At 63.7% G+C, this 56,516-nt stretch carries 50 protein-coding genes and 1 pseudogene (1 of these 51 only partly in view); 27 read left to right on the top strand and 24 right to left on the bottom strand.

Annotated elements, in window-relative coordinates; genetic code table 11:
- The 8 genes from ACL9RJ_RS16365 to hutG all read left to right on the top strand — a co-directional run.
- A protein-coding gene (locus ACL9RJ_RS16365) for an ABC transporter substrate-binding protein (protein ID WP_017126955.1) crosses the window boundary here: on the top strand, positions 1 to 55 show its final stretch. The gene continues 914 nt to the left of window position 1, outside the view; only the last 55 of its 969 coding nucleotides appear in the window; its start codon lies beyond the left edge, outside the window; the stop codon is at positions 53 to 55.
- Between the two features lie 71 nt (positions 56 to 126).
- Complete coding sequence (locus ACL9RJ_RS16360; RefSeq protein WP_017126954.1) at positions 127 to 978, top strand: ABC transporter permease; 852 nt, start codon at positions 127 to 129, stop codon at positions 976 to 978.
- On the top strand, positions 975 to 1,805 hold the full coding sequence (locus ACL9RJ_RS16355; RefSeq protein WP_017126953.1) for a quaternary amine ABC transporter ATP-binding protein: 831 nt from the start codon (positions 975 to 977) through the stop codon (positions 1,803 to 1,805). The genes ACL9RJ_RS16360 and ACL9RJ_RS16355 overlap by 4 nt, the downstream gene beginning before the upstream one ends.
- 113 nt (positions 1,806 to 1,918) lie before the next feature.
- Positions 1,919 to 3,442, top strand: a complete 1,524-nt coding sequence (locus ACL9RJ_RS16350) for an HAL/PAL/TAL family ammonia-lyase (RefSeq protein ID WP_017126952.1) — start codon at positions 1,919 to 1,921, stop codon at positions 3,440 to 3,442.
- A 108-nt stretch (positions 3,443 to 3,550) separates the two neighbouring features.
- Positions 3,551 to 5,089, top strand: coding sequence for a histidine ammonia-lyase (hutH, locus tag ACL9RJ_RS16345; RefSeq protein ID WP_017126951.1), 1,539 nt, complete (start codon positions 3,551 to 3,553; stop codon positions 5,087 to 5,089).
- Between the two features lie 349 nt (positions 5,090 to 5,438).
- Positions 5,439 to 6,848 (top strand): amino acid permease, encoded by a 1,410-nt coding sequence (locus tag ACL9RJ_RS16340; protein ID WP_017126950.1) that lies wholly within the window; start codon positions 5,439 to 5,441, stop codon positions 6,846 to 6,848.
- Between the two features lie 16 nt (positions 6,849 to 6,864).
- A complete protein-coding gene (gene hutI, locus ACL9RJ_RS16335; RefSeq protein WP_103032934.1) occupies positions 6,865 to 8,070 on the top strand; it encodes an imidazolonepropionase in 1,206 nt (401 codons plus the stop codon).
- A 10-nt stretch (positions 8,071 to 8,080) separates the two neighbouring features.
- A complete protein-coding gene (gene hutG / locus ACL9RJ_RS16330; RefSeq protein ID WP_042935692.1) occupies positions 8,081 to 8,884 on the top strand; it encodes an N-formylglutamate deformylase in 804 nt (267 codons plus the stop codon).
- Positions 8,885 to 8,985: 101 nt separating this feature from the next.
- On the opposite strand, the gene ACL9RJ_RS16325 is transcribed toward hutG, so the two are convergent.
- Positions 8,986 to 9,906: a hypothetical protein gene (locus ACL9RJ_RS16325; RefSeq protein WP_212810389.1), complete on the bottom strand. Its 921-nt coding sequence runs from the start codon at positions 9,904 to 9,906 to the stop codon at positions 8,986 to 8,988.
- Between the two features lie 250 nt (positions 9,907 to 10,156).
- Here ACL9RJ_RS16325 and pip point away from each other — a divergent pair, with 250 nt between their 5' ends.
- From pip to ACL9RJ_RS16300, 5 genes are all read left to right on the top strand, one after another.
- Positions 10,157 to 11,128, top strand: a complete 972-nt coding sequence (gene pip / locus ACL9RJ_RS16320) for a prolyl aminopeptidase (RefSeq protein WP_177063455.1) — start codon at positions 10,157 to 10,159, stop codon at positions 11,126 to 11,128.
- The gene (gene dtd, locus ACL9RJ_RS16315) at positions 11,125 to 11,562 is read left to right on the top strand and encodes a D-aminoacyl-tRNA deacylase (RefSeq protein ID WP_177083525.1); all 438 of its coding nucleotides are present in this window, start codon (positions 11,125 to 11,127) and stop codon (positions 11,560 to 11,562) included. Before pip ends, dtd begins: the two co-directional genes overlap by 4 nt.
- Before the next feature lie 266 nt (positions 11,563 to 11,828).
- Positions 11,829 to 13,634, top strand: coding sequence for a glucan biosynthesis protein G (locus tag ACL9RJ_RS16310; RefSeq protein ID WP_042935690.1), 1,806 nt, complete (start codon positions 11,829 to 11,831; stop codon positions 13,632 to 13,634).
- Positions 13,627 to 16,197 (top strand): glucans biosynthesis glucosyltransferase MdoH, encoded by a 2,571-nt coding sequence (gene mdoH / locus ACL9RJ_RS16305; protein WP_017126942.1) that lies wholly within the window; start codon positions 13,627 to 13,629, stop codon positions 16,195 to 16,197. Before ACL9RJ_RS16310 ends, mdoH begins: the two co-directional genes overlap by 8 nt.
- Positions 16,198 to 16,462: 265 nt before the next feature.
- Positions 16,463 to 17,263, top strand: coding sequence for a transporter substrate-binding domain-containing protein (locus tag ACL9RJ_RS16300; RefSeq protein WP_017126941.1), 801 nt, complete (start codon positions 16,463 to 16,465; stop codon positions 17,261 to 17,263).
- A gap of 3 nt (positions 17,264 to 17,266) precedes the next feature.
- On the opposite strand, the gene ACL9RJ_RS16295 is transcribed toward ACL9RJ_RS16300, so the two are convergent.
- From ACL9RJ_RS16295 to ubiE, 12 genes and pseudogenes are all read right to left on the bottom strand, one after another.
- Positions 17,267 to 19,222: a methyl-accepting chemotaxis protein gene (locus ACL9RJ_RS16295; protein ID WP_017126940.1), complete on the bottom strand. Its 1,956-nt coding sequence runs from the start codon at positions 19,220 to 19,222 to the stop codon at positions 17,267 to 17,269.
- A 171-nt stretch (positions 19,223 to 19,393) separates the two neighbouring features.
- A complete protein-coding gene (locus ACL9RJ_RS16290; protein WP_377652947.1) occupies positions 19,394 to 20,107 on the bottom strand; it encodes a methyl-accepting chemotaxis protein in 714 nt (237 codons plus the stop codon).
- A gap of 144 nt (positions 20,108 to 20,251) precedes the next feature.
- Positions 20,252 to 21,310: pseudogene (locus tag ACL9RJ_RS16285) on the bottom strand (methyl-accepting chemotaxis protein); the annotation flags it as partial.
- Positions 21,311 to 21,417: 107 nt separating this feature from the next.
- Positions 21,418 to 22,125, bottom strand: a complete 708-nt coding sequence (locus ACL9RJ_RS16280) for a 16S rRNA (uracil(1498)-N(3))-methyltransferase (protein WP_017126939.1) — start codon at positions 22,123 to 22,125, stop codon at positions 21,418 to 21,420.
- Positions 22,122 to 22,913 carry a twin-arginine translocase subunit TatC gene (gene tatC, locus ACL9RJ_RS16275; protein WP_017126938.1) on the bottom strand — a complete coding sequence of 264 codons (792 nt, stop codon included), beginning with the start codon at positions 22,911 to 22,913 and terminating at the stop codon, positions 22,122 to 22,124. Before tatC ends, ACL9RJ_RS16280 begins: the two co-directional genes overlap by 4 nt.
- Positions 22,910 to 23,401, bottom strand: a complete 492-nt coding sequence (tatB, locus tag ACL9RJ_RS16270; protein ID WP_017126937.1) for a Sec-independent protein translocase protein TatB — start codon at positions 23,399 to 23,401, stop codon at positions 22,910 to 22,912. Before tatB ends, tatC begins: the two co-directional genes overlap by 4 nt.
- Positions 23,402 to 23,411: 10 nt before the next feature.
- A complete protein-coding gene (locus ACL9RJ_RS16265) occupies positions 23,412 to 23,705 on the bottom strand; it encodes a twin-arginine translocase TatA/TatE family subunit (RefSeq protein WP_017126936.1) in 294 nt (97 codons plus the stop codon).
- Between the two features lie 25 nt (positions 23,706 to 23,730).
- Entirely contained in the window at positions 23,731 to 24,063 is a 333-nt protein-coding gene (locus tag ACL9RJ_RS16260; protein ID WP_017126935.1) for a phosphoribosyl-ATP diphosphatase, read from the bottom strand.
- A gap of 2 nt (positions 24,064 to 24,065) precedes the next feature.
- On the bottom strand, positions 24,066 to 24,458 hold the full coding sequence (hisI, locus tag ACL9RJ_RS16255; RefSeq protein WP_017126934.1) for a phosphoribosyl-AMP cyclohydrolase: 393 nt from the start codon (positions 24,456 to 24,458) through the stop codon (positions 24,066 to 24,068).
- Positions 24,459 to 24,538: 80 nt separating this feature from the next.
- Entirely contained in the window at positions 24,539 to 26,143 is a 1,605-nt protein-coding gene (gene ubiB / locus ACL9RJ_RS16250) for a ubiquinone biosynthesis regulatory protein kinase UbiB (protein ID WP_017126933.1), read from the bottom strand.
- Entirely contained in the window at positions 26,140 to 26,757 is a 618-nt protein-coding gene (locus ACL9RJ_RS16245) for a ubiquinone biosynthesis accessory factor UbiJ (RefSeq protein ID WP_017126932.1), read from the bottom strand. The genes ubiB and ACL9RJ_RS16245 overlap by 4 nt, the downstream gene beginning before the upstream one ends.
- Positions 26,757 to 27,527 carry a bifunctional demethylmenaquinone methyltransferase/2-methoxy-6-polyprenyl-1,4-benzoquinol methylase UbiE gene (ubiE, locus tag ACL9RJ_RS16240; RefSeq protein WP_017126931.1) on the bottom strand — a complete coding sequence of 257 codons (771 nt, stop codon included), beginning with the start codon at positions 27,525 to 27,527 and terminating at the stop codon, positions 26,757 to 26,759. Before ubiE ends, ACL9RJ_RS16245 begins: the two co-directional genes overlap by 1 nt.
- A gap of 157 nt (positions 27,528 to 27,684) precedes the next feature.
- Here ubiE and ACL9RJ_RS16235 point away from each other — a divergent pair, with 157 nt between their 5' ends.
- The 3 genes from ACL9RJ_RS16235 to ACL9RJ_RS16225 all read left to right on the top strand — a co-directional run bounded on the left by ACL9RJ_RS16235 (position 27,685) and on the right by ACL9RJ_RS16225 (position 29,418).
- The gene (locus tag ACL9RJ_RS16235) at positions 27,685 to 27,960 is read left to right on the top strand and encodes a polyhydroxyalkanoic acid system family protein (protein WP_017126930.1); all 276 of its coding nucleotides are present in this window, start codon (positions 27,685 to 27,687) and stop codon (positions 27,958 to 27,960) included.
- Between the two features lie 161 nt (positions 27,961 to 28,121).
- The gene (locus ACL9RJ_RS16230) at positions 28,122 to 28,544 is read left to right on the top strand and encodes a phasin family protein (RefSeq protein WP_017126929.1); all 423 of its coding nucleotides are present in this window, start codon (positions 28,122 to 28,124) and stop codon (positions 28,542 to 28,544) included.
- A 10-nt stretch (positions 28,545 to 28,554) separates the two neighbouring features.
- On the top strand, positions 28,555 to 29,418 hold the full coding sequence (locus ACL9RJ_RS16225; protein WP_422765484.1) for a phasin family protein: 864 nt from the start codon (positions 28,555 to 28,557) through the stop codon (positions 29,416 to 29,418).
- Between the two features lie 121 nt (positions 29,419 to 29,539).
- Here ACL9RJ_RS16225 and ACL9RJ_RS16220 read toward each other — a convergent pair whose 3' ends face one another.
- From ACL9RJ_RS16220 to ACL9RJ_RS16175, 10 genes are all read right to left on the bottom strand, one after another.
- A complete protein-coding gene (locus ACL9RJ_RS16220; protein ID WP_017126926.1) occupies positions 29,540 to 30,160 on the bottom strand; it encodes a TetR/AcrR family transcriptional regulator in 621 nt (206 codons plus the stop codon).
- Positions 30,161 to 30,223: 63 nt separating this feature from the next.
- Positions 30,224 to 31,906 carry a class II poly(R)-hydroxyalkanoic acid synthase gene (gene phaC / locus ACL9RJ_RS16215; RefSeq protein WP_177083503.1) on the bottom strand — a complete coding sequence of 561 codons (1,683 nt, stop codon included), beginning with the start codon at positions 31,904 to 31,906 and terminating at the stop codon, positions 30,224 to 30,226.
- Between the two features lie 219 nt (positions 31,907 to 32,125).
- The gene (gene phaZ, locus ACL9RJ_RS16210) at positions 32,126 to 32,983 is read right to left on the bottom strand and encodes a poly(3-hydroxyalkanoate) depolymerase (protein ID WP_103032937.1); all 858 of its coding nucleotides are present in this window, start codon (positions 32,981 to 32,983) and stop codon (positions 32,126 to 32,128) included.
- Between the two features lie 151 nt (positions 32,984 to 33,134).
- Positions 33,135 to 34,814: a class II poly(R)-hydroxyalkanoic acid synthase gene (gene phaC, locus ACL9RJ_RS16205; protein WP_017126924.1), complete on the bottom strand. Its 1,680-nt coding sequence runs from the start codon at positions 34,812 to 34,814 to the stop codon at positions 33,135 to 33,137.
- 242 nt (positions 34,815 to 35,056) lie between these two features.
- Entirely contained in the window at positions 35,057 to 35,437 is a 381-nt protein-coding gene (locus ACL9RJ_RS16200; RefSeq protein ID WP_017126923.1) for a gamma-butyrobetaine hydroxylase-like domain-containing protein, read from the bottom strand.
- A 109-nt stretch (positions 35,438 to 35,546) separates the two neighbouring features.
- Positions 35,547 to 36,884: an ATP-dependent protease ATPase subunit HslU gene (gene hslU, locus ACL9RJ_RS16195; protein ID WP_017126922.1), complete on the bottom strand. Its 1,338-nt coding sequence runs from the start codon at positions 36,882 to 36,884 to the stop codon at positions 35,547 to 35,549.
- A 56-nt stretch (positions 36,885 to 36,940) separates the two neighbouring features.
- Positions 36,941 to 37,471, bottom strand: coding sequence for an ATP-dependent protease subunit HslV (gene hslV / locus ACL9RJ_RS16190; protein ID WP_042935626.1), 531 nt, complete (start codon positions 37,469 to 37,471; stop codon positions 36,941 to 36,943).
- Positions 37,472 to 37,646: 175 nt separating this feature from the next.
- Entirely contained in the window at positions 37,647 to 38,357 is a 711-nt protein-coding gene (locus ACL9RJ_RS16185; RefSeq protein WP_177083501.1) for an SPOR domain-containing protein, read from the bottom strand.
- Position 38,358: 1 nt separating this feature from the next.
- Positions 38,359 to 40,095, bottom strand: a complete 1,737-nt coding sequence (gene argS, locus ACL9RJ_RS16180; protein WP_103032939.1) for an arginine--tRNA ligase — start codon at positions 40,093 to 40,095, stop codon at positions 38,359 to 38,361.
- A gap of 224 nt (positions 40,096 to 40,319) precedes the next feature.
- The gene (locus ACL9RJ_RS16175; protein WP_103032940.1) at positions 40,320 to 42,539 is read right to left on the bottom strand and encodes a primosomal protein N'; all 2,220 of its coding nucleotides are present in this window, start codon (positions 42,537 to 42,539) and stop codon (positions 40,320 to 40,322) included.
- Between the two features lie 164 nt (positions 42,540 to 42,703).
- Here ACL9RJ_RS16175 and rpmE point away from each other — a divergent pair, with 164 nt between their 5' ends.
- The 3 genes from rpmE to ACL9RJ_RS16160 all read left to right on the top strand — a co-directional run bounded on the left by rpmE (position 42,704) and on the right by ACL9RJ_RS16160 (position 45,212).
- Positions 42,704 to 42,922, top strand: a complete 219-nt coding sequence (gene rpmE / locus ACL9RJ_RS16170) for a 50S ribosomal protein L31 (protein ID WP_007925855.1) — start codon at positions 42,704 to 42,706, stop codon at positions 42,920 to 42,922.
- Between the two features lie 49 nt (positions 42,923 to 42,971).
- Complete coding sequence (locus tag ACL9RJ_RS16165) at positions 42,972 to 43,760, top strand: thermonuclease family protein (RefSeq protein ID WP_177127958.1); 789 nt, start codon at positions 42,972 to 42,974, stop codon at positions 43,758 to 43,760.
- Between the two features lie 183 nt (positions 43,761 to 43,943).
- Positions 43,944 to 45,212 carry a malic enzyme-like NAD(P)-binding protein gene (locus tag ACL9RJ_RS16160; RefSeq protein ID WP_017126917.1) on the top strand — a complete coding sequence of 423 codons (1,269 nt, stop codon included), beginning with the start codon at positions 43,944 to 43,946 and terminating at the stop codon, positions 45,210 to 45,212.
- A 92-nt stretch (positions 45,213 to 45,304) separates the two neighbouring features.
- On the opposite strand, the gene ACL9RJ_RS16155 is transcribed toward ACL9RJ_RS16160, so the two are convergent.
- On the bottom strand, positions 45,305 to 47,737 hold the full coding sequence (locus ACL9RJ_RS16155; RefSeq protein WP_370590959.1) for a penicillin-binding protein 1A: 2,433 nt from the start codon (positions 47,735 to 47,737) through the stop codon (positions 45,305 to 45,307).
- 206 nt (positions 47,738 to 47,943) lie between these two features.
- Here ACL9RJ_RS16155 and ACL9RJ_RS16150 point away from each other — a divergent pair, with 206 nt between their 5' ends.
- From ACL9RJ_RS16150 to ACL9RJ_RS16115, 8 genes are all read left to right on the top strand, one after another.
- Complete coding sequence (locus ACL9RJ_RS16150) at positions 47,944 to 49,008, top strand: pilus assembly protein PilM (RefSeq protein ID WP_017126915.1); 1,065 nt, start codon at positions 47,944 to 47,946, stop codon at positions 49,006 to 49,008.
- Positions 49,008 to 49,574 carry a PilN domain-containing protein gene (locus ACL9RJ_RS16145; RefSeq protein ID WP_178990540.1) on the top strand — a complete coding sequence of 189 codons (567 nt, stop codon included), beginning with the start codon at positions 49,008 to 49,010 and terminating at the stop codon, positions 49,572 to 49,574. The genes ACL9RJ_RS16150 and ACL9RJ_RS16145 overlap by 1 nt, the downstream gene beginning before the upstream one ends.
- Positions 49,571 to 50,194, top strand: a complete 624-nt coding sequence (pilO, locus tag ACL9RJ_RS16140) for a type 4a pilus biogenesis protein PilO (RefSeq protein ID WP_017126913.1) — start codon at positions 49,571 to 49,573, stop codon at positions 50,192 to 50,194. Before ACL9RJ_RS16145 ends, pilO begins: the two co-directional genes overlap by 4 nt.
- Positions 50,191 to 50,718: a pilus assembly protein PilP gene (locus tag ACL9RJ_RS16135; RefSeq protein ID WP_042935612.1), complete on the top strand. Its 528-nt coding sequence runs from the start codon at positions 50,191 to 50,193 to the stop codon at positions 50,716 to 50,718. The genes pilO and ACL9RJ_RS16135 overlap by 4 nt, the downstream gene beginning before the upstream one ends.
- An 11-nt stretch (positions 50,719 to 50,729) precedes the next feature.
- A complete protein-coding gene (pilQ, locus tag ACL9RJ_RS16130; protein WP_178990542.1) occupies positions 50,730 to 52,808 on the top strand; it encodes a type IV pilus secretin PilQ in 2,079 nt (692 codons plus the stop codon).
- A 4-nt stretch (positions 52,809 to 52,812) separates the two neighbouring features.
- Positions 52,813 to 53,331 (top strand): shikimate kinase AroK, encoded by a 519-nt coding sequence (aroK, locus tag ACL9RJ_RS16125; protein WP_042935610.1) that lies wholly within the window; start codon positions 52,813 to 52,815, stop codon positions 53,329 to 53,331.
- Positions 53,332 to 53,480: 149 nt separating this feature from the next.
- Positions 53,481 to 54,581, top strand: coding sequence for a 3-dehydroquinate synthase (gene aroB / locus ACL9RJ_RS16120; protein WP_017126909.1), 1,101 nt, complete (start codon positions 53,481 to 53,483; stop codon positions 54,579 to 54,581).
- Positions 54,582 to 54,591: 10 nt separating this feature from the next.
- Positions 54,592 to 56,190 carry an SPOR domain-containing protein gene (locus ACL9RJ_RS16115; RefSeq protein ID WP_422765463.1) on the top strand — a complete coding sequence of 533 codons (1,599 nt, stop codon included), beginning with the start codon at positions 54,592 to 54,594 and terminating at the stop codon, positions 56,188 to 56,190.
- Positions 56,191 to 56,516 lie beyond the last annotated feature (326 nt).

Here is a 56,516-nt window from a genome sequence, read left to right as displayed (position 1 = left end):
CTGGCAGGCTTGGGTCAGCGCTGACGCTGCCAAGAAAATCAACGCGGCTCTGTAGGTCGACTACCTCCCGGCTAACCGGAAGGCTGGCCGGGACGTTCGCTACATCCACTTGATCGAGAGTTTCCAATGTTTCCCGAGAATTTCACGTTTTCCATCGCCGACTGGGTCAACGGTTGGGTTGATTCGCTGGTGACCAACTACGGCGATGTGTTCCGGCATATCTCCGACACCCTGCTGTGGGCCATCGTCAATCTGGAAGGCCTGCTGCGCCTGGCGCCCTGGTGGTTGATGCTGGCCATCGTCGGCGGTATCGCCTGGCACGCCACCCGCAAGGTGGTGACCACCGCGGTGATCGTCGGCCTGCTGTTCCTGGTGGGCGCGGTCGGCCTGTGGGACAAGCTGATGCAGACCCTGGCACTGATGCTGGTGGCGACGCTGATCTCGGTACTGATCGGGATTCCCCTGGGCATTCTGTCGGCGCGCAGCAATCGCCTGCGTTCGGTGCTGATGCCGCTGCTGGATATCATGCAGACCATGCCCAGCTTCGTGTACCTGATCCCGGTACTGATGCTGTTCGGCCTGGGCAAGGTCCCGGCGATCTTCGCCACGGTGATCTATGCCGCGCCGCCGCTGATCCGCCTGACCGACCTGGGTATCCGCCAGGTGGACGGCGAAGTGATGGAAGCGATCAATGCCTTCGGTGCCAACCGCTGGCAGCAACTGTTCGGCGTGCAACTGCCGCTGGCCCTGCCGAGCATCATGGCCGGGATCAACCAGACCACCATGATGGCCCTGTCGATGGTGGTGATCGCCTCGATGATCGGTGCCCGTGGCCTGGGCGAAGATGTACTGGTCGGGATCCAGACCCTGAACGTCGGGCGCGGTCTCGAAGCGGGGCTGGCCATCGTGATTCTCGCCGTGGTCATCGACCGCATTACCCAGGCCTATGGTCGTCCGCGCCATGAGGTGAGCAAATGACTGATTCCATCGTCAGCAAGATCGAAGTCAAGAACGTCTTCAAGATTTTCGGGGCGCGTTCCAATGACGCGCTGAACATGATCCGCCAGGGCAAGACCAAGGACCAGGTGCTGGCCGAGACCGGCTGCGTGGTCGGGGTCAACGACCTGTCGCTGACCATCGGCACCGGCGAGATCTTCGTGATCATGGGCCTGTCGGGTTCCGGCAAGTCGACCCTGGTCCGCCACTTCAACCGCCTGATCGACCCGACCAGCGGCGCGATCCTGGTGGACGGCGTGGACATCCTCCAGCACGACATGGAAGCCCTGCGCGAATTCCGCCGGCACAAGATCAGCATGGTGTTCCAGAGCTTCGGCCTGCTGCCCCACAAGACCGTGCAGGAAAACGTCGCCTATGGCCTCAAGGTCCGTGGCGAGAGCAAGGAAATGTGCGTCGAGCGTTCGCTGCACTGGATCAACACGGTGGGCCTCAAGGGCTACGAGAACAAGTACCCGCACCAGCTGTCGGGCGGCATGCGCCAGCGCGTCGGCCTGGCCCGGGCCTTGGCGGCGGACACCGACATCATCCTGATGGACGAGGCGTTCAGTGCGCTCGACCCGCTGATCCGCGCCGAGATGCAGGACCAGTTGCTGGAGCTGCAGAAGACGTTGCACAAGACCATCGTGTTCATTACCCACGACCTCGACGAGGCCGTGCGCATCGGCAACCGCATCGCGATTCTCAAGGACGGCAAGCTGATCCAGGTCGGGACTCCGAAGGAAATCCTCCATTCGCCGGCCGATGAATATGTCGACCGCTTCGTGCAGCGGCGTGCGGCGACGGTTTAAGGCGCAAGAGGTGTGGTGCCGGTGCGGGCCCCTTCGCGGGCAAGCCCGCTCCCACGGGGTTCGGGGGGCGGTGAAGTTGTATCAATATTCAGGTTGTAAGGATGAGGTTGAAGATGTCCCAGGCTGAAAAAATCGTTATCGCCGATGCGCCGTTGCGCTGGCAGGATGTGGTCGCGGTGGCCCGGCACGGCGCGCGGCTCGAACTGGCGCCACAGACCTGGGCGCGGATCGACAACGCCCAGGCCATCGTCCAGCGGATCGTCGTCAGCGGCGAGCGCGCCTATGGCGTGAACACCGGCCTGGGTGGCCTTTCCAACGTGTCGCTGTCCGGCGAGCAACTCAGCCAGTTGTCCCGCAACACCCTGCTCAGCCATGCCTGTGGCGTCGGTGCGCCGTTGGCCGACGAACAGACCCGGGCGATCATCTGCGCCGCCGTCATCAACTACAGCCATGGCAAGTCCGGCCTGCACCGCCAGGTGGTCGAAGCGCTGCTGGCGCTGCTCAACCACGGCATCACCCCACAGGTGCCTTCCCAGGGGTCGGTCGGTTACCTGACCCATATGGCCCACATCGGCGTGGCCCTGCTCGGTGTCGGCCAGGTCAGCTACCGCGGGCAGATCGTTGCCGCGCAGCAGGCCCTGGCCGAGGAAGGTCTGCAACCGGTGCGACTGGGGGCCAAGGACGGACTGTGCCTGGTCAACGGCACGCCGTGCATGAGTGGCCTGAGCTGCCTGGCCCTGGCCGATGCTCATCGTCTGGTGCAATGGTCCGACGTCACCGCGGCGATGAGCTTCGAGGCCCAGCGCGGGCAGATCGCCGCGTTCGACGCCGAGATCATCGCCCTCAAGCCGCATCCCGGCATGCAGCAGGTCGGCAGCAACCTGCGCAGCCTGCTCGAAGGCAGCGAAGTGATCGCCGCGAGCAAGGGCATTCGTACCCAGGACGCCCTGAGTATCCGCTCGATCCCGCAGGTCCACGGCGCCGCCCGCGATCAATTGGCCCATGCCACCCGGCAGATCGAGACCGAACTCAACGGTTGCACCGACAACCCGCTGTTGCTGGGCACGCCGGACAACTTCCGGGTGATGTCCCAGGCCAACCCCCACGGCCAGTCGGTGGCCCTCGCGGCGGATCTGCTGGCGATTGCCATGGCGGAAATCGGCTCGATTGCCGAGCGTCGCCTCGATCGCCTGATCAACCCTCACGTCAGTGGCTTGCCGGCGTTCCTGGTCAGCCAGCCGGGCGTCAACTCGGGGATGATGATCGTGCAGTACGTCGCCGCGTCCCTCTGTGCGCAGAATCGCCAGTTGGCGCAACCGGCGGTGCTCGACAACTACGTCACCTCCGCGCTGCAGGAAGATCACCTGAGCATGGGCACCAACGCCGCGCTCAAGCTGCACCAGGTCCTGGAGAACTGCACCCAGGTCCTCGCCATCGAGTACCTGCTGGCGGCCCAGGCCTTCGAATTCCTCAAGGCGCAGCGTTTTGGCGCCGGCACCGACGCCGCCTGGAAACTGCTGCGCGAGCGTGTGCCGGCTTATGAGCAGGACCGCTGGCTGGCGCCGGACATCGCCAGTGCGGCGGCGATCCTCAAGGACGCCACGCTCTTGCACGACAGGTTGCCGAACCTGCATTGATTCCACGATGACCAGCGTGCCAAGGCGCCATCCGCTCAAAAAGCGGACAGCGACGGATAACGGAAGCTTCCGGAGCGACTGGTAGTTAATAAAACTCTCAAAAGGAGCATGAATGTGACTGCGTTAAACCTGATTCCCGGCCAACTGACCCTGGCGCAACTGCGCGCGGTCTACCAGCAGCCCGTCAAACTGACCCTCGACAACAGCGCATCGGCGCAGATCGAGGCCAGCGTCGCCTGCGTCGAGCAGATCCTCGCGGAAAACCGCACCGCCTACGGCATCAACACCGGTTTCGGTCTGCTGGCCTCGACCCGTATCGCCAGCGAAGACCTGGAAAACCTCCAGCGCTCCCTGGTGCTGTCCCACGCGGCCGGCGTTGGCGCGCCGATCAGCGATGCGCTGGTACGCCTGATCATGGTGCTCAAGGTCAACAGCCTGAGCCGGGGTTTCTCCGGTATCCGTCGCCAGGTGATCGACGCGCTGATCGCGCTGATCAATGCCGAGGTTTATCCGCACATTCCGCTCAAAGGCTCGGTCGGTGCCTCCGGTGACCTGGCGCCATTGGCCCATATGTCGCTGGTGCTGCTGGGCGAAGGCAAGGCGCGCTACAAGGGCGAGTGGCTGGACGCGCCGACCGCGCTGAAGCAGGCCGGCCTGCAACCGCTGACCCTGGCCGCGAAAGAAGGCCTGGCGCTGCTCAACGGCACCCAGGTGTCCACCGCCTTTGCCCTGCGCGGGCTGTTCGAAGGCGAAGACCTGTTTGCCGGTGCCCTGGTCGCCGGCGGCCTGACCGTCGAGGCGGTGCTGGGTTCGCGTTCGCCGTTCGACGCCCGGATCCATGAAGCCCGCGGCCAGCGCGGCCAGATCGACGCGGCAGCGAGCTATCGCCATCTGCTGGGCGAGCGCAGTGAAGTGTCCGACTCCCACGAGAACTGCGAGAAGGTCCAGGATCCATACTCCCTGCGCTGCCAGCCGCAGGTCATGGGTGCCTGCCTGACCCAGTTCCGCCAGGCGGCCGAAGTGCTGGTGGTCGAAGCCAACGCCGTATCGGACAACCCGCTGGTGTTCGCGGCGGAAGGCGACGTGATTTCCGGCGGCAACTTCCACGCCGAACCGGTGGCCATGGCTGCCGACAACATGGCCCTGGCGATTGCCGAGATCGGTTCCCTGAGCGAGCGCCGTATCTCGCTGATGATGGACAAGCACATGTCGCAGTTGCCGCCGTTCCTGGTGGCCAATGGCGGCGTCAACTCCGGCTTCATGATCGCCCAGGTCACCGCGGCGGCCCTGGCCAGCGAGAACAAGGCCCTGGCGCATCCGCACAGTGTCGACAGCCTGCCGACTTCGGCCAACCAGGAAGACCATGTGTCGATGGCGCCGGCTGCCGGCAAGCGCCTGTGGGAAATGGCCGAGAACACCCGCGGGATTCTCGCGGTCGAATGGTTGGCAGCCTGCCAGGGCCTGGACCTGCGCAACGGCCTGAAAACCTCGCCGACCCTGGAGACTGCCCGCGCGACCCTGCGTGAAAAGGTCGCCTACTACGACAAGGACCGTTTCTTCGCCCCGGATATCGAAGCGGCCAGCGAGCTGCTGGCGTCCCGCTGCCTGACCCCGCTGGTCCCGACGAAGTTGCTGCCAAGCCTGTAAGCGTTGCCAGGAACAGACTTGGGGTGATGCGTGAAGGGTTTTCCTTGTGGGAGCGGGCTTGTCCGCGAAAGCGTCGGCCCGGGCAGCGCAGTCGTCCGGGGAACCGTATTGGCTGCTTCGCGGGCAAGCCCGCTCCCACAGGGTGAGCTGTGTTGGTTCCTTTGCGGGCAAGCCCGGCTCCCACAAGGTAGGGGTGGCCTCCAGACCCGCCACCCGGCAGATGCTTTTTGCCTGGGCGGGTCGGGTTGGGTACTCTGCGACCCCTTTTTGCGGCCGGGTGGTCGCAAGACCTTCGCCACAAGTCTGATTCTCATCGATCTGTACCGATAAGAATAATTAAGGACGAGTCATGCAACAGCCAGTCAAAGGTTTGAAACGCGGGCTTTCCGCCCGACATATTCGCTTCATGGCCCTGGGTTCCGCCATCGGCACAGGGTTGTTCTACGGTTCCGCCTCGGCCATCCAGATGGCCGGCCCGGCCGTACTGCTGGCCTACCTGATCGGTGGCGTCGCGGTGTTCATGGTGATGCGCGCGCTTGGTGAAATGGCGGTGCACAACCCGGTGTCCGGCTCCTTCGGCCAGTACGCCAGTACCTACGTCGGCCCGATGTCCGGCTTTATCCTCGGCTGGACCTACGCCTTCGAGATGGTCATCGTCGGCCTGGCCGATGTCACCGCCTTCGGCATCTATATGGGCTTCTGGTTTCCGGAGGTCGACCGCTGGGTCTGGGTCCTGGGCATCGTGTTCTTTATCGGCGCGCTGAACCTGTGCGCGGTGAAGGTCTTCGGGGAAATGGAGTTCTGGCTGTCGCTGCTCAAGGTCGGCGCCATTGTCGCGATGATCCTCGGCGGTTTCGGCATCATGTTCTTCGGCATCAGCACGGCCACGCCGGGCGCTGAAGTCGGTATCGGCAATCTCTGGGCCCATGGCGGCTTCATGCCCAACGGCGCGGCCGGGATGATCGCCTCGTTCGCGGTGGTGATGTTCGCCTTCGGCGGTATCGAGATCATCGGCGTCACCGCCGGCGAAGCCAAGGACCCGCAGCGGGTGATCCCCAAGGCGATCAATGCGGTGCCGGTGCGCATCCTGCTGTTCTACGTGCTGACCCTGTTCGTGCTGATGTCCATCTACCCGTGGCCGCAGATCGGCAGCCAGGGCAGCCCGTTCGTGCAGATCTTCCAGAACCTGGGCATCGGCTCGGCGGCGACCATCCTCAATATCGTGGTGATCTCGGCGGCCGTGTCGGCGATCAACAGCGACATCTTCGGCGCCGGGCGCATGATGTACGGCCTGGCCCAGCAGGGGCAGGCGCCCCAGGCCTTTGCCCGGTTGTCCCGGGCCGGTGTGCCGTGGATGACCGTGGTGGTCATGGGCGCGGCCCTGCTGGGTGGCGTGGTCCTGAATTACCTGATCCCGGAAAACGTTTTCCTGCTGATCGCCTCGATCGCGACCTTCGCCACCGTCTGGGTATGGATCATGATCCTGATCACCCAGGTCGCCATGCGTCGCTCGATGAGCCGTGAAGAAGCGGCCCAACTGAAATTCCCCGTGCCGTTCTGGCCCTATGCACCGATGGCGGCCATTGCCTTCATGGTCTTTATCTTCGGCGTGCTGGGCTGGTTCCCGGACAGCCGTCCGGCGCTGATCGTCGGTGCGGTATGGATCGGCCTGCTGGTGCTGGCCTACCTGATCTGGGTCAAGCCGGCCGCCGCCCAGGCGGCGCGGGTCGTGCAAGATCCTTCCCTGTCTCATCGATAGCCCACGGAGGCCCCGGATGAAAACCCTTTGGCAGAACTGTCACGTTGCAAGCATGGCGCAAGGCACCTACTCGATCATCGAGGACGCCGCCATCGTGACCGTGGCGTCGAAGATCGAGTGGATCGGCCCGCGTGCCGAACTGCCGGTTGCGGATTATCCACAGGTCAATGATCTGGAAGGGGCCTGGGTGACACCGGGGCTGATCGATTGCCATACCCACACGGTGTTCGGCGGTAACCGCAGCGGTGAGTTCGAGCAGCGCCTGCAAGGCGTGAGCTACGCCGAGATCGCGGCTGCCGGTGGGGGTATCGCCAGCACCGTGCGGGCGACCCGTGCCGCCAGTGAGGACGAGCTGTTCGCCAGCGCCCGGCAACGCCTGAGCTGCCTGCTGCGCGACGGCGTGACCAGTGTCGAGATCAAGTCCGGCTATGGCCTGGACCTGGACAGCGAGCGCAAGATCCTCAAGGTGATCCGCCGTCTGGGCGCCGAACTGCCGGTGACCGTGCGCAGCACCTGCCTGGCGGCCCATGCGTTGCCGCCGGAGTACAAGGATCGCGCCGATGACTACATCGAGCATATCTGCACCGAGATGCTCCCGGCCCTGGCAGCCGAAGGCCTGGTGGACGCGGTCGATGCATTCTGCGAATACCTGGCGTTTTCCCCGGCCCAGGTCGAGCGGGTGTTCAAGGTCGCCCGGCAACTGGGCCTGCCGGTGAAACTCCACGCCGAGCAATTGTCCTCGCTGCACGGTTCGAGCCTGGCGGCGCGTTATCAGGCGCTGTCGGCGGATCACCTGGAGTTCATGACCGAAGAGGACGCCATCGCCATGGCGGCCGCCGGTACCGTGGCGGTGCTGCTGCCCGGCGCCTTCTATTTTCTGCGCGAAACCCAACTGCCACCGATGGATGCCCTGCGCCGGCACGGGGTGAAGATCGCGGTTGCCAGCGACCTCAATCCGGGGACTTCGCCGGCGCTGTCGCTGCGCTTGATGTTGAACATGGCCTGCACGCTGTTCCGCATGACCCCGGAAGAAGCCCTGGCCGGTGTCACCCTGCACGCCGCCACGGCGCTGGGCATGGGCGACAGCCACGGTTCCCTGGAAGCCGGCAAGGTGGCGGATTTCGTCGCCTGGCAGATCGAGCGTCCGGCGGACCTGGCCTACTGGCTGGGCGGTGACCTGAGCAAACGCGTGGTGCGCCACGGCATTGAAGTACTGATCTAGGAGAATGGTTGTGGATAACGTCCTGAGCTTCAAACAAGGCCGCGTGCCGTTGCTGATCAGCATGCCCCACGCCGGGTTGAAACTGACCCCGGCGGTCAGGGACGGGCTGATTCCCGAGGCCCGCAGCCTGCCGGATACCGACTGGCATATTCCACGGCTGTATGACTTCGCCGAAGAACTGGATGCCAGCACCCTGGCGGCCGAGTATTCGCGGTTTGTCATCGACCTCAACCGCCCGTCCGACGACAAGCCGTTGTATGTCGGTGCCACCACCGGCCTCTACCCGGCGACGCTGTTCGACGGCGTGCCGCTGTTCCAGGACGGCCAGGTGCCGTCCGCCGAGGAGCGGGCGACCTACCTGGAACAGGTGTGGACGCCGTATCACCGCACCCTGCGGGAAGAACTGGCGCGGCTCAAGGCCGAGTTCGGCTATGCGCTGCTGTTTGATGCCCACTCGATCCGCTCGGTGATCCCGCACCTGTTCGAGGGCAAACTGCCGGACTTCAACCTCGGCACGTTCAATGGCGCGGCCTGCGATCCACAACTGGCGTCGCGCCTGGAAGCGATCTGTGCCGGCCATCCGGCCTACAGCCATGTGCTCAACGGGCGTTTCAAGGGTGGTCATATCACCCGTCACTACGGCCATCCCGCCGAGCACATCCATGCCGTGCAACTGGAATTGGGCCAGTGCACCTATATGGAAGAGTTCGAACCGTTCAACTACCGCAGCGACCTGGCCGAGCCGACGCGGGTCGTGCTCAGGGAGCTGCTGCAAGGGTTGCTGGCCTGGGGACGCGAACGCTACGGCCGCTGACAGCCACGGCTCATGAAACCCTGGTAGGGGCCGGCTTGCCGGCGATGGCATCCGCTCAGGCGGTGCAAGACTCACCGGCCTCTTCGCCGGCAAGCCGGCTCCTACAAGGGGAGCACCTCGACCCCGGGGCTGAGAAAGTCGATGTGATAGCCGCTGGCCCCATCCCCGATGGCCACGTGGACACCCCTGATGCCTTCGTTCATCGGCGAGTTGTGGCTGTAGTTGATGTTCGGTCCGATGGCGTCATTGACCCCGATGGCAAATTCGCTGAGCAGCAGCCCGCGCTTGCCGGCGGCCCGGCGCAACAGGTCGACGTACTCCCGGCCCGCGACCTTGAGCGAGAGCACCCGATTGCGCTCGACCTGCAGCCAGGCATCGTGGCGGGCGACGTTGGCGGCCAGCGTCTGCATGTCGACCACCAGCTCGTGCGGCAGCGACTGGGCCCGGCTGCCCCGGGACATCAACAGGCCGCTGACATGCAGCACGCCGCTGACCTGGAACAGATCGGGGCCGTCCGGGTTCATATGGGCATAGTGCACCTCGAACAGCTCGGTGACCGACAGCACGAAGTTGCTGCCGATCTCGTCGCGGGTCATGGCATAGGGCGTTGAATGGTGGTCGAGCCAGACCTCGGCCCGGCTGCTGGCACTGTTCAGGCGCAACCGTTGCTGGCCACTCAACAGCCTCAGGGTGTCCTGTTGGCGTTGCAGGCAATCGGCAAAGTTGCTGCGCAACAACAGCATCAGGCTGTAAAGGGCGTTTTCCAGGCTGGGCTCGAAGACATGCAGCGGGCATAGCAGCGTCTGCTTGTGGCCGGTTCGCGCCGCGCGCTGGTAGAACTGCCGGGCGCCCTGGCTGGAAAAGGAAAAGCCCAGGCTGTGGGCGGGCAGTTGTTCCAGCGATCCCAGCAGGCTGGCTTCCAGCCCCAGTTCGCAGAGGCCACGGATAAACATTTCGTTGTCGGCGACGATAATGGCTTTTTCCGGGTAGGAAAGCAGGTCGGGCAAGCGGTACTGGCACATTCGAAACTCCCTTTCATGTCTGGCTCTGATAGCCCGGTGGAGCAGCTCCTGCCGCTCGGTTTTACCCTGGGTATTGAAACGTTTATTGAACCGATTTGAACACTGACCGAACGGCTAGGCGCCTGGGGAGGGGTTGCGCGGCGGCGCTTTTGACAAGGGCATGCCGTTTCGGCAATTCGGGTTTATGATGCCGGACGGCAGAATAATAGAAGTCCCCCCAGGGATGACCTCGACCCTTACGGAGCGCGTGATGCAGACTTTGTACCCGCAGATCAAACCCTACGCCCGGCACGATCTGGCCGTGGATGAGCCGCATGTGCTGTACGTCGACGAAAGCGGCTCGCCCGAGGGCTTGCCGGTGGTATTCATTCACGGCGGCCCGGGTGCCGGCTGTGATGCCCAGAGTCGTCGCTACTTCGACCCCAACCTGTACCGTATCGTCACGTTCGACCAGCGTGGCTGTGGCCGTTCGACTCCCCACGCCAGCCTGGAAAACAACACCACCTGGGATCTGGTGGCGGACCTGGAGCGGATTCGCGAGCACCTGGGGATCGACAAATGGGTGCTGTTCGGCGGCTCCTGGGGCTCGACCCTGGCCCTGGCCTACGCCCAGACCCATCCGGAGCGGGTCCATGGCCTGATCCTGCGGGGCATCTTTCTGTGTCGTCCGCAGGAAATCGAGTGGTTCTACCAGGCCGGCGCCAGTCGCCTGTTCCCGGACTACTGGCAGGATTACCTGGCGCCGATCCCGCTGGACGAGCGCGGCGACCTGCTGACCGCCTTCCACAAACGCCTGACCGGCAACGACCAGATCGCCCAGATGCATGCCGCCAAGGCCTGGTCGACCTGGGAAGGCCGCACCGCGACCCTGCGCCCCAACCCGCTGGTGGTCGATCGCTTCTCCGAACCGCAGCGTGCCCTGTCGATTGCCCGGATCGAGTGCCACTACTTCACCAACAATGCGTTCCTTGAACCCAACCAGCTGATTCGCGACATGGACAAGATCGCCCATCTGCCGGGTGTGATCGTGCATGGCCGCTACGATGTGATCTGCCCGCTGGACAACGCCTGGGAGTTGCATCAGGCCTGGCCCAACAGCGAGCTGCAGGTAATCCGCGATGCCGGTCACGCCGCGTCGGAGCCGGGGATCACCGATGCGCTGGTGCGCGCCGCCAGCCAGATGGCCCGGCGCCTGCTCGATCTGCCTCCCGAAGAAGCATGAAGGCCCTGCTGCAGCGTGTCAGTGGCGCGCGGGTCGAGGTCGCGGGGGAGGTGGTCGGTGCCATCGACCAGGGGTTGCTGGTGCTGCTGGCCGTCGAGCCCGACGACACCCGTGCCTGTGCCGACAAACTTCTGAAGAAGCTGCTTAACTATCGGGTGTTCAGCGATCCCCAGGGCAAGATGAACCTTTCCCTGGCGGACATCGGTGGCGGGCTGCTGCTGGTATCGCAGTTCACCCTGGCTGCCGATACCGGCAGCGGATTGCGCCCGAGCTTCTCCATGGCGGCGCCTCCGGCGGTCGCCGAGGCACTTTTCGACTATGTAGTGGCACAGGCGCAACGATTGCATGGCCAAGTGGCGACGGGGCGTTTCGGGGCGGATATGAAGGTGCATCTGGTCAATGATGGCCCGGTAACCTTCCTGTTACAGACCTGAAAGCACCAAAAACGACGTATCGGGCTGAAAACAGGGGGTTTTGTCGATAAATACTTTGTTTCGCCTGATGCGTTGTAACGCGGCCTACTAGATAATCGCGCGCTATGGGGATCAGCGTTCGTTGGTCCATTTTGACTTAGGTAGAGACTTGTCCGACACCGTTTGGGGAATCATTTTGCCCCAGGGGAGTCGGAACAATGCTCGCCAACCTGGCATATAGATAGCTAGCCGTTGGTTTTTTGATCTGTTTTCGGCGAGGGTTGCTCGTGATTGTTAGTCCCTGTAATGCACCAAAATTGACTGCCAAAGGGTTACGAAAAGCACTGGTGACGGGTTCCGCACTGCTTTGCCTGCTCAGTGCCGGCCAACTCTTTGCATTCAATCTGGACGATGTGGCGGCCAAGGCGAAGACCCTGGCCGGGCAGAAGTACGAAGCTCCGCGCAGCAATCTGCCGAACGAATTTCGTGAGATGAAGTTTGCGGACTATCAGAAAATCCGCTTCCTGACCGACAAGGCCGAATGGGCCGATCAGAAGACCCCGTTCAAGCTGTCGTTCTATCACCAGGGCATGCATTTCGACACACCGGTGAAAATCAACGAAATCACCGCCAACGATGTCTCGGAGATCAAGTACGACCCGAGCCGTTTCGATTTCGGCGACATGAAGTTCGATCCTAAAACCACCGAACAACTGGGTTATGCCGGTTTCCGCGTGCTTTACCCGATCAACAAGGCCGACAAGCAGGACGAAATCATGACCATGCTCGGCGCGAGTTACTTCCGCGTCGTCGGCAAGGGCCACACCTATGGCCTGTCCGCCCGTGGCATGGCGATCGATACCGCATTGCCGTCCGGCGAGGAATTCCCGCGTTTCACCGAGTTCTGGATCCAGCAGCCCAAGCCGACCGACAAGCACCTGGTGATCTTCGCCCTGCTCGATTCGCCACGGGCCACCGGTGCCTACCGGCTGATCCTGCGTCCGGGCAGCGACACCATCGTCGACGTGAAGGCGCAGATGTTCCTGCGTGACAAGGTCGGCAAGCTGGGCGTGGCCCCGCTGACCAGCATGTTCCTGTTCGGTGCCAACCAGCCGTCGAAAGTCCTCAACTACCGTCGCGAGCTGCACGATTCCAGCGGCCTGTCGATCCATGCCGGCAATGGCGAATGGCTGTGGCGTCCGCTGAACAACCCGAAACACCTGGCGGTGAGCAACTTCTCCGTGGAGAACCCGCGTGGTTTCGGCCTGCTGCAACGGGGTCGTGACTTCAGCCACTACGAAGACCTCGACGACCGCTACGACAAGCGCCCGAGCGCCTGGATCGAGCCGAAGGGCGATTGGGGCAAGGGCACCGTCGATCTGGTCGAGATCCCGACCGCCGACGAAACCAACGACAACATCGTGGCTTTCTGGAACCCGGAAAAGCTCGCCCAGCCGGGTGAAGCGATGAACTTCGCCTATCGCATGCACTGGACCCAGGACGAAGCCGCCCTGCACTCGCCGGACAGCGCCTGGGTCAAGCAGACCCTGAAGTCCACCGGTGACGTCAAGCAATCGAACCTGATCCGCCAGCCGGACGGCAGCGTTGCCTACCTGGTGGACTTCGAGGGGCCTTCCCTCAAGGCCTTGCCGGAAGATGCGCCGGTACGCAGCCAGGTCAGCGTCGGCGACAACGCCGAAGTGGTGGAAAACAGCCTGCGCTACAACCCGGAAACCCAGGGCTGGCGCCTGACCCTGCGCCTGAAGATCAAGGATCCGGGCAAGTCCACCGAGATGCGTGCGGCCCTGGTCAAGGACATCGTCGCGCCTGAGCCGGCCAAGGCTTCGTCCCAGGTGGTCAAGGCCGACAAGGTTGCGGCCAAGACCCAGGAAAAGGAGGCCAAGGCTCAAGAGAAAGAAGCCAAGGCCCAGGACAAAGACGCGGCCAAGGGCGCGGATAACAAGGCCAAGGACAAGAAAGAGCATGACGCCCCGGCGCCGGCTCCCGAGGCTGCCCCTACCACCCCGGAACCGGTGAAGACTGAACAAGTCCTGACCGAGACCTGGAGCTACCAGTTGCCTGCCGATGAGTAATTCAATCGCCCAGCCAGAGACTCTCTCCGAGTACCTGGCGCACCTGCCGCTGAGCGCCGAGCAACGCGCCGAGCTGGCGAGCTGCGGCTCGTTCGCCGAGCTGCATGAGCGCCTCAGCGCCCATCCGTCCGTCGACTCCGCCGAGGCCGCGCAAGCCTCGGTGGGGCGCCGCCTGACCCTCAACTCGGCCGCCGAGCTGGAAGACGCCGAGATGCTCGTGGTCGATGCCAGTGGCCGGGTCTGCCTCAAGGCCACGCCGCCGATTCGCCGGACCCGGGTCGTCCCCGAGCCCTGGCGCACCAATATCCTGGTGCGTGGCTGGCGCCGCCTGACCGGGCGCAGCAACCCGCCGGCACCCAAGGATGACAAGCGCGACCTGCCCCATGCGCGCTGGCGCACCGTCGGCTCGATCCGTCGCTACATCCTCTTGGTGCTGATGCTGGGCCAGACCATCGTCGCCGGCTGGTACATGAAAGGCATCATGCCGTACCAGGGCTGGTCCTTCGTCGATCTCAACGAAGTGATGCGCCAACCGCTGCTGCAGACGGCCCAGCAAGTGCTGCCGTATGCCCTGCAGACCAGCATCCTGGTGCTCTTCGGGATTCTGTTCTGCTGGGTCTCGGCGGGCTTCTGGACGGCCCTGATGGGCTTCCTCGAACTCCTGACCGGGCACGACAAGTACCGCATCTCGGGGGCCAGCGCCGGCAGCGAGCCGATTGCCCAGGACGCGCGGACCGCCATCGTCATGCCGATCTGCAACGAGGACGTGCCACGGGTCTTTGCCGGCCTGCGGGCGACCTTCGAGTCGGTCGCGGCCACCGGTGACCTGGATCGCTTCGACTTCTTTGTCCTCAGCGACAGTAACGACACCGATATCTGCGTCGCCGAGCAACAGGCCTGGCTGGATGTCTGTCGCGAAGCCTCGGGCTTCGGCCGGATCTTCTACCGCCGTCGCCGTCGCCGGGTAAAACGCAAGAGCGGCAACCTGGACGACTTCTGCCGTCGCTGGGGTGGCGACTACAAGTACATGGTGGTGCTCGACGCCGACAGCGTCATGAGCGGCGAATGCCTGACCAGCCTGGTGCGCCTGATGGAAGCCACGCCGGACGCCGGGATCATCCAGACCGCGCCGCGGGCGTCGGGCATGGACACCCTCTACGCACGCATGCAGCAGTTCGCGACCCGCGTCTACGGCCCGCTGTTCACCGCCGGCCTGCACTTCTGGCAGTTGGGCGAGTCCCACTACTGGGGCCACAACGCGATCATCCGCATGAAGCCGTTCATCGAGCACTGCGCCCTGGCGCCGTTGCCCGGCAAAGGCGCGTTCGCCGGTGCGATCCTCTCCCACGACTTCGTCGAAGCCGCGCTGATGCGCCGCGCCGGCTGGGGCGTGTGGATCGCCTACGACCTGCCCGGCAGCTATGAAGAACTGCCGCCGAACCTGCTGGACGAGCTCAAGCGCGACCGCCGCTGGTGCCACGGCAACCTGATGAACTTCCGGCTGTTCCTGGTCAAGGGCATGCACCCGGTGCACCGCGCGGTGTTCCTCACCGGCGTGATGTCCTACCTGTCGGCGCCGCTGTGGTTCTTCTTCCTGGTGCTGTCGACGGCCCTGCTGGCGGTCAACACGCTGATGGAGCCGCAGTACTTCATGGAGCCGCGCCAGCTTTATCCGCTGTGGCCGCAATGGCATCCGGACAAGGCGGTGGCGCTGTTCTCCACCACCATCGTGCTGCTGTTCCTGCCCAAGCTGTTGAGCATCATCCTGATCTGGGCCAAGGGCGCGAAAGAGTTCGGCGGCAAGTTCAAGGTGACCCTGTCGATGCTGCTGGAGATGCTGTTCTCCATGCTGCTGGCGCCGGTGCGGATGATTTTCCACACCCGCTTCGTCCTGGCCGCGTTCCTCGGCTGGGCGGCGACCTGGAATTCGCCGCAGCGTGACGACGACTCCACACCGTGGAGCGAGGCGGTTCGCCGCCACGGTCCGCAGACCGTGCTGGGGGCGCTCTGGGCCCTGCTGGTGGTCTGGCTCAACCCGAGCTTCCTCTGGTGGCTGGTGCCGATCGTCGGTTCGCTGATGCTGTCGATCCCGGTGTCGGTGATCTCCAGCCGGGTCAACCTGGGCCTGCGTTCGAAGGACGAGAGCCTGTTCCTCATCCCCGAGGAATACAACCCGCCCCAGGCGCTGCTGGCCACGGACGAGTACACCCATGAAAACCGCTGGCATGCGCTGAACGACGGTTTTGTCCGGGCCGTGGTCGATCCGCAGCAGAACGCCCTGGCGTGCGCCCTGGCGACTGCCCGCCACGGTCAGGCCGAGCCGATCGAATGGCTGCGTATCGAGCGCGTGCGGCATGCGTTGAAGGTCGGTCCGGCGGCGCTGGACAACCACTCGCGCCTGCAACTGCTGAGCGATCCGGTGGCCCTGGCCCGCCTGCATGCGCAGGTCTGGAGCGAAGGCCATGCCGAGTGGCTGGCGGCCTGGCGTGATTCGGTCAAGGCCGATCCCCATGCGCCGCTGTTGCCACTGCAACCGGCCTCGGTGGCCGGTCAGCCGGCCTGATCCATCCCGCCTGAATCCATCCCCCCCGAGGCCGTCGGCCCAGGGGGGATGCAGGCTCATCGTTACCGCGTATTTCCCCTCCCGCACCTCCCCGCATCTATTGTCATTTGGTAACAAAAGACCCGCCCGGCGCCGTATGGCAGCGTGATCGAGTACGTTAGGATCGCGCCCCGAAATCGTGCCGGCCAGGCCTGCTGGCGACTGTGGTTGTGCACAGCGTGCCAGGAGCGGCTGGCATCATCGGGAAATGGACCAAGGAATCTTCATGACGAAAAGGTATCTGTCGATACTGTTGCTGGGCGCTGTCACGCTCTTCCACGCCTGCTGGCTCCAGGCGGGCGCCATCGACGAGGCGGTCAGGCGCGGAAGCCTCAAGGTTGGTACCAACCCGACCTATATGCCGTTCCAGATGACGGACAGGCAGGGGCGGGTCGTGGGCTTCGAAATCGACCTGTTGCATGAGATGAGCAAGTCCCTGGGGGTGAAGCTGGAGTTGTTGCCCAGCGGCTACCCGGAACTGATCCCCAATCTGCTGGCGGGCAAGACCGATCTGGTCGCCAGCGGCATGACCCTGACCCAGGAGCGCAACCTGCGGTTGAACTTCAGCGATCCCTTTATCGTGGTCGGACAGACGCTGTTGATCCCCCTGGCGCTGGCGAACAAGGTGCAGAGCTTCGAGGACCTGAACGAACCCGGCTACCGCCTGCGGGTCAAGGCCGGCACCACCGGTGAGATAGTCGCCAGGCGAATGATCGGCAAGGCCCAGCTGGTCAGCTACGCCACCGAGGAGGAGGGCGTGCAGGACGTGATCGACGGCAAGGCCGATGCCTTTATCCATGATGCGCCCTACAACCTGGTGGCGGTGAACAAGCTGGGCCAGGGCAAACTGCTCTGCCTGGAGCAGCCCTTCACCTACGAGCCCCTGGCCTTCGGCCTGAAGAAGGGCGATCACGACAGCCTGAACTGGATCAACCACTTCCTCCACCAGATCGCCGAAGACGGCACCTATGATCGGATCCATGACAAGTGGTTCAAGGAAACCGCCTGGCTGGCCGAGATCGACTGAGGTTCACACCTTGAAGCGCTCCACCAGGCGCTGCAACTGAGCCCCGAGCTGGCTCAGTTGCAGGCTGGCGGCGGCGGTCTCGTCGCAGGTGTGGGCGGTCTGCTGGGACATGTCCCGCACCTGCAGCACGCTGCGACTGATCTGTTCGGCGACGATGCTCTGCTGTTCGCCGGCGGCGGCAATCTGCTCGTTCATCCCGAGGATCTGCGACACGCTGCGGCTGATGCCCGTCAGCTTGCTGCCGCTGCGTCGGCTGGACTCGACGCTGCTGCGGCTCAGGCCGCGGCTTTTGTCCAGGCGCTGCGCCACTTGCTGGGTACCGTTCTGCAAGGCGCTGACCAGGCCTTCGATCTCCTCGGTCGAGTCCTGGGTGCGTTGCGCCAGGCTGCGGACTTCGTCGGCGACCACCGCAAACCCCCGCCCGGCCTCGCCGGCCCTGGCCGCCTCGATCGTGGCGTTGAGTGCCAGCAGGTTGGTTTGCAGCGAGACCGACTTGATCACATCCAGCACGCCGCCGATCTTCTCGCTTTCCTGCTTGAGGGTGGTCATCGCCGCGGTGCACTGCTGCATTTCCTGCTCCAGCTGGACGATCTGCCCGATGCTCTCGGCCACCGCCCGGTCGCCGTCCCTGGCCTGCTGCTCGGCCTGGTTGGCAGCCAGGGACGCGGCCTCGGCATGCTGCGCGACTTCCCGGGCGGTGGCGGTCATCTGTTTCATCGCCGTGGCGATCTGGTCGATTTCGTCACGCTGCCGGCCAATGCGGGTGCTGGTCTGCTCGGTGCTGCCGGACAACTGGCGGGCAGCCCCGGCCACGCGGGCGGTGCCCTGGCCGATACCGCCGACCAGTTCGCGCAGGCCCTGGCTCATGCGTTGCAGGGCTTGCTGCAACTGGCCCATTTCGTCGCCGCGTTCGACCCGGATATCGCGGCTCAGGTCGCCGGCGGCGATGTGCTCGGCGACCTTGAGGCTGCGCTTGAGGGGGACCAGGATCTGGGTGCTGATGACCCAGGCGGACAAGGCACCGATCAGCAGGGCCAGCGCGGCAACGGCGATCAGCACCCTGTTCGAGCGGCGGGTGTCGCGGTCGCGCTTTTCTGTCTGGCCCAGGCTCAGGGCGTCATTTCCGTCGAGCAACAGCCCTCCCAGGGTTTCCATGCGCTCATGCAGGGTGGCGGTTTGCGTCTGTGCCTCGCGAAACTGCATAAGGCTGGCCTGGTAGGTGGTGAGGGTCGCGACGAGGGCTACCGGGTCGCCGATGACCGTCGCCGGCAGGCTGCCGATACGTTGCCTGATCTGTTGCAGTATCTCGTCGAGCCGTTCGATGGCCTGGAGCGCCTGCTGTGAATAGTCTTGCGGCGAGGCGAAGGTGTAGGCCGGGGTTTCCACGCTGTCGTGGCTGTGCTCGATCTGTTGGCGCAACTGCTCAATAGCGGCGACCAGTGGCTGCCACTCGATACCTGTACCGAAGGTGCCGCTGGCCACCAGGACACTGGCCTGGGTCCTGGCCACGGTCAGGCTGGCCTGTTCCAGGTCTGCGGCCAGTTGCGAGCGCAGGCGTTCGCGGTCGTCGACCGTCCGGCCCAGCTCGTCGAGGGCATCCTGGAAGGCGGCGAGGCTGCCGCGCTGTCTTTCCAGCAGGTCCTGGTAGGCGGGGTCCTCGATGCGTTCACGCAGCGCGCCCAGGTGCTGGTTGATCTCGGCCAGCTGGCGCCTGACATTGTCCTGGCTCCGGGTGTCGTTCAGGACCCGAAAGGCAATGCGGTCGGCGCGCATGCCCTTGGTGATATGGCTGAGCCGGGCAATGATCGACAGTTGGTGCGAATGCTCGATGGTGTGTTGCAGGGCGTACCAGCCGGTGGCGGTGATGACGAGTGTCAGTTGCAGCACCAGGCCGAAACCCAGGGACAGCTTGAAGCGGACGCTGCGGTCGATTAATGCATGGGCAAACCGAGGAAACATGGTGGATCTCCTGCCAGGCGGATAAGTGGTCGAGCCCGGCGCATGAATGCGTCGGGCGATGTCCTCTCATCGGCTTTCCGGCGGGAGACCTGACCTGATCAGGCTGTAGGGGAATTCCCTTGTGTTTGAAGGAGTTGGGAGGCCTGGTCGGCCTCCCCGCCCTATGGGGCGTTACAGGCGGAAATGGCTGACCAGCACCTGCAGGTGATTGCCCAGGCGCGCCAACTCGATGCTGGAGGCGGCCGTTTCTTCACTGGCCGACGAGGTCTGCTCGGAAACGTCCCGTACATTCAGCACGCTGCGGTTGATCTCTTCCGCGGTGGCGCTCTGCTGTTCGGCGGCGGCGGCGATCTGCTGGTTCATCGCCTGGATCGCCGACACGGTGCGGGTGATGCTTTCCAGCGAGCCGCCGGCGCGACGGGTCAGTTCGACGCTGCTGTCGGTCAGGCCGCGACTGTTGTCCATGATGTTCGCCACCTGCTGGGTGCCGCTTTGCAGGCCGACGATCAGTTCCTCGATCTCTTCGGTGGACTTCTGCGTACGCAGGGCCAGGCTGCGCACTTCATCGGCGACCACGGCGAAACCGCGCCCGGCCTCACCGGCGCGGGCCGCCTCGATGGCGGCGTTGAGGGCCAGCAGGTTGGTCTGCTGGGCCACCGACTTGATCACGTCGAGCACGCTGCCGATCTTGTCGCTTTCGGCCTTGAGATGGCTCATGGCCGCGGTGGAGTTGCCGACTTCGGTCGCCAGGCGCTCGATCTGGGCGATGGCCTCGCCAACCACCCTGTCGCCTTCGCGGGCCTGCTGGTCCGCCGCGGCGGCGGCTTCCGAGGCTTCCTCGGCGTTGCGCGCGACTTCCTGCACGGTGGCGGTCATCTCGTGCATGGCCGTGGCGACCTGGTCGGTCTCGACCTTCTGGCTGTTGACCCCGGCACTGGTCTGCTCGGTGACGGCGGACAGTTGCTCGGCGGCGCTGGCGATCTGGGTGACGCCGTCGCTGATACCGCCGATCAGCTTGCGCAGGCTGACGGTCATGCTGTGCATGGCCCGCTGCAACTGGCCGAGTTCGTCGCGGCGGCTGGTTTCCAGGTCCTGGCTCAGATCGCCCGCGGCCACGCGCTCGACGACCTTGAGGGTCTGTTGCAGCGGAATCACGATCTGGCGGGTGATGGCCCAGGCGGCAATCACGCCGAACAGCAGGGCCAGGACGGTGGCGATGCCGAGCATGTTTTTCGCGTTGGCCGCGTCGCTGTCACGGCGGCCGGTCTGCAACTCGGTCAACTGGTCGCTGAGTCCCAGCAGTTTGTTGCCTTGCTCTTCCATGCGCTTGAGCGCCTGGGCGCTGGCGACCTGGGAGTCGCGGAAGGCGCCGACGGCGGCCCGGTAGGCCTTGAAGGACTCGCCCGCCTGCTGGAGGTTGGCCTGGTGCTGTTCCGGCAATTTGGCCGGCAGGCTGGCGAGGGTGCCCAGGGCGCTGTCGATGGCCTCCAGGGCCGGTTGTTCGGCATCGCTTTTGCCGCTGTAGGTGTAGCCGCGGACCTGGTAGCGGGACTGCTGCAGTTGCTTGCTGAGGTCGACCACGCTGTTGAACTGGGCGACGCTGTCGCCCTGCAGCATGGATTTCTCCACCTCGGCGACCTTGGCGACGGCATTGTCGGCGTTGGCCCCGAGCGCGCTGCGAGCGCTCTCGCGATTCTGCATGGCCTGGATCATATCGGCGAAGGCCCGCTTGTATTCCGTGAGGGCCGCCAGTTGCTGGTCGATCAGGGTGATGCTTTCCGGGGTTTCCACCTGCTTGCGGGCACTCTGCAGGCCGCTTTCCAGCTTGCCCAGCAGGTCGCTGACCACGCCGGGGCCCTGTTCGCCCTTGCGCATTTCATAGTCCAGGCGGGCGATGCGCAGGTCCTTGGTCAACAGGTTGAGGCTGGAGATATAGCCCAGCTTGTCGCCGCGACTGATCACCGAACTCAGGCCGGTCCAACCGGTGAAGGTGATCACGACTGTCAACAGCAGCACCAGGCTGAAGCCGATGCCGAGTTTCAGATTGACGCTCACATTACCCAGGTTCTGGGCTAACCAACGGTACATGGGACGGACTCCTGACAGGTGCTCGTAAGCCTGGCGGCAGATTTTTTTTAGTAGTGCCGGTATATCGGCCCGTGCCCCTGAAACTGAAGCGGGCGCGGGACGGCTGGTCAGAACAGACGGGCGAGCAGGGCGGTGACGGCGGTCTCGACCCGCAGGATGCGCTCGCCGAGCTGTACCGGTTGCAGGCCGGACCTGGCCAGCAGGTCGATTTCGTAGGGGATCCAGCCGCCTTCCGGGCCGATGGCCAGTGTCACCGGCTCATCCAGTCCGCGCGGGCAGGGCGGGTAGTTGCCGGGATGGCCGACCAGCCCCAGGGTGCCTGCGCTGATGGCGGGCAGGCGGTCTTCGACGAATGGCTTGAAGCGTTTCTCGATGATCACTTCGGGCAGCACAGTATCGCGGGTCTGCTCCAGTCCGAGAACCAGTTGCTCGCGAATCGCCTCGGGTTCGAGGAAGGGGGTCTGCCAGAAGCTCTTTTCCACGCGGTAGCTGTTGACCAGCACCACCTTGGGCACGCCCATGGTGGCGATGGTCTGGAACACCCGGCGGAGCATCTTCGGGCGTGGCAGGGCGAGGACCAGGGTCAATGGCAGCTTGGCCGGTGGCGGCTGGTCGAGGCTGACCCGCAACTGCGCTTCGCCGGCCTCCAGGCGCACGACTTCGGCATTGCCCATCAGGCCACCGATGCGTCCCACCCGCAGGTTGTCGCCCAGCGCCACCCGGTGGACTTCCTGCATATGGGTCAGGCGCCGATCACGCAGCACCACCTGGTCGGCCGCGATGAAGTCGGCCTCTTCCAGTAGCAGCAGGTTCACGCTTGCGGCGCTGGCGGTTGGGCGTCGTTGTCGCTGGGGGCGTCCTGCGGGTGCTCGCCACGCTTGCTGACCAGGCTGCCGAACAGGATGCCGATCTCGAACAGCAGCCACATCGGTACCGCCAGCAGTGTCTGGGAGAATACGTCCGGCGGAGTCAGGATCATGCCGACCACGAAGCAGCCGATGACCACGTACGGACGGATTTTCTTCAGGTACTTGACGTCGACCACGCCGATCCACACCAGCAGCACCACGGCCACCGGGATTTCAAAGGCCACGCCGAAGGCGAAGAACAGCGTCATGACGAAGTCGAGGTAGCTGGTGATGTCGGTCATCATTTCCACGCCGGCCGGGGTGGCGGCGGCGAAGAACTTGAAGATCAGCGGAAACACCAGGTAGTAGGCGAACGCCATGCCGGTGTAGAACAGCGCGATGCTCGACACCAGCAACGGCACGGCGATGCGCTTTTCATGCTTGTACAGGCCGGGGGCGATAAACCCCCAGATCTGGTGCAGGATCACCGGGATCGCCAGGAACAGCGAAACCATCATGGTCAGCTTGAGCGGCGTCAGGAAGGGCGATGAGACGTCGGTGGCGATCATCGTCGCCCCGGTCGGCAGGTACTGGCGCAACGGCGTGGAGACGAAGGTGTAGATCTGCTGGGTAAAGGAGAACAACCCGGCAAAGATCAGGAAGATCGCCGCGACGCAACGCAGCAGGCGGGTGCGCAACTCGGTGAGGTGCGAAACCAGCGGCATGTGCTGGTCGTTTTCCGGAATATCGCTCATGGGGCTCGCGGCGGCAAAGTAGGGTCATGAGAAGCTGGCGCACTGGGCGTCGGCGCGGGAACAACGGCTTCGGTCGGCGTCGCCACGTGCGGGGCCGGTTCGACGGCACCGAGTACCGGCACCGCTTCGCTGGCCGGCACGGTGGTCGGCGGCAGATCGCCTGGTACTGGTTCGCCCGGCAGGCCTGGCGCGGCCACAGGGTGAATCGTCTGTTCGGCGACCGGCGGAGTCGTCGGTTCCTGGACCGGCGACAGGATCTTGCGGGCTTCCTGCTCCAGGGACAGGATGTGTTCGTTGTGCAGTTGCCGACGAATCTCGTCGGCACCGATTTCCCGTTCCACTTCCTGCTTGATCGCGTTGAAGCTGCGTTTCAGGCGCCCGACCCACAGGCCCGCCGTGCGCGCGGCGCCCGGCAGGCGCTCGGGGCCGAGGACCAGCAGGGCCACGAGGCCGACGAGCAGCAGTTCACTGAAGCTGATACCGAACATTAGTCAGCACTCACGAATGATTGCGGGGCTCTTTGTTTACGAGCTCTTCCACTTTCTGCGCCTGCACGTCGATGGTGTGCGGCGTGTTCTGCTGGGCAGCGGCCTGTGGCTGTACCGGTGGGGCCGGCTGTGCGACTGGCGGTACGCCCGGCTCGGCAGGTTTTTCGTCGTCGTTCATGGCCTTGCGAAAGCCCTTGATCGACTCGCCGACATCGGTGCCGAGGTTCTTGAGTTTCTTGGTGCCAAACACCAGCACGACAACAACCAGGATGACGATCCAGTGTTTCCAGTCAAAAATGCCCATGGTGCTGCTCCTCTCTAAAAGTTGTTCAGGCGGACGGGCGCGAGGCTTTCTCGACGTGTCCGGACAATCCGAAGCGACGGTCCAACTCATCCAGCACGGCCTGTGGATGCTGCCCCAGTTGGGCGAGCATGACCAGGCTGTGGAACCACAAATCGGCGGTTTCGTAGATCACATCGCTGCAATCGCCGCTGATGGCGGCGTCCTTGGCGGCAATGATGGTCTCGACCGACTCTTCGCCGACCTTCTCCAGAATCTTGTTCAGGCCCTTGTGGTACAGGCTGGCGACGTACGAGCTGTCGGCGGCGGCGCCTTTGCGCTCTTCCAGCACCTGGGCCAGGCGGGTCAGGGTGTCAGTCATGTTCAGTGTCCTGCTGCGTAGATGCTGTGCGGGTCCTTGAGGACCGGATCGACCGTCTTCCAGCCGTCGTTTTCATAAACGCGGTAGAAGCAGCTCTGGCGGCCGGTGTGGCAGGCGATATCGCCGACCTGCTCGACCATCAGGATGATCACGTCGGCGTCACAGTCCAGGCGCATTTCGTGCAGGTGCTGTACATGCCCGGACTCCTCGCCCTTGCGCCACAGTCTGCCACGCGAGCGCGACCAGTAGATGGCGCGGTTTTCGCGGGCGGTCAGTTGCAATGCCTCGCGGTTCATCCAGGCCATCATCAGCACGCGCCCGGTCTTGTGATCCTGGGCAATGGCCGGCACCAGGCCGTCGCTGTCCCATTTGATCTCGTCCAGCCAGTCTTTCATCTTCGACTCCGACAACCGGGCCCGACCTGCGTGGTGGGGCCTCGGCGAATGGACAGTTTGCCAGCCGGCGGCCTCACTGGCTATCGGCGCACGACCAGATACAAACCGATGGCCACCATGATCGCCGCCGGCCAGTGCCCCAGCTCGTGCAGCGGTCCGCCGGCGGCAAGGAACGCGCCGCCACCCAGGTGCAGCGAACCGAGCAGGCGCAGCAGCCAGTCGTCCTTGCGTTTTTTCCATTTCGGTTCGGGATCGGCGGCATGGGGCTGCGACAGGCGTTCGAGCAGGTCGCGGGTCATGTCGGCCAGGTGCGGCAGTTGTTCGACCTGGCTGTGCAGGTTGCCCAGCAGGGTTTTCGGGCTGACCCGCTCGCGCATCCAGCGTTCGAGGAACGGCTGGGCGGTGCTCCACAGGTCCAGGTCCGGGTACAGCTGGCGGCCCAGGCCCTCGATATTGAGCAGGGTCTTCTGCAGCAGCACCAGTTGCGGCTGGACCTCCATGTTGAAGCGCCGTGCGGTCTGGAACAGGCGCATCAACACCTGGCCGAAGGAGATGTCCTTCAGCGGTTTTTCGAAGATCGGCTCGCAGACGGTGCGGATCGCCGCCTCGAATTCGTTGAGCTTGGTGTGCGCCGGCACCCAGCCCGAATCGATGTGCAACTGGGCGACGCGCCGGTAGTCACGCTTGAAGAAGGCGAACAGGTTGCGTGCCAGGTAATCCTGGTCCTGCGGGGTCAGGCTGCCGACGATGCCGCAGTCGATGGCGATGTACTGCGGGCTCCACGGATTGACGGTGCTGACGAAGATGTTGCCGGGGTGCATGTCGGCGTGGAAGAAGCTGTCGCGGAACACCTGGGTGAAGAAGATCTCCACGCCGCGCTCGGCGAGCATCTTCATGTCGGTGCGCTGGTCGGCGAGGGTCGCCAGGTCCGTGACCTGGATGCCGTAGATGCGCTCCATCACCAGCACTTTCGGCCGGCACCAGTCCCAGTAGACCTGGGGCACGTACATCATCTCAGAGCCTTCGAAGTTGCGGCGCAACTGGCTGGCGTTGGCCGCCTCGCGCAGCAGGTCGAGCTCGTCGTAGATGGTCTTCTCGTAGTCGCTGACCACGTCCACCGGGTGCAGCAGGCGCGCGTCGGACGAGACCCGTTCGGCGGCGCGGGCGAGGATGAACAGCCACGCCAGGTCCTGGGCGATGATCGGCTTGAGCCCCGGGCGGATGACCTTCACCACTACTTCCTCGCCGCTTTTCAGCTGGGCGGCGTGGACCTGGGCCACCGAGGCCGAGGCCAGCGGTTCGATGTCGAAACGGCTGAAGACCTCGCTGATCTTCTTGCCCAGTTGCGACTCGATCAGGTCCACGGCCTTTTGCGAGTCGAACGGCGGTACGCGGTCCTGCAGCAGCATCAGTTCGTCGGCGATGTCCTCGGGCAGCAGGTCGCGGCGGGTCGAGAGAATCTGCCCGAACTTGATGAAGATCGGCCCCAGGTCCTGCAACGCCAGGCGCAGCCGCGCGCCACGGCTCAGTTCCAGCGGCTTGCGCGGGAACCAGCGCCACGGCAGGGCAAAGCGCAGGGCCAGGAGAAACCAGGGCAGGGGCAGCTCGAACAGCAGGTCATCGAGACGGTAGCGGATCACGACGCGCTGGATGCGCAACAGACGGCGGACGGCAAGCAGCTTCATGCGTTATCGCTGGAGTTGAGGGATCGGGAGAGGCGTTCGAAGCGCGCCTCGAGTCGTTCTAAATCTAGCTTGATCCGGTCGAGTTCGGCGAAACGGGCTTCGGCCTCGTGCTTGCCGACCAATGCCCGGGATTCTTCGCTGAGGTATTCGGCCAGGTTCTGGTTGAGGCTGGCGAACCCCTGGCGATACCAGCCGGCGCGGCTGCGCAGGTGGCCGCTGATCAGTTGCGTGGCCACCGGGCCGAGCCAGCGCGAGAGTTCGTACTCCCAGTCCAGCTCCAGGTCCTGCAGCACGGCGGCGAGGTCCAGCAGCACCGCGCTGTCGCCTTCCAGGTGCACATCCGGGCCGTGCAGGATCGCTGTCTTGTCCTTGCTCAGGGCCAGGTTCAGCAGGCTGGTGGTCGGCGCGCGGAGAATGCAGTCGGCGCCAGCGGCCCAGTGGGCGGCCAGCATCAGGCCGTCATCGCCGGGCAGGATGAACAGCTTCAAGGCCGGACTGTCGACCTCGATGACCTTGCCGCTCAGGTGCGCGAGGCGGCCCAGGGCGGTGCTGTCGAGACGCAGCACCCGGTTGAGGCCGTGTTCGACACCGGCGAGCAGGCCGCTGAGCACCATCAGGGCTTGATGCCGCGGTGCAGGGCGACGATGCCCGCGGTCATGTTGTGATAGGTCACGCGGTCGAAACCGGCGTCCACCATCATCGACTTCAGGGTTTCCTGGTTCGGGTGCATGCGGATCGATTCGGCCAGGTAGCGATAGCTTTCCGAGTCATTGGTGATCAGCTTGCCGGCCAGGGGCATGAAGGCGAACGAATAGGCGTCGTAGACCTTGGACATCAGCTTGTTGGTCGGCTTGGAGAACTCCAGCACCAGCAGGCGCCCGCCCGGCTTGAGTACCCGCAGCATGGAGCGCAGGGCGTCTTCCTTGTGGGTGACGTTGCGCAGGCCGAAGGCGATGGTCACGCAGTCGAAATGGTTGTCCGGGAACGGCAGCTTCTCCGCATCGGCCTGGACGAACTCAACGTTGCCGGCCACGCCCAGGTCCAGCAGGCGGTCACGGCCGACCTTGAGCATGGAAGCGTTGATGTCGGCCAGCACCACCTGGCCGGTGGGGCCTACCAGGTGCGAGAACTTTTTGGTCAGGTCGCCGGTACCGCCGGCGATATCCAGCACCCGGTTACCGGCGCGCACGCCCGACAGCTCGATGGTGAAGCGCTTCCACAGGCGGTGCATGCCGCCGGAGAGCACGTCGTTCATCAGGTCGTACTTGGCCGCGACCGAGTGGAAAACCTCAGCGACTTTTTCCGCCTTTTGGCTTTCCGGCACGTTCTTGAAGCCGAAGTGGGTGGTGGGTTCGGCATCGCTGCCTTTGCGCTGATCAGTCATATCGCTGTCACCAGAAGAGAATGCGGGCCATTCTAATCCCGGTGGCCGGCTTTGTCTTGGCAAAGGCGGAATGTAAGTATAGTGGGTGACCGGGGCCGATTGACGCAGCGTGGTTCAAGGCCGGCCCGGCGTATCTCTATAGAACAGGAGTCAATCGATGGCCCGGATTAGTGTCGAGCGTGCCCACCACCTTGGTCTGGCAGGCGCTCGTGAGAAAGCCGAAGTGCTGGTGCGCAAACTGGCCGAGCAGTACGGCCTGGCGCCGCGTTGGTCGGGCGATACCGTGAGTCTCAAGCGTTCCGGTGTCAGCGGCGAAGTGCAGATCGCCGAGGATCGGATCAAGGTGGATGTCGAGTTGGGCATGCTGATGTCGGCCATGAGCGGCACCATCAAGGCCGAGATCGAGAAGGCGCTGGACAAGGCCCTGGCCTGACCCGCTCCCGCCCGGGTCCTGCGCCTGAGCCCGGTTGCCACGGGCAAGGGCGACGGGACATCGTGCGGTTAGGGTGCCCATTCTAATTTTTGTCATTACTTTGTGCATGAGCCCCAATTCCTGCGGGCAGTTCCTCCAATCGTTCTCGCGTGAGGTGCACCATGGCCAAAGTCAGTCTGAAGAAAAAATCCGACGTTCAGTCCACCGCCCTGGCTGACGTGAAAGTCTATGCCCGCAAGATCTGGTTGGCGGGCCTGGGGGCCTATACCAAGGTCGGCAAGGAAGGCAGCGAGTACTTCAACGAGCTCGTGAAAGCCGGCCAAGGCGTTGAAAAAGAAGGCAAAAAGGTTGTTGATGCGAAGCTTGAAGCCGCCAACAGCCAGATCGACAACGTGAAGAACGATGTCAGCAGCCTCAGGGGCAAGGTCGAAGTGCAACTGGACAGGGTCGAGAAAGCTTTCGACAACCGTGTCGCCAGTGCCTTGAATCGCATCGGGATTCCGTCTAAACATGACGTAGAGACACTGTCTGCTAAGCTCGATGAGTTGACGGCGTTGCTCGAACGTGTCGCGCGTAAACATTAAGGAGAACGGGATGGCTGGCAAAAAGAATACTGAGAAAGAAGGCAGCTCGTGGATCGGGAAGGTTGAAGAGTATTCCCGCAAAATCTGGCTTGCTGGTTTAGGCGTGTACTCGAAGATCGACAGTGACGGCAGCAAGCTCTTCGAGACCCTGGTAAAGGACGGCGAAAAGGCCGAGAAACTGACCAAGAGTGCCGTCGGTAAAACCGTCGAGGCCGCCAAGGACTCCGCCGGTTCGGCCAAGTCGCGCATCAGCGGTGTCAAGGATCGCGCACTGGGCAAGTGGGACGAACTGGAAGGGGCTTTCGACAAGCGCCTGAACAGCGCCATTTCGCGCCTGGGCGTGCCCAGCCGCAATGAAGTGAAGGCGCTGCACAGCAAGGTCGATACCCTGACCAAGCAGATCGAGAAGCTGACCGGTCGCTCGGTGACTCCGGCCTCGACGAAACCCGCCGCTGCCAAGCCTGCGGCGAAACCGGCGGCCAAGCCACTGGTCAAGGCCGCGGCGAAACCTGCCGCCAAGCCTGCGGCGAAAACCGCGGCGGCCAAGCCGGCAGCGAAACCGGCAGCCAAAGCCGCCGCCAAGCCGGTGGCGAAACCTGCCGCCAAGCCTGCTGCCAAACCGGCAGTGAAACCCGCGGCCAAACCCGCGGCGGCGAAACCTGCAGCCAAGCCGGCGGCCAAGCCCGCGGCAAAACCAGCCGCCAAGCCGGCCGCGGCGAAGAAGCCTGCGGCGGCCAAACCGGCGGCGCCGAAGCCTGCGGCTCCCGCTGCGGCCAAGCCGGCTGTCGCACCGACCACCAATTCGGTGGCCCCGGCGACTCCAGCGACTCCAGCTGTTGCACCAGCCCCGGCGGCCTCCACGCCTCAGTCCTGAGTCGTGCACCGCTGAACGAAAACGCCCGGCCTGTGAAGGTCGGGCGTTTTTGTTTGGGTCTCAGGAGCTGTGTCGCCCGTTCCTGCGAAGGGAGTGGAACAGGCGCCGCAATACTCAGCTGTCAGTCGTGATCTTCGAGATACCGCAACGCCATCTGCTCCGTCACCACCCGCGCCGGGGGCAGCAGGTGAGGCGCCACCAGCATCATGATCTGGTACACCACCAGGCGCACTTCGCCCTCGCGCCCGATGATCCGCTGATAATCCAGCGAGAACAGCAGCGTCAGGGTGATCTGTTCCACCAACTGCCCCAGTGCCTGGGTTTCACTGACCAGAAAACCCTGGGCCTTCAGGCGCGCCAGCAGGGAGGCGAGGGTCCGCTTGAGGGCGTTGAGCAGGTTGCGGATGCCCTTGGCGAGCCTGGGCAGGCGGCCGGCGAGGTTGGACAGGTCCTGGAACAGGAAACGGTAGTGAGCCAGGCGCTCGACGATCAGGTGCAGGAAAAACCAGTAGTCCTCGGGCGCCAGTTCGACATCCGCCGGCGGGTCCAGCAGTGGCGTCAGTTCTTCCTGGAAGCGCTCGAACAGGCCGAGCACCAACGGCTCCTTGCCATGGAAGTGATAGTAGAGATTGCCTGGGCTGATTCCCATTTCATTGGCAATTTCCATGGTCGAAACATTGGGTTCGCCCTTCTGGTTGAACAGTTGCAGCGCACATTCAAGAATCCGATCGCGGGTTTTCATCCAGTCTTCTTAGGTCGATCCGGCAGTTCGTCACGGCTGCCGGGCAGCCGTGTCCGGTGATAGTCAACGCACTCGCACATAGGTGCCGGGTGCTGCCTCCATGGGTGGGTAGTTCGCATTGCCCAATGTCATCCGGGTTTCTTCCAGGGCGCCGGAGCGGGCCTGGATCCACTCCAGCCACTGCGTCCACCAACTGCCCGCCACCTGCTTGCCGTCGTAGTACCAGGCCCGTGGGTCGCTGCTGAGCTTGGGGTTGTCGATGTAGTTGGCCTTGGGGTTGTCCGGCGGATTGAGGATGCTCTGCACATGGCCGCTGTTGGACAGCACGAAGCGGCGTTCGCCACCCAGCAGCAGGGTCGAGCGATAGACCGCATCCCAGGGCGTGATGTGATCGTTGATGCCGCCGACGCTGAAACTGTCGACCGTGACCTTCTGCAGGTCGATGGGCGTGCCGCAGACTTCCAGGCCGCCGGGATGACTCAGCGGGTTGTGCTTGAAGAAATCCAGCAGGTCGCCGTGCAGCGCCGCCGGCAGGCGGGTGTTGTCGTTGTTCCAGTAGAGGATGTCGAAGGCCGGCGGTTCCTTGCCCAGCAGGTAGTTGTTGATCCAGTAGTTCCAGATCAGGTCGTTGGGCCGCATCCAGGCGAAGACCTTGGCCATGTCCCGGCCATCGAGCACGCCTTGCTGGTAGGAGCGGCGCTTGGCGGCCTCGAGGGTCTGCTCGTCGGCGAACAGGGTCGCCGGGCTGTCCAGCTGGCTGTCGAGCAGGCTGACCAGGTAGGTGGCGCTGGAGACCCGGCGCAACTGGCGCTTGGCTTGCAGATGGCCTTGCAGGGCGGCGATGGTCAGGCCGCCGGCGCAGGCGCCCATCAGGTTGACCTCGCGAGCGGCGGTGATCGCCCGGCAGACGTTCAAGGCCTCCTCCACCGCCTCGACATAGGTCGACAGGCCCCACTCGCGATGCCGTACGTCCGGGTTACGCCAACTGACCACGAAGACCTGCAGGCTGTTCTTCAGGGCGTACTGGACAAAGCTGTTGCCGGGGCTGAGGTCGAAGATGTAGTACTTGTTGATCTGCGGCGGCACGATCAGCAGCGGTTTCGCATACTGCTTCTCGCTCATCGGTCGGTACTGGATCAGTTCCAGCAGTTCATTGCGAAACACCACCGAACCCTGGGTGGTGGCCACGGTCTTGCCGACTTCGAAGGAGTGCTTGGTGACCTGGCTGGGCAGCCCGTTGTTGTGCAGCAGGTCGTTCACCAGGTGGCTGATGCCGCGCACGATGCTGTTGCCGCCGGAGTTGAACAGTTCCTTGACCGCCAGCGGGTTGAGCAGGGTGTTGGACGGTGCCACCGCATCGTTGAGCAGGGCGAAGATAAAGTGCGCCCGGGCCCGGTCGTCCTGGCTCATCTGGCTGTCGTCGATCCAGTGCCGGACCTGGTTCTGCCAGGCCAGGTAGGCTTGCAGGCTGCGTCGGTAGAACGGGTTCAGGCTCCACGCCGGATCGGCGAAGCGCTGGTCCTGGGGGTTGGGCTTGTGCGGCGTTTCGCCAAGCAGCACCTTGCCCAGCTGGCCACCCAGGGCCAGCGCGTGTCGCGCGGTATGCAGCGGATTGCGCAGGCCGTGGGTGGCGACGCTGCGCAGGGTGGAAAACAGATCCCGGCCGCGCAGACCGGTAATCGCACTTTGCGCGTTGATGAACGCGGCGGGGGTGGGCATCGAACCCGTCGCTGGTTTGTCTCGCATGAGTCAACACTCCTTCGTCATCAAGCTATCAACCAATACATCGCACCAGGTGGACGAGATCGTCGGCCCTGGCCTCTGTTGCACTCTGCCGGCGTCCTGCCGGAAGGCTTACTGCTAATTGAAGCTCCTGGGCTCTGTACGAAAACTGCCTGCGCACTGACCATGCTGCGTTGAAAACAGGCTCGCCTGATCACCGCTCGGCGAGGTCCCGTACGGACCCTAGGTACTCTTGAAGGGCGCCGGCTGCGGGTGCATGACCGCCCGCAGACGTTCTTCCTCGAGAAATTTCATGATGATGGGGGCCACGGCTTCGGCCCGGGTGATCAGGAATAAATGACCATCATCGATTATGTGTAGCTGGGCATTGGGAATACGCCAGGCCAGCAGGCGCATATTGATCAGCGGAATCAGCGGATCGTCGTCGCCGGCCAGCACCAGGGTCGGCTGGTGGATCTTGTGCAGCCAGTGGATGCTGGTCCAGCCGAGGCCGGCGAACAGTTGCCAGTAGTAGCCCAGCTTGCCCGCCGAGCGCACCTTGGCGGCGTGTTCGGCGGCCAGGTTCGGGTCGCGCCGGAACGCGCCGCCATAGATGGTCGGGGCGATGCGAATGACATGGGACGGCTGGATGTAGCGGCGCGGGCTGGCCATGTTCCACAGCACCTTGGGCTTGCCCGGGACCATGAACGCACCGGCGGCGGTGGCGGCGAGGATCAGCTTCTTGCAGCGCTCCGGGTAGTCGTAGGCGAACTGCTGGGCCAGGGCGCCGCCCCAGGACACGCCGACCGCGTTGACCTGGCCATAGTCCAGGTAATCGAGCATGCGTGCACTGAGCTTGGCCAGGCCGGGAAAGCGATAGGGGCGGTTCGGCGTGGAAGAGCCGCCGACGCCAGGGACGTCGAAGGCAATCACTTCCAGGTCCGGGTCCAGCGCCTGGACGAACGGAAACACCAGCTCCAGGTTGGCGCCGATGCCGTTGAAGATCAGCAAGGGCGTCAGATGAGGCTTGCCGGGGCGAACCGCAGTACGGATGGTCTGGCCATCCAGGTCGATGGTTCGGAAGATGAACGGTTGCGGCATGCTTGAAGCCCTGTGATCGGATCGGTTTTCTGCTTCGACGCTGTTCTTGTGGGAGCCGGGTTGCTGGCGATTGCGGCCTGTCGGTCAGCGAGTCCGCCGCCTGACACACCGCTATCGCCAGCAAGCCGGCTCCCACGGGAGGGACATGGATCTAGCGTTCGTGCACGTAGGTCCCCGGTGCCGCCTCGGCCGATGGGTAGGCCTTGCTACCCAGGCTGGTCGGCGACTTCTTCAGCTTGCCCGAGCGCTCGGCCAGCCAGGTCTGCCAGTACAGCCACCAGGAGTCGGTGTGCTTGGTGGAGTTTTCCTGCCAGTCCTCGGCCTTGGCCGGCATCTCGTCGCTGGTCATGTAGCGCGACTTCGGATTGCCCGGCGGGTTGAGGATGCTCTGGATGTGCCCGCTGCTCGAGAGCACGAACTCGACCTTGCCGCCGAACAGCTGGGCCGACTTGTAGCAGGACTTCCAGGGGGTGATGTGGTCGTTGGTGCCGGCCAGGGAGAAGATGTCGGCGGTGACTTTCTTCAGGTCGATCGGCGTGCCGCACACTTCCAGGGCATCGGCGCGTACCAGCGGGTTGTTCTTGAACATCTCGATCAGGTCGCCGTGGAACGCGGCCGGCAGGCGGGTGGTGTCGTTGTTCCAGAAGAGGATATCGAACACCGGCGGCTCGTTGCCGAGCAGGTAGTTGTTGACCCAGTAGTTCCAGATCAGGTCGTTGGGACGCATCCAGGCGAAGACTTTCGCCATGTCGCTGCCCTCCAGCACGCCGGCCTGGTAGGAGTGGCGCTTGGCGGCTTCCAGGGTCTGTTCGTCGACGAACAGCGCCACCTGGGTGTCGAGGGTGGTGTCGAGCACGCTGACCAGCAGGGTCAGGGAGTTGACCTTCTTCTCGCCGAGGGCGGCGTAATGGCCGAGCAGGGCGGTGCAGGTGATGCCCCCGGAGCAGGCGCCGAGCATGTTGACGTCCTTGCTGCCGGTGATGGCGGTGACCACGTCGACGGCTTCCTTCAGCGCCTCGATATAGGTCGACAGGCCCCACTCGCGCTGGGCCTTGGTCGGGTTGCGCCAGCTGACGATAAAGGTCTGCTGGTGGCTGCGCAGGCAGAAACGCGCCAGGCTCTTGTCCGGGCTGAGGTCGAAGACGTAGAACTTGTTGATCTGCGGCGGCACCACCAGCAGCGGGCGCTCGTGCACCTGTTCGGTGATCGGCCCGTACTGGATCAGTTCCAGCACGTCGTTGCGAAACACCACCGCGCCTTCTGTGGTGCCCAGGCTCTTGCCGACCTCGAAGGCGCCCATGTTCACCTGGCTGGGCATGCCGCCGTTGTGCACCAGGTCCTTGGCCAGGTTCGACAGGCCGTCGAGCAGGCTCTTGCCGCCGGTCTCGAAGAAGCGCTTGACCGCCGCCGGGTTGGCCGCGGTGTTGGTCGGCGCCATGGCCTCGGTCATCAGGTTGATGACGAAGTGCCCGCGGCTGATGTCCTGGGGCGAGAGTGAACTGTCACCGATCCAGTCATGGAGCTCCTTGCGCCAGGCCAGATAGGTTTGCAGGTAGCGTTTGTAGAGCGGGTTCTGGCTCCAGGCCGGGTCGCAGAAGCGACGGTCGTCGCTTTCCGGTTGCAGGCTCGATTTGCCGAGCAGCACATTCTTCAGTTCGACGCCGAAATGGGCGACGTGCTTGACGCTGTGGATAGGTTGCTTGATGGCTTGGGCCAATACCATTCGTGCAGAAGTCAGAAGGTCCTTTCTACGCAAGCCGACGACGGGGTTCAGGCCCAGGGTGTTTTCCGAGGCTTGAAGCTTGAGGTCATCGCTATTCTTGTCACTCATCTACGACGCTCCATTGTCCTGAGACGAGTACCGGGTAAGGCTGTGCGACTGGGCACAACGAATGCCAAGTACTGCTGCTCGGGTGACCGGTTGATTGCGCATCGTTAAATGCACGGAACTTGCCAGCTCCATTGGTTACCCGAGTTTAATTTTTTTCGCAAGCGGACCGAACGTCAGCCCTGCCGCCGGGTATTGGATCAGAACAAATTAGAAAATACGCCCCAAACGACAAGATGCCCGTTCTAGAGCATCAGGCGGACGATCGACTCGGATGGGTCGCGGGATTTTCCGGCGGCCTTGAGTTCGGCAAGATAATCGGCCCACAAGTCATCCTGACGACAGGCCAGCTGGTAGAGGTAGTCCCAGGTGAACAGTCCGCTGTCATGACCGTCGTCGAAGGTCAGTTTCAGGGCGTACTGGCCAGCGGGCTCGATCTTGCTCAGGCCAACACCGAGCTTGCCGAATTGCAGGATCGGCTTGCCGTGGCCCTGGACCTCGGCGGAGGGGGAGTGCACCCGCAGGAACTCGGCGGGCAGGTGGTATTCCTCGCCCGGACCGTAGCTGAGGGTCAGGGTTTTCGAGGCCTTGTGCAGGTTGATGGCGGTGGGTATCGGGGTGCTCATTGAACGCTAACCTGTGTGCAGGAGCCTCCTGGAGGAGCTGGCAAGCCGGCTCCTGCAGGGGCCGTGTTCGGCCATGAAAGCAGCGTTCCCATAAGGAACGGCGTATTCCCTAGAGGATATACCGCGACAGGTCTTCGTTCTGCGCCAATTCACCGAGGTGGCTGTTGACGTAGGCGGCGTCGATGCGAATCGGCTCGGCACCCTGGGCGCCCGCCAGGTCGCCGGCGCTGAACGAGACTTCCTCCAGCAGGCGCTCGAGCAGGGTATGCAGGCGACGGGCACCGATGTTCTCGGTCTTCTCGTTGACCTGCCAGGCGATTTCCGCGAGACGCTTGATACCGTCGGGCTGGAACTCGATGCTCAGGCCTTCGGTTTTCAGCAGTTCGCGATACTGCTCGGTCAGCGAGGCGTGGGGCTCGCTGAGAATGCGCTCGAAATCTTCCGGGCTCAGGGCCTTGAGTTCGACACGGATCGGCAGGCGGCCTTGCAGCTCCGGCACCAGGTCGCTCGGCTTGCTCAGGTGGAACGCGCCGGAAGCGATGAACAGGATGTGGTCGGTCTTGACCATGCCCAGCTTGGTGTTGACGGTGCAGCCTTCGATCAGCGGCAGCAGGTCGCGCTGCACGCCTTCACGGGAGACGTCGGCGCCGCCGACATTGCCGCGCTTGGCGACCTTGTCGATTTCGTCGATGAAGACGATGCCGTGCTGCTCGACCGCTTCCAGGGCCTTGGCCTTCAACTCTTCGTCGTTGACCAGGCGCCCGGCCTCTTCGTCGCGGACCAGCTTGAGCGCTTCCTTGACCTTGAGCTTGCGGTTCTTGCGCTTGCCCTTGCCCATGTTGGCGAACAGGCTCTGCAACTGGTTGGTCATTTCCTCCATGCCCGGTGGCGCGGAGATATCGACGCCGGCGTGTTCCGCGACCTCGATTTCAATCTCCTTGTCATCCAGCTGGCCTTCACGCAGGCGCTTGCGGAACAGCTGGCGGGTATTGGAGTCCTGGCTCGGCGCGGCGTCTTCATTGAAGCCCATGCGTGCCGGTGGCAGCAGGGCGTCGAGAATGCGCTCCTCGGCGGCGTCTTCGGCGCGGTGGCGGACCTTGACGATCTCCTGCTCGCGCAGGAGCTTGATCGCGGCGTCCGCCAGGTCGCGGATGATCGATTCGACATCACGGCCGACATAGCCGACTTCGGTGAACTTGGTCGCTTCGACCTTGATGAACGGGGCGTTGGCCAGCTTGGCCAGGCGCCGGGCGATTTCGGTCTTGCCGACACCGGTCGGGCCGATCATCAGGATGTTCTTGGGGGTTACTTCGACGCGCAGCTCTTCGGGCAACTGCATCCGGCGCCAGCGGTTACGCAGCGCAATGGCAACGGCGCGCTTGGCATCGTCCTGGCCGATGATATGGCGATTGAGTTCGTGGACGATTTCGCGGGGAGTCATGGACATGATATGTGGGGTCCTCAAGCGGTAGTGATCAGCGTAGACACAGGTCTGGCACTGCTTTATTCCGCGAGGTCCTGCTCCTCAATAGTGAAGTTGTGATTGGTGAATACGCAAATATCACCGGCGATCCCGAGGGCGGTCTCGACGATTTCCCGGGCCGACAGTTCGGTCTTCTTCAGCAGCGCGCTGGCCGCGGCCTGGGCATAGCCACCGCCGGAGCCCATGGCGATCAGGCCGTGTTCCGGTTCGACGACATCGCCGTTGCCGGTGATGATCAGCGAAGCGTCCTTGTTGGCGACCGCCAGCATGGCTTCCAGGCGGCTCAGGGAGCGATCGGTACGCCACTCCTTGGCCAGTTCGACGGCGGCCCGGACCAGATGGCCCTGGTGTTTTTCCAGCTGGCCTTCAAAACGCTCGAACAGGGTGAAGGCATCGGCGGTGGCCCCGGCGAAACCGGCGAGCACCTGGCCATGGTAGAGGCGACGGACTTTTTTCGCGTTGCCCTTCATGACGGTGTTGCCCAGGGAAACCTGGCCGTCGCCGCCCATGACGACTTTGCCGTGGCGACGAACTGAAACGATGGTGGTCAAGGGAGAGTCTCCACGCAGCGGGGCGAAAATGCCTGATGGAAACTGATATGGGGATGGTGCCGGGATTTTCAACCGGAAGTAGGGCGGAGGGACGAATGGTGTAGGAAGGAGGGATGGATCTCGTCGTGCAATTCAACCGCGGGAGCCGGTTTGTCGGCTCCCGCGGGTTCGGCTTTCAGCGACTCTGGCGCTGTTGTAACAATAGGTTGCTGAAACCGCTGCCGGCCAGCTGTTTCTGCGCGGTGGTCAATTGTTCGCGGTTGCTGAACGGGCCGACCAGTACCCGGTACCAGGTCTCTTCCTTGACGGTGCCGGACTCGACCGACACCGCCTGGCCGAGCAGGATGATCTGCGCGCGGACCTTGTCGGCATCGGCTTCCTTGCGGAACGAGCCAGCCTGCAGGAAGAACTGCGTCACCGCGGCCGGTGCCGGCTTGGCCACGGGTGGCGGCGGTGGCGGGGTGATCCCGGCCAGGGCCGCCTGGGCGCGCGCGGTGTCGATCTTGGCCGCTTCGGCCGGGGTCACCGGCGTGGTCGGCGTCGGCACGGTCTGCGGCGTCGGCAGGGTCTTCTCCGGCACGGCTTCCGGCGGCACGATGACTTCCGACTCCGGCAGCAGGGTGTAGAAGTCGTACTTCGGCTTCACCGGCTGGGTCGGGCTCGGCGGGGTCTTGTTGGCCTCGGCGATCTTGGTCGCTTTCTGCTGTTCCTGCTTGACCCGCTTGACGTCATCGCCCTTGCCCGGCTCGAGTTTCATCAGAAACACGATAAAGGCGCCCACGCCCAGCCCGATGGCCAGCCACAACCAGCCCGGGATCGGCTTCTTCGCAGGAGCTTGGTAACGGCTGGCGCCACGTTTGGGTGCGGGTTTTTTCTTGGCAGCCAACTTACATACGCTCCAGAGTTTCCAGGCCCAGCAGCTCCAGGCCTTGCTTGAGGGTGCGGCCGGTCAGCGCGGCGAGACGCAGGCGGCTCTGCATCCGCGCCGGGGTATCGGCGGTCAGGATCGGGCAGTTCTCGTAGAAGCTGGAGAACAGGCCGGCGACATCGTACAGGTAGGTGCAGAGGATGTGCGGCGTGCCTTTGTCGGCGACGCTGTTGAGGACTTCGCCGAATTGCGCCAGCCTGGCCGCCAGTTCCTGCTCATGGGCGGCTTCGAGCACGATCTGGCCGTCGACTTCGCTGAAGTCCTTGCCCAGCTTGCGGAACACACCGGCCACTCGGGTGTAGGCGTACAGCAGGTACGGCGCGGTGTTGCCTTCGAAGTTGAGCATCAGGTCGAAGTTGAAGCTGTAGTCGCTGGTGCGGTGTTTGGACAGGTCGGCGTACTTCACCGCGCCGATCCCGACGACCCTGGCGATGTCGCGCAGGTCGTTCTCCGGCAGATCCGGGTTCTTTTCCCTGACCAGGTTGTAGGCGCGCTCGCGGGCTTCGGTCAGCAGGTCGATCAGCTTCACGGTGCCGCCGTCGCGGGTCTTGAACGGCCGGCCGTCGGCGCCGTTCATGGTGCCGAAGCCCATGTGCTCCATTTCCATCGGATGGCCCACGAAGCCGGCCTTGCGTGCCACGGCGAACACTTGCTGGAAGTGCAGGGCCTGGCGCTGGTCGACGAAATACAGCGCGCGGTCGGCCTTCAGCACATTGCTGCGGTAGCGCACGGCGGCCAGGTCGGTGGTGGCGTAGAGATAGCCGCCGTCGGCCTTGACGATGATCACCGGCAGTGGCTCGCCGTCGGCGTTCTTGAACTCGTCGAGGAACACGCACTGGGCGCCGTTGCTCTCGACCAGCATGCCCTTGGCCTTGAGGTCGTTGACCACGTTGACCAGGTCATCGTTGTAGGCGCTTTCGCCCATGACATCGGCCATGGTCAGCTTGACGTTGAGCAGTTCGTAGATTTTCTGGCAGTGGGACAGCGAGATGTCCTTGAAGCGGGTCCACAGCGCCAGGCAATCCGCATCACCGGCCTGCAGCTTGACCACCAGGCCACGGGCGCGGTCGGCGAACTCGCTGGACTCGTCGAAGCGCTGCTTGGCGGCACGGTAGAAGTTCTCCAGGTCCGACAGCTCGTCGCTGGTGATCGGGTTTTCCTGCAGGTAGGCCATCAGCATGCCGAACTGGGTGCCCCAGTCGCCGACGTGGTTCTGGCGGATCACGGTGTCGCCGAGGAACTCCAGGACCCGCGCCACGCCATCGCCGATGATGGTCGAACGCAGGTGGCCGACGTGCATTTCCTTGGCGAGGTTGGGTGCCGACAGGTCGACCACGGTGCGCTGCGCCGGGCCGGCCTTGCGCACGCCGACACTGGCGTCGGCCAGTGCGGCATCGAGGCGCGCGGCCAGGGCCTGGGTGTTCTGGAAGAAGTTGATGAAGCCCGGGCCGGCGATTTCCGCCTTGCTGACGTTTTCATCGGCCGGCAGTGCGGCGATCAGCTTTTCCGCCAGGTCGCGCGGCTTCAGGCCGGCGGGTTTGGCCAGCATCATGGCGATGTTGCTGGCGAAGTCGCCGTGGGTCTTGTCCCGGGTATTTTCGACCTGGATCGCCGGCGTCAGGCCATCAGGCAACACACCTTCGTTGACGAGTTGGGTGAGGGCTTGCTGGATCAGCTGGCGAATGGTGTCTTTCATGGTCTTCTCTTTCGACCGCAAGCGCGGCGGCGCTTCGATGCGCAGGTGGAAAAACTGGGCATTATCCGTTGCCAGGGCGAGCTTGCCAACCGGTTGCGGACTTGTGGTGGTACGCAGGCCTCCCTTCGCGGGCAAGCCCGCTCCCACAAATTCGTGTCATACACAAGATTTATACTCAAGCCTGACCTGTGGCAGCGGGCTTGCCCGCGAAGAGGCCATCCCGTTCAGTACAAGTCCACCGGATCGACATCCAGCGACCAGCGCACCTGGCGTCCGCTGGGCATCTGTTCCAGCGCCAGCAGCCAACTGCTCAGCAAGCGGTGCAGCGGCGCCCGGGCATTGGCCTGCAGCAGCAATTGCGCCCGATAGCGTCCGGCCCGGCGCTCCATCGGCGCCGGCACCGGCCCCAGCAGCTCGATGCCGCCCAGGCTCATGTCCGCCAGCAGGCGTTCGGCCTCGCTGCAGGCTTCATCGAGGAAACCTTCGGCCTGCCCGGGCTTATGGGCTTCGGCGCGCAGCAGTGCCAGGTGGGCGAAGGGTGGCAGGCCGGCGGCGCGGCGCTCGCTCAAGGCCTGTTCGGCAAAGGCGAAGTAACCCTGCTCGGTGAGCTGGATCAACAGCGGATGGTCCGCCAGGTGGGTCTGGATAATGACCTTGCCCGGCTCCTCCGCGCGTCCGGCCCGGCCGGCCACCTGGACGATCAGTTGCGCCATGCGCTCGCTGGCGCGGAAATCGCCGGAAAACAGCCCGCCATCGGCATCGAGGATCGAAACCAGGGTCACCCGCGGGAAGTGGTGCCCCTTGGCAAGCATCTGCGTGCCCACCAGGATGCAGGGCTGGCCTTTCTGGATCGTCGCGAAGAGCTGGTTCATCGCGTCCTTGCGCGAGGTGCTGTCACGGTCGACCCGCAGTACCGGGTAATCGGGGAACAGGATGCCCAGCCGCTCTTCGGCGCGCTCGGTGCCGGCGCCCACCGGGCGCAGGTCGACCTTGCCGCATTGCGGGCAGTTGCGCGGGACGCGTTCAACATGGCCGCAGTGGTGGCAGCGCAGTTCGCCATAACGCTGGTGCACCGTCATGCGCGCATCGCAGCGCTCGCACTCGGACATCCAGCCGCAATCGTGGCACAGCAGGGTCGGGGCGAAGCCGCGGCGGTTGAGAAACACCAGGACTTGCTGGCCTGCCGCCAGGGTCTGGCCGATGGCTTGCTGCATCGGTCCGGAAATGCCGCTGTCCAGCGGGCGACTTTTCACGTCCAGGCGCAAAAAGCGCGGCTGCCTGGCGCCGCCGGCCCGCTCGTTCAGGCGCAGCAGGCCGTAGCGACCGATATAGGCGTTGTGCAGGCTTTCCAGGGACGGGGTGGCCGAGCCCAGGACGATCGGGATGTTTTCCTGCCGGGCGCGCACCAGCGCCAGGTCGCGGGCGTGATAGCGCAGGCCTTCCTGCTGCTTATAGGAGCCGTCGTGCTCTTCATCGATGATGATCAGCCCGGGATTCTTCATCGGCGTGAACAGCGCCGAGCGGGTGCCGATGATGATATCGGCCTCGCCGTCCCGTGCCGCGAGCCAGGCATCCAGGCGCTCGCGATCATTGACCGCCGAGTGCAGCAGGGCGATCCGCGCGTTGAAGCGTTGTTCGAAGCGCGCCAGGGTCTGGGGGCCGAGGTTGATCTCGGGGATCAGCACCAGGGCCTGTTTGCCGGCTTCGAGGGTTTCGCGGATCAGTTGCAGGTAGACCTCGGTCTTGCCGCTGCCGGTGACGCCGGCCAGGAGAAAGGCGTGGAAACTGTCGAAGCCGGCGCGGATCGCCGTGCAGGCGGCGCGTTGTTCGTCATTGAGCGGCAGCTCCGGTTGCGCCAGCCAGTGTTCGTGGCGCTCGCCGGGGGCATGGCGGCGGATCTCCACCTGCACCAGGTCCTTGGCCAGCAACAGGTCGAGGCTGTCCTTGCTCAGCATCAGTTTGCTCAGTAGCTGATGAGCGACGCCGTGTGGGTGCTGGGCCAGCGTGGCCAGGGCTTCGCGCTGGCGCGGTGCGCGGGCGATGCGCGGGTCGTCGAGCCTGGCGCCGGGTGCGATCGACCAGAACCGTTCCTGGCGCGCCTCGGCCGGTTCGCCCTGGCGCAGCAGCACCGGCAGGGCCCAGCTCAGGGTGTCGCCGAGGCTGTGCTGGTAATACTGGGCCGTCCACAGGCACAGCTTGAACAGCGCGGGCGGCAGCGGGGGCGTGGCATCGAGCAGGGCCAGCGCCGGCTTGAGCTTTTCCACCGGCACTTCGCTGTGGTCGGTGACTTCCACCAGGATGCCGATCATTTCCCGGCGGCCGAACGGCACCCGCAGGCGCATGCCGGGATGCAACTCACTGCGCAGCACGCCCTGGGGCGCGCGGTAATCGAACAGGCGGCGCAGGGGGGAAGGCAGGGCAAGGCGCAGAATGGCGTCGGGCACGCGGTTTTCTCGGGTGGTGTAATGAAGAAGGGCGGGAGCCTAGCAGACGGCCGGTGTGCGTGACAGCTTGCTTCATTTTGCAGGGCTGGTATTATCGCCGGCCAAATTACGTGCGGTGTTCAACAATAGTGTTGGGCGGCGGCACGCTAGCCGAGGAAGTCCCCATGAAAGCTGATATCCATCCAGAATACCCAGCAGTTGCCGTTACTTGCAGCTGCGGCAACAAGTTCGAAACCCGTTCGACTTTCGCCAAGCCACTGGCAATCGACGTGTGCAACGAGTGCCACCCGTTCTACACCGGTAAGCAGAAGACCCTGGACACCGGCGGCCGCGTTCAGAAGTTCGCCGATCGTTTCGGTGCATTCGGTGCGAAGAAGGCCTAAGGCTCTTTTTCCTGGACGGCCTGCTGGGCTGCTCCACGCTGAGAGCTTCATGCTGCAAAAAAAGGCGCTCCTTGTGGGCGCTTTTTTTATGGGCGCGATTTGGCAGGCGCAGGCTCAGGCGTTCTGTCCTGCAGTGCCAGGCGCTGCGCGGGTCGAGGTACAGCGGGTCATCGACGGTGACACCGTGCGTCTGAAAGATGGTCGTAGCGTGCGCCTGATCGGCATCAATGCACCGGAACTGGGGCGCAAGGGGCGGGCCGCCGAACCCTTTGCCGAGGCGGCCCGCCAGCGTCTCCAGGGCCTGGTGAAGGAAAGCGGCAGCCAGGTCGGGTGGGTGGCAGGTCGCGAGCGCCGCGACCGCTATGGCCGCATCCTGGCGCATCTGTATGGTCGCGACGGCATGAATCTCGAAGCGCGGCTGCTCGCCGAGGGCTTGGCTTACCAGGTGGCCGTCGCGCCCGACGACGATTTGTTCGAATGCCAGCAGCTCGCCGAGCGCCAGGCCCGGCAGCTCGGGCTTGGGCTGTGGAAACGTCCCTCTGTACTGAAGGCGGATCAGATCAGGAAGCCCGGTTTTGCCCTGCTCAAGGGGCGTGTGAGCAATATCCGACGCAATCGTGGCGGGTTATGGATCGAATTGCAGGGGGCAGTTGTACTGCATGTCGCACCCGATCGGCTGGAGCGATTCGACTCCGTCTCGCTCGAGGCGCTCAAGGGCAGGCAGATCGAGGCCCGTGGCTGGCTGGTCGAGCGTGGTGGTCGAGGCGCGCCGCGCCAGCGGGGTGCGCGCTGGTTGTTATCGCTGAATCATCCCGGAATGCTTCAGGTAGCCCGTTGAGAAAAAATTGTAGACATTTTTATTGTCGATTGTGAACAGTTTGGCCCTTGTGTTACGCGGCTCTTGGGCCAAAGTCGTAGGGTGCGGCCCTTGACACCTGTGACTGGTCAGTCTTGTGAGGACTTTGCGACACGCGTATCCTCGGCGGTCCGTCAGTCCCACAGTAAAAAGCGGAATGCCCACATGTCAGATTTGAAAACTGCCGCTCTCGAATATCACGCCAATCCTCGTCCGGGGAAGCTGAGCGTCGAGCTCACCAAAGCCACTGCCACCGCCCGCGACCTGTCGCTGGCCTACAGCCCTGGCGTCGCCGAACCAGTGCGTGAAATCGCCCGCGATCCTGAGCTGGCCTACAAGTACACTGGCAAGGGCAACCTGGTTGCAGTCATTTCCGATGGCACCGCGATTCTCGGCCTGGGTAACCTCGGCCCATTGGCCTCCAAGCCGGTAATGGAAGGCAAGGGCGTGCTGTTCAAGCGTTTCGCCGGTATCGACGTGTTCGACATCGAAGTCGACTCGGAAAGCCCGCAAGCCTTCATCGACACCGTCAAGCGTATCTCCATCACCTTCGGTGGCATCAACCTGGAAGACATCAAGGCACCTGAGTGCTTCGAGATCGAACGTGCCCTGATCGAGCAGTGCGATATCCCGGTGTTCCACGATGACCAGCACGGTACCGCGATCGTGACCGCCGCCGGCATGATCAACGCCCTGGAAATCGCTGGCAAAACCCTGCCTGAAGCGAAGATCGTCTGCCTGGGCGCCGGTGCCGCCGCCATCTCCTGCATGAAATTGCTGGTGAGCATGGGCGCCAAGATCGAGAACATCTTCATGGTTGACCGTACTGGCGTGATCCACGCCGGCCGTGACGACCTGAACCAGTACAAGGCGGTATTCGCCCACGCGACCGACAAGCGCAGCCTGGCTGACGCCCTGAAGGGCGCTGACGTGTTCGTCGGCCTGTCCGGTCCGAACCTGCTGGACGCCGAAGGCCTGCTGTCCATGGCGGCCAACCCGATCGTGTTCGCCTGCTCGAACCCGGATCCGGAAATCTCCCCGGAGCTGGCCCACGCCACCCGTAGCGACGTGATCATGGCCACCGGCCGTTCGGACTACCCGAACCAGGTCAACAACGTCCTGGGCTTCCCGTTCATCTTCCGTGGTGCCCTGGACGTTCGCGCCAAGCGCATCAACGAGGAAATGAAAGTGGCCGCGGCCAACGCCCTGCGTGAACTGGCCAAGCTGCCGGTGCCTCAGGAAGTGTGCGACGCCTACGGCGGCATCAAGCTGGAATTCGGTCGTGAATACATCATTCCGAAGCCGATGGATGCCCGTCTGATCACCTTGATCTCCGACGCCGTGGCCAAGGCCGCGATCGAGACCGGTGTGGCGACCCTGCCGTATCCGAAGAACTACCCGCTGAAAAGCGTGGATGACGTGTTCAACGGCTAAGCCGTCGTAGCGTCAAACAAAAAGCCCCGGCTCGAGAGAACCGGGGCTTTTTTGTGGGTGGCGTTCGGGCGGTGGTGAGCCGCCCGGCAGGATCAGAACAGGTCGATCGGTGCCGCCTCGTCCGCCGGCAGCGGGCTGCCCGGGGCGCTGCCGCCATTGCCCAGCTCATTGACCGATGGCGGCGTGTCTTCGCTCTTGAACAGCTCGAAGTAGGCATTGGGCGTGCCCGGTGTGGCCGCGCGGCCGCTGACCGGATCGACCCGCAGGCTGAGGATGCCTTCCGGCTCCGCCTGGGTGTGCGGCGGCATGCCCTTGAGCGCCGCGCCCATGTAGTCCATCCAGATCGGCAGTGCCACCGTGCCGCCGAACTCGCGGCGACCGAGGCTCTCGGGCTGGTCGAAGCCGGTCCAGACGGTGGTGATGTAGTCGGCGTTGTAGCCGGTGAACCAGGCGTCCTTGGATTCGTTGGTGGTACCGGTCTTGCCCGCCAGGTCGCTGCGGCCCAGGGCCAGGGCGCGACGGCCGGTGCCGAGCTTGATCACGTCCTCGAGCATGCTGTTGAGGATGTAGGTGGTGCGCCCGTCGATGATGCGTTCGGCGACGGCCGGAGCCTGGGCCGCGGGAGCAGGTGCCTCGCCGGTGCTGTTGACGGTAAACGTCGGCTGGCTCGGTGCCGCGATGCCGCTGCTGGCCGCTTCGCCGGTCGGTACGCTTGGCGGGTTGGCGACGAACAGGGTATCGCCGTTGCGGCTTTCGATCTTGTCGATCAGGTACGGCGTGATCTTGTAGCCGCCATTGGCGAAGGTGCTCCAGCCGGTGGCGATTTCCATCGGCGTCAGGGTCGCGGTACCCAGGGCCAGGGACAGGTTGCGTGGCAGGTCCTGCTTGTTGAAGCCGAACTTGGCGATGTAGTCGATGGTCTTGTCGACGCCCAGGCTTTGCAGCAGGCGAATCGAGACCAGGTTGCGCGACTTGTACAGCGCCTCGCGCATGCGGATCGGGCCGAGGAAGGTGTTGGTGTCGTTCTTCGGCCGCCAGACCTTGTCCAGGTACTCGTCGACGAACACGATCGGGGCATCGTTGACCAGGCTGGCCGGGGTGTAGCCGTTGTCCAGCGCCGCGCTGTAGATGAACGGCTTGAAGCTCGATCCCGGCTGGCGCTTGGCCTGCATGGCGCGGTTGTAGTTGCTCTGCTCGAAGGCGAAGCCACCGACCAGGGCGCGAATCGCGCCGTTTTGCGGGTCAAGGGAGACCAGCGCGCTCTGGGCTGCCGGCATCTGGCTGAATTTCAGGCTGTTGTCGGCCTGGCGCTGGACGCGGATCAGGTCGCCGACCTGGGCGACATCGGACGGCTGCTTCGGTGCCGCACCCAGGCTGTTGGTGTTGAGGTACGGACGCGCCCATTTCATGCTGTCCCAGGCGACGAGTTCCGGACCGTTGCGGGTCAGGACGTGCAGCATGTTCTTGTCCACCTGGGTGACGATCGCCGGTTCCAGGCCGCTGATGGGGCGCTGCTTGCCCAGCTCCGCGATCCAGGCGTCGCGGGTCTTGCCCGGCAGGCGCGACTCGGGGCCACGGTAGCCGTGGCGCTGGTCATAGGTGATCAGGCCTTCCTGGACGGCATGGTTGGCCAGTTCCTGGAGGTTGCTGGGCACCGTGGTGGTGACGCGGAAACCTTCGGTGTAGGCCTCGCTGCCATAGCGGCCGACCATTTCGGCGCGGGCCATTTCGGCGATGTACGGCGCGTTCACTTCCGGCGTCGGCACGTGGTAGCTGGCGTTGATCGGCTCGACGATGGCGGCCTGGTAGGCGGCTTCGTCGATCTTGCCGAGCTTGTACATGCGTCCCAGGATCCAGTCGCGACGCTCCTTGGCGCGGACCGGGTTGGCCAGCGGGTTGAAGCGCGACGGAGCCTTGGGCAGGCCGGCGATCATCGCCATCTGGGCCAGGGTGATGTCCCGGATCGATTTACCGTAATACACCTGTGATGCGGCTTCGATACCGTAGGCGCGGTTGCCCAGGTAGATCTTGTTCACGTACAGCTCGAGGATTTCATCCTTGGTCAGCTGGCGTTCGATCTGCAGGGCAAGAAGAATCTCGTTGGTCTTGCGCGAGAAGCTACGCTCGCTGGACAGGAAGAAGTTTTTCGCCACCTGCATGGTGATGGTACTGCCGCCGGACTGGATGTGCCCGCTCTTGACCAACTGGGTCGCGGCACGCATCAGGCTGCTGGGGTCGACGCCGTAGTGGTTGGCGAAGTTGTCGTCTTCGGCGCTGAGCAGGGCATTGATGAAATTCGGTGGGATGTCGGCGAAGCGAATGGGTGAACGGCGCATCTCGCCGAATTCGGCGATCAGCTTGCCATCGCTGGTGTAGACCCGGAGCGGAATCTGCAACTGGATGCTTCTCAGCGTCTCCACGGACGGCAAGCCCGGACTAAGATAGAGAAATGCACCGCTCAGGACGAGCAACAGGCCGCAGAACACGGCGACGAAAGACCACCCGAAAAACTTCAGCAGACGAATCAAGGCTTGTGGATTTCCAGATAAAAGAATGGGTTAGGCGTCAGGCTAAATTCACAGCAAGCGCTGGTTCGACGGCTCGGAGAAAAACGTGGGCATTATAAGCATTTTTTGGTGTTGAGCGTCATTTGCGCTTATGTCAAGACTGCTATTAAATGCCCATTATCATAAAGGGTCCGTAAGTCGCGGATAGTAATAGGGAATCGGTAGTGCTTGGACTCTTTGGCAAAAAAGCGCATTCGCTCCTGGGGATCGACATCAGTTCCACCTCGGTAAAACTCCTCGAATTGAGCCGTTCAGGCAATCGATATCGGGTCGAGTCCTACGCCGTGGAACCGCTGCCGCCTAACGCCGTGGTCGAGAAGAACATCGCCGAGCTCGAAGGCGTCGGGCAGGCCCTGGCACGGGTGCTGCTCAAGGCCAAGACCAGCGCGCGCCACGTCGCGGTCGCCGTGGCCGGTTCCGCGGTGATCACCAAGACCATCGAGATGGATGCCGGGCTTTCCGATGACGACATGGAAAGCCAACTGAAGATAGAAGCCGACCAGTACATTCCCTATCCCCTCGAAGAAGTGGCCATCGACTTTGAAGTCCAGGGTTATTCGGCGCGCAATCCCGAGCGCGTCGAAGTACTGCTGGCCGCCTGTCGGAAAGAAAACGTCGAGGTGCGCGAGGCGGCCCTGGCCCTGGCCGGGCTCGATGCCAAGGTGGTGGATGTCGAGGCCTATGCCCTGGAGCGCTCCTTTGGCCTGCTCGCGGCACAGCTGGCCAGCGATCACGACCGCTTGACGGTGGCGGTGGTCGACATCGGCGCGACCATGACCACCCTCAGCGTCCTGCACAACGGCCGGATCATCTACACCCGCGAACAATTGTTCGGCGGTCGCCAGCTCACCGAGGAAATCCAGCGGCGCTACGGCCTGTCCAACGAAGAGGCGGGCCTGGCGAAGAAGCAGGGCGGCCTGCCCGACGACTATGTCGCCGAGGTCCTGCAGCCCTTCAAGGATGCCGTGGTCCAGCAGGTGTCGCGTTCCCTGCAGTTCTTCTTCGCCTCGGGCCAGTACAACGATGTCGACTACATCCTGCTTGCCGGTGGCACCGCCTCGATTGCCGGCCTCGATCACCTGATCCAGCAGCGGCTCGGTACGCCGACCCTGGTGGCCAACCCTTTCGCCGACATGGCGTTGAGCAGCAAGGTCAATGCCGGGGCCCTGGCCAGTGACGCGCCGGCCCTGATGATCGCCTGCGGTCTGGCGTTGAGGAGTTTCGACTGATGGCGCGGATCAACCTTCTCCCCTGGCGCGAGCAACTGCGTGAAGAACGGCGCAAGCGCTTCCTGACGGCCCTGGTCGGTGTGCTGGTGGCGGCTGTCGGCCTGGTCCTGATGACTGACCAGTACATCAGCAATTCCATCGATCACCAGACCGCGCGCAATGCCTACATGAACAAGGAGATCGCCCAGCTCGATGCGCGCATCAAGCAGATCAGCGAACTCAAGGCGCGTCGCCAGCAATTGATCGAGCGGATGAAAATCATCCAGGACCTGCAAGGCAACCGGCCGATCAGCGGGCGGATCTTCGATCAGCTGGCGCGAACCCTGCCTGATGGCGTGTATTTCACTGAAGTGAAGATGACCGGCAAGACCATTGCGCTTACCGGCGCGGCGGAGTCCAACAACCGGGTCTCGGACCTGATGCGCAACCTCGACGCTTCCGACTGGCTCGAGGCGCCGAGCCTGACCGAGGTCAAGGCGACGACGGCCGGCGCGGTCGACCAGGCGAACGTGTTCCAGCTGAGCGTGCGCCAGACCCAGCCACCGGTTCCGGGGGCTGGCAAATGAATGTTTCCGAATGGCTGGAAAACCTGCGCAAGATCGACCTCGCCGATCTCGACATGCAGAACATCGGCTCCTGGCCCGCGGCGGTCAAGGGCGCCTGTGGCGTCATCGTCGCCGTGCTGGTGCTGACGCTGGGCTACAACTTCTATATCAAGGACCTGACCGACCAGCTGGATCAGCAGCGGGCCACGGAAGTCACCTTGAAGGAGCAGTTCGCGACCAAGGCGCACCTGGCGGCGAACCTGGAAGCCTACACCCAGCAGATGCTCGACATGGAGGCGTCCTTCGGCGCGCTGCTCAAGCAACTGCCCAGCGATACCGAGGTGCCCGGGCTGTTGGAAGACATCACCCGGACCGGGCTTGGCAGCGGACTGGAGTTCGAAGAGATCAAGCTGTTGCCCGAGGTGGCGCAGCAGTTCTATATCGAGCTGCCGATCCAGATCACCGTGACCGGCGCCTACCATGACCTGGCGACCTTTGTCAGTGGCGTGGCCAGCTTGCCGCGAATCGTCACCCTGCACGATTTCGAGATCAAGCCGGTCGCCGCGAACAATGGCAACAAGCTGCGCATGAGCATTCTCGCCAAGACCTATCGCTACAACGACAAGGGGCTGCAGAAATGAGCGGCTTGCGTGGGTTGTGCGTAGCGATGGTCGCGGTGCTGCTGGCCGGCTGTGGCAACAGCAATGACTTCAGTGACCTGGACGCCTACATGCGTGAAGTACGCGCGCGTCCGGCCGGCAATATCGAACCGACACCGAAGTTCATTTCCTACGAGGCGTTCACCTACAACGCCTCGTCGCTGCGCAGTCCGTTCCAGCCGCCGGTCAAGATCGACCTGGTGAACCGCCAGAAAGGTTCCCACGAGGTCAAGCCGGATCCGAACCGGACCAAGCAGTTTCTCGAAGGCTTCAATATCGAGCAGTTCGAGATGGTCGGCACGCTTTCCAATGCCAGCGGTACCTACGCCCTGTTGCGCGGGGCCGGTGGCGTCCATCGTTTGAAAGTGGGTGATTACCTGGGGCGCAACGAGGGCCGGATCGTGGCCATCACCGACTCCCAGGTCGAGGTGATCGAAATCGTTCCGGACGGTGAAGGCACCTGGCTGGAACGGCCGCGCACCATCCCTTTGAAAGAGCACTCATAGTGGAACTCGATATGAACAGGATTATTTCCACCTTCGGCATTTCGCTATGGATGGCGCTGGTGTCGCCGATGGTGCTGGCCGCCAACCTCAAGACCCTCGACGTGGCGGCGCTGCCGGGAGATCGGGTTGAGCTCAGGCTCGCCTTCGACAGCGCCCCCGCCGCGCCCCATGGCTATACCACCGATCAGCCGGCGCGGATTGCCCTGGACCTGACCGGGGTGACCAGCCAGTTGGCGACCAGGACCCGTGACCTGGGCGTGGGCAATGCACGCAGCGTGACCGTGGTGGAAGCCAAGGATCGTACCCGGCTGATCATCAACCTGACCAAGCTGGTGCCCTACAGCACCCGTATCGAGGGTAACAACCTGTTCGTGGTGGTCGGCCAGGGCGCGGCAGCCGCCGTGCCGGGCCAGGCCAGTGCGGCCCGGCCGGTGGCTGCCGCGGTGGCGCAACCCGCGCGTGCGGCGCCCAAGCCGTACGTACCGGCGGGCAAGGCCATTCGCAATATCGACTTCCAGCGCGGCGAGCAGGGCGAAGGCAATGTGGTCATCGAGCTCTCCGACCCGTCCATCAGCCCGGATATCCAGGAAAAAGGCGGCAAGATCAGCGTGGAGTTCCCTCGCACCCAACTGCCCGACCCCCTGCGTGTGCGCCTGGACGTGAAGGATTTCGCCACGCCGGTGCAATTCGTCAATGCCACGGCGTCCGCCGACCGGGCGAGCATTTCCATCGAGCCGAGCGGGGCCTTCGACTACTCGACGTACCAGACCGACAACAAGCTGACCATCAGTGTCCGTCCGCTGACCGTCGACGACCTGCAGCGGCGTAATGCCGAGCGTTTTGTCTACAGCGGCGAAAAGCTCTCGCTGAACTTCCAGGACATCGATGTGCGTTCGGTGCTGCAACTGATCGCCGACTTCACCAACCTGAACCTGGTGGCCAGCGACACGGTGCAGGGCGGGATTACCCTGCGCCTGCAGAACGTGCCGTGGGACCAGGCGCTGGACCTGGTGCTCAAGACCAAGGGCCTGGACAAGCGCAAGATCGGCAACGTCCTGCTGGTGGCGCCGGCGGACGAGATCGCGGCGCGTGAGCGTCAGGAGCTGGAGTCGCAGAAGCAGATCGCCGAACTGGCCCCGCTGCGCCGCGAGCTGCTGCAGGTCAACTACGCGAAGGCGGCGGACATCGCCAAGCTGTTCCAGTCGGTGACCAGCGCCGAGGCCAAGGGTGACGAGCGGGGTTCGATCACCGTGGATGACCGCACCAACAACATCATTGCCTACCAGACCCAGGACCGCCTCGACGAGCTGCGGCGGATCGTGGCGCAACTGGATATCCCGGTGCGCCAGGTGATGATCGAGGCGCGCATCGTCGAAGCCAACGTCGGTTATGACAAGCAACTGGGCGCCCGTTGGGGTGGCAGCATTTCCGGCGGCAACTGGAAGGGCAGCGGCGGTTCGCCGACCCTGTCGAAGCTGACCGGCCAGAGCGCCAGTACACCGTTCGTCGACCTGGGGGCCACCACGGCGACCTCCGGTATCGGCATCGGCTTCGTGACCGACAACACGATCCTCGACCTCGAACTGAGCGCGATGGAGAAGACCGGTAACGGTGAAGTCGTGTCGCAGCCCAAGGTGGTCACCTCCGACAAGGAGACCGCGAAGATCCTCAAGGGCACGGAGATTCCGTACCAGGAGTCCAGCTCCAGCGGGGCCACCTCGGTGTCCTTCAAGGAAGCGTCGCTGTCCCTCGAGGTCACGCCGCAGATCACCCCGGACAACCGCATCATCATGGAAGTGAAGGTCACCAAGGATGAGCCGGACTACCAGAACGTGCTCAACAACGTACCGCCGATCAAGAAGAACGAAGTCAACGCCAAGGTACTGGTCAACGACGGTGAAACCGTGGTGATCGGTGGCGTGTTCTCCAATACTCAGAGCAAAACCGAAGAGAAGGTGCCATTTCTTGGCGATGTGCCGTATGTTGGCCGCCTTTTCCGCCGAGACATTGTCTCGGAAGCAAAATCCGAGCTGCTGGTATTCCTGACTCCGCGTATCATGAATAACCAGGCGATTGCTGTGAGTCGTTGATTCTGTGCGAAATTTGATTCTTGTTGGGCCTATGGGGGCTGGAAAGAGCACCATAGGCCGCTTGCTGGCCAAAGAGCTGCGCCTGCCTTTCAAAGATTCCGATAAGGAAATTGAACTGCGCACGGGCGCCAATATCCCGTGGATCTTCGATAAGGAAGGCGAACCGGGCTTTCGCGATCGCGAGCAGGCGATGATTGCCGAGCTGTGCGCAGCCGACGGTGTGGTCCTGGCCACGGGCGGCGGTGCGGTCATGCGCGATGAAAATCGCCAGGCCCTGCATGCCGGTGGGCGGGTGGTCTATCTGCATGCTTCGGTGGAGCAGCAGGTGGGGCGTACCGCGCGCGATCGCAACCGTCCGCTGTTGCGTACCGCCGACCCGGCAAAAACGCTGCGGGACCTGCTGGCGATCCGTGATCCGCTTTATCGGGAAATCGCCGATCTGGTGGTGGAAACCGATGAACGGCCGCCGCGCATGGTGGTACTGGATATTCTTGAACGCTTGCAGCAGCTGCCTCCCCGTTAAAGCGCAGGGCGAAATGCGCTATCCTCGACGCCCGCCATGCTCGGTGTCGGTCATGGCTCAAGGCCATTGGGGGGCGCCGGAAACGGACGCCGCCAACAATCGTTAATCCTGAGACTGGACGCCCGCGTCCATCTTCACTGTGGGGACACATGCAGACACTTAAGGTCGATCTTGGCGAGCGTAGCTACCCGATTCATATTGGCGAAGGGCTGCTGGACAAGCCTGAGCTACTGACGCCGCACATTGCCGGTCGGCAAGTCGCAATCATCTCCAATGCAACCGTCGCACCGCTCTATCTCGAACGCCTGACCCGCAGCCTGGCGGGCTACTCGGTGATCTCGGTGGTACTGCCCGACGGCGAGGCCTTCAAGACCTGGGAAACCCTGCAGCTGATTTTCGACGGCCTGCTGAGCGCCCGCCACGATCGCCGGACCACGGTCATCGCCCTGGGTGGCGGCGTTATCGGCGACATGGCCGGTTTTGCCGCCGCCTGTTATCAGCGCGGAGTGGACTTTATCCAGGTTCCGACTACCTTGTTGTCTCAGGTCGATTCGTCGGTGGGCGGCAAGACCGGCATCAACCATCCGCTGGGCAAGAACATGGTCGGTGCCTTCTATCAGCCCAATGTGGTGCTGATCGATACCGCGACCCTCAACACACTGCCCGCCCGCGAGCTGTCGGCGGGCCTGGCCGAAGTCATCAAGTACGGCCTGATCTGCGACGAGCCTTTCCTGACCTGGCTGGAAGAGCACGTCGACGCCTTGCGCGGCCTCGACCAGGCAGCCCTGACCGAGGCCATCGAGCGTTCCTGTGCGGCCAAGGCGGCCGTGGTCGGTGCCGATGAGCGCGAGTCCGGGGTGCGCGCCACCCTCAACCTCGGGCATACCTTTGGCCATGCCATCGAAACCCATATGGGCTACGGTGTCTGGCTGCATGGTGAGGCCGTGGCGGCGGGGACGGTGATGGCGCTGGAGATGTCCGCGCGCCTGGGCTGGATCACCGACGCCGAACGCGATCGCGGTATCCGCCTGTTCCAGCGCGCGGGATTGCCGGTCATTCCTCCGGAGGAGATGACCGAGGCCGATTTTCTCGAACACATGGCAATTGACAAGAAAGTGATCGACGGTCGTTTACGTCTGGTGTTGTTGCGCCGCATGGGCGAAGCCGTGGTGACCGACGATTATCCGAAAGAGGTTCTACAGGCCACGCTGGGGGCGGACTACCGCGCCCTGGCTCAGCTTAAAGGTTGATAAGATTCCGATGACTAGTTTGCATGCCGACGAGGCTTTCCTCGGCCATTATCAGTTGAGTCACGACCCTTTTGCTCCACGGGTGCCTGGCTTCAAGTTCTTCCCGGCCCAGCGCAAACCGGTGCTGGGGCAGTTGCATCACCTGGCCCGCTACAGCCAGTTGCTGCTGGTGGTGACCGGCCCGCAGGGCAGCGGCAAGACCCTGCTGCGCCAGGCACTGGTGGCGAGCACCAACAAGCAGTCGGTGCAGAGCGTGGTGGTGTCGGCCCGTGGCGCCGGCGACGCGGCGGGTGTGCTGCGCCAGATCGCCCAGGCGCTGAATGTGGCTCAGGCCGATATCGGTTCGATCCTGGCACAGGTGGTGCAATTGGCGCTGACCGGCCAGGAAGTCTACCTGCTGGTGGACGACGCCGAACAACTGGACGATTCCGCGATCGAAGCCTTGCTGGCACTGGCTGCAGGCGCGCCGGAAGGCCGTCCGCATGTCTTCCTGTTCGGCGAGTCGTCGATGATTGCCGGGCTGGAGCAGCAGGGCACGGAGGAAGAGCGCTTCCACGTGATCGAACTGCAGCCGTACACCGAAGAAGAGACACGCGAATACCTGGCCCAGCGTCTTGAAGGCGCGGGCCAGGGAATCGAACTTTTTTCCGCTGAGCAGATCACTGAGATTCACGAAAGCGCCGAGGGCTGGCCTGGCAAAATCAACCAGGTCGCTCGTGACGCCATGATCGAAGCTATGATTGCCAGCCGCTCCGCGGTCAAGCGACCAAGTATGGGGTTCAAGATGTCGAAGAAATACGTGTTGGCATTGTCTGGGGTGGTGGTGGTCGCTATCGCCGCGGCCTGGATGAGTTCCGGCCGCAGCAAGGCGCCGGTGACCGCTGGCGCGCCAGCCAGCGAGCAGGCCCAGTTGCCGCTGGGGCAGACACCGAAGCCGAATGCCACGGGTGGTCCGGCGGTCGAGTTCGCCGGTAATTCGCAACCGATGCCACTGCCGTTGGTCGGCCAGTCGCAGCCGGTGATGCGCGGTCCGCTCGCGGAAGCCGCGGGTGGCATGAGCGAAGGCGATGATGGCGGTGCACCAGCGGTTGACGGTGGTGTTGCCCAGCCGCCGACCGTGACCACCACTGCGCCACCGCTGGGCGTGCCTGCCGGCCCGACTCCGGCACGTCCTACCCAGGCTCCGGCCCAAGTCGCCACGGCCAAGCCGGCGGCACCGGTTGCCAAGCCCGCGCAAACCCCGGTCCCGGTTCCCGCCAAGCCGGTGGCCAAGGTCGAGAAGCCGGTCGAGAAGCCCGCAGCGGCAGCCAAGCCTGCCGCCGGTGGCAGCTGGTACGCCGGCCAGGCGCCGAGCCACTACGTGGTGCAGATCCTCGGCACCAGTTCGGAAGCCACGGCCCAGAACTTCGTCAAGGAGCAGGGCGGCGAGTACCGTTATTTCAAGAAAGTGCTCAACGGCAAGCCACTCTACGTGATCACTTATGGCAGCTTCCCGAGCCGCGATGCAGCGGTTACTGCTATCAAGGCCTTGCCAGCGAAGGTTCAGGCTGGTAAACCTTGGCCTCGCACTGTCGCCAGCGTCCAACAGGACCTCGCCACAACTCGCTGATGATTCGGCGGCCTTACCCAGGCCGCCCTCCCGGCACCTCAAAATTTCCACCTGAGCGCGCAGCTTCAAAGCTGCGTGCCTTGTGGTGTCTGCGTCACGGTAGATTTGAGTCGTAGCGGTCAGAATTCAAAAATGTTTTGACTAGCACGAGATATCGCTTTAAACCTTTCATAAATGCGACATAGATTTGCGACATTTCGTCGCTAAATTTGTGAGCGTCTGTGTCGGCGTGTACAATGACCTCCCTTTTGCCCCTGCAAAGCCGGCGTACGTTCGGCGTGGATGGTAAGTGGTTGAATTGAAAAGAAATTTGCCTCGGTAAGAGG

The organism is Pseudomonas sp. Mn2068 (assembly GCF_049319725.1).
GTDB lineage: Bacteria > Pseudomonadota > Gammaproteobacteria > Pseudomonadales > Pseudomonadaceae > Aquipseudomonas > Aquipseudomonas gingeri.
The sequence above is the reverse complement of the archived record's forward strand: the minus strand, read 5'-3'. Positions and strand labels throughout refer to the sequence as shown.

Excerpts from the sequence above, each read along its gene's own strand:
- ACL9RJ_RS16360 (WP_017126954.1), top strand. The coding sequence starts at position 127 with ATGTTTCCCGAGAATTTCACGTTTTCCATCGCCGACTGGGTCAACGGT.
- ACL9RJ_RS16355 (WP_017126953.1), top strand. The coding sequence starts at position 975 with ATGACTGATTCCATCGTCAGCAAGATCGAAGTCAAGAACGTCTTCAAG.
- ACL9RJ_RS16350 (WP_017126952.1), top strand. The coding sequence starts at position 1,919 with ATGTCCCAGGCTGAAAAAATCGTTATCGCCGATGCGCCGTTGCGCTGG.
- hutH (WP_017126951.1), top strand. The coding sequence starts at position 3,551 with ATGAATGTGACTGCGTTAAACCTGATTCCCGGCCAACTGACCCTGGCG.
- ACL9RJ_RS16340 (WP_017126950.1), top strand. The coding sequence starts at position 5,439 with ATGCAACAGCCAGTCAAAGGTTTGAAACGCGGGCTTTCCGCCCGACAT.
- hutI (WP_103032934.1), top strand. The coding sequence starts at position 6,865 with ATGAAAACCCTTTGGCAGAACTGTCACGTTGCAAGCATGGCGCAAGGC.
- ACL9RJ_RS16325 (WP_212810389.1), bottom strand. The coding sequence starts at position 9,906 with ATGTGCCAGTACCGCTTGCCCGACCTGCTTTCCTACCCGGAAAAAGCC.
- pip (WP_177063455.1), top strand. The coding sequence starts at position 10,157 with ATGCAGACTTTGTACCCGCAGATCAAACCCTACGCCCGGCACGATCTG.
- dtd (WP_177083525.1), top strand. The coding sequence starts at position 11,125 with ATGAAGGCCCTGCTGCAGCGTGTCAGTGGCGCGCGGGTCGAGGTCGCG.
- mdoH (WP_017126942.1), top strand. The coding sequence starts at position 13,627 with ATGAGTAATTCAATCGCCCAGCCAGAGACTCTCTCCGAGTACCTGGCG.
- ACL9RJ_RS16300 (WP_017126941.1), top strand. The coding sequence starts at position 16,463 with ATGACGAAAAGGTATCTGTCGATACTGTTGCTGGGCGCTGTCACGCTC.
- ACL9RJ_RS16295 (WP_017126940.1), bottom strand. The coding sequence starts at position 19,222 with ATGTTTCCTCGGTTTGCCCATGCATTAATCGACCGCAGCGTCCGCTTC.
- ACL9RJ_RS16290 (WP_377652947.1), bottom strand. The coding sequence starts at position 20,107 with ATGCACGAGATGACCGCCACCGTGCAGGAAGTCGCGCGCAACGCCGAG.
- tatC (WP_017126938.1), bottom strand. The coding sequence starts at position 22,913 with ATGAGCGATATTCCGGAAAACGACCAGCACATGCCGCTGGTTTCGCAC.
- tatB (WP_017126937.1), bottom strand. The coding sequence starts at position 23,401 with ATGTTCGGTATCAGCTTCAGTGAACTGCTGCTCGTCGGCCTCGTGGCC.
- ACL9RJ_RS16265 (WP_017126936.1), bottom strand. The coding sequence starts at position 23,705 with ATGGGCATTTTTGACTGGAAACACTGGATCGTCATCCTGGTTGTTGTC.
- ACL9RJ_RS16260 (WP_017126935.1), bottom strand. The coding sequence starts at position 24,063 with ATGACTGACACCCTGACCCGCCTGGCCCAGGTGCTGGAAGAGCGCAAA.
- hisI (WP_017126934.1), bottom strand. The coding sequence starts at position 24,458 with ATGAAAGACTGGCTGGACGAGATCAAATGGGACAGCGACGGCCTGGTG.
- ubiB (WP_017126933.1), bottom strand. The coding sequence starts at position 26,143 with ATGAAGCTGCTTGCCGTCCGCCGTCTGTTGCGCATCCAGCGCGTCGTG.
- ACL9RJ_RS16245 (WP_017126932.1), bottom strand. The coding sequence starts at position 26,757 with ATGGTGCTCAGCGGCCTGCTCGCCGGTGTCGAACACGGCCTCAACCGG.
- ubiE (WP_017126931.1), bottom strand. The coding sequence starts at position 27,527 with ATGACTGATCAGCGCAAAGGCAGCGATGCCGAACCCACCACCCACTTC.
- ACL9RJ_RS16235 (WP_017126930.1), top strand. The coding sequence starts at position 27,685 with ATGGCCCGGATTAGTGTCGAGCGTGCCCACCACCTTGGTCTGGCAGGC.
- ACL9RJ_RS16230 (WP_017126929.1), top strand. The coding sequence starts at position 28,122 with ATGGCCAAAGTCAGTCTGAAGAAAAAATCCGACGTTCAGTCCACCGCC.
- ACL9RJ_RS16225 (WP_422765484.1), top strand. The coding sequence starts at position 28,555 with ATGGCTGGCAAAAAGAATACTGAGAAAGAAGGCAGCTCGTGGATCGGG.
- ACL9RJ_RS16220 (WP_017126926.1), bottom strand. The coding sequence starts at position 30,160 with ATGAAAACCCGCGATCGGATTCTTGAATGTGCGCTGCAACTGTTCAAC.
- phaC (WP_177083503.1), bottom strand. The coding sequence starts at position 31,906 with ATGCGAGACAAACCAGCGACGGGTTCGATGCCCACCCCCGCCGCGTTC.
- phaZ (WP_103032937.1), bottom strand. The coding sequence starts at position 32,983 with ATGCCGCAACCGTTCATCTTCCGAACCATCGACCTGGATGGCCAGACC.
- phaC (WP_017126924.1), bottom strand. The coding sequence starts at position 34,814 with ATGAGTGACAAGAATAGCGATGACCTCAAGCTTCAAGCCTCGGAAAAC.
- ACL9RJ_RS16200 (WP_017126923.1), bottom strand. The coding sequence starts at position 35,437 with ATGAGCACCCCGATACCCACCGCCATCAACCTGCACAAGGCCTCGAAA.
- hslU (WP_017126922.1), bottom strand. The coding sequence starts at position 36,884 with ATGTCCATGACTCCCCGCGAAATCGTCCACGAACTCAATCGCCATATC.
- argS (WP_103032939.1), bottom strand. The coding sequence starts at position 40,095 with ATGAAAGACACCATTCGCCAGCTGATCCAGCAAGCCCTCACCCAACTC.
- rpmE (WP_007925855.1), top strand. The coding sequence starts at position 42,704 with ATGAAAGCTGATATCCATCCAGAATACCCAGCAGTTGCCGTTACTTGC.
- ACL9RJ_RS16165 (WP_177127958.1), top strand. The coding sequence starts at position 42,972 with ATGCTGCAAAAAAAGGCGCTCCTTGTGGGCGCTTTTTTTATGGGCGCG.
- ACL9RJ_RS16160 (WP_017126917.1), top strand. The coding sequence starts at position 43,944 with ATGTCAGATTTGAAAACTGCCGCTCTCGAATATCACGCCAATCCTCGT.
- ACL9RJ_RS16145 (WP_178990540.1), top strand. The coding sequence starts at position 49,008 with ATGGCGCGGATCAACCTTCTCCCCTGGCGCGAGCAACTGCGTGAAGAA.
- pilO (WP_017126913.1), top strand. The coding sequence starts at position 49,571 with ATGAATGTTTCCGAATGGCTGGAAAACCTGCGCAAGATCGACCTCGCC.
- ACL9RJ_RS16135 (WP_042935612.1), top strand. The coding sequence starts at position 50,191 with ATGAGCGGCTTGCGTGGGTTGTGCGTAGCGATGGTCGCGGTGCTGCTG.
- pilQ (WP_178990542.1), top strand. The coding sequence starts at position 50,730 with ATGAACAGGATTATTTCCACCTTCGGCATTTCGCTATGGATGGCGCTG.
- aroB (WP_017126909.1), top strand. The coding sequence starts at position 53,481 with ATGCAGACACTTAAGGTCGATCTTGGCGAGCGTAGCTACCCGATTCAT.
- ACL9RJ_RS16115 (WP_422765463.1), top strand. The coding sequence starts at position 54,592 with ATGACTAGTTTGCATGCCGACGAGGCTTTCCTCGGCCATTATCAGTTG.